Here is a 57,671-nt window from a genome sequence, read left to right as displayed (position 1 = left end):
TACAACTTCAAAGTCACCGCTGCCGATAACCGTCGTGTCATTCAACTCCAAGTGACGATCCCAGACGAAGAAACCCTGGTTGAAGCCACTCAAGAGTAACGCGATACCCATTGGGAATCTCAGAAATTACAATGATGAATGAACTCTTTCATCGCCTTAAGCGGCCCTTAGTGGCCGCTTTTGTTGGCGCCTCTACTACACTCGCTTTCGCTCCTTACCAGCTGTGGCCTATTGCCATTCTTAGCCCTGCAATTCTACTGATTCTTCTTGCTAACCAAACTCCGAAACGCGCACTATGGATTGGTTATGCTTGGGGGTTAGGTCAATTTGCAACTGGCGTTAGCTGGGTTTACGTCAGTATCTCCGGTTTTGGCGGTATGCCGCTCATTGCCAATTTATTTTTAATGGGCTTACTTGTTGCCTACTTGGCTGTTTATTCAGGCTTATTTGCTTGGCTCAACAACAAGCTGTTTCCTCAATTTACGCTCACAAAAGCACTTCTCGCAGTACCTGCTTTATGGCTGATCAGTGATTGGTTGCGTGGTTGGGTGATGACCGGCTTCCCTTGGTTATGGCTAGGCTATAGCCAGATAGATGCTCCACTCGCAAGCTTTGCACCAATTGGCGGCGTAGAACTGCTTACTCTATTTATCCTTATCAGCGCAGGGGCGTTAGCCTATGCATGGATTCATAAGCAGTGGCTGATGGTGATTATCCCTGCGGTACTACTCAGTACTGGCTTTGGGATTCGCAGCTACGATTGGGTAACACCCCGACCAGAAGACACGACTAAGCTCGCACTGATTCAAGGTAACGTAGACCAAAACCTAAAGTGGCTACCAAGTCAACGCTGGCCAACCATCATGAAATATGCTGACTTAACTCGTGAAAACTGGGACGCTGACATTATCGTTTGGCCAGAAGCAGCAATTCCCGCTTTTGAAATTGAAGTGCCTTCATTTTTGAGCAATATCGACAGCGCTGCAAAAATGAATAACAGCGCAATCATCACCGGTGTCGTCAACCAAGCTGAAGATCGACAGTTCTACAACAGTATTCTGTCCCTCGGCATCACACCATACGGTGACTACAGCTTCGATTTAAGCGAACGTTACCATAAGCATCACCTACTACCGTTTGGTGAGTTTGTACCATTTGAAGATATTTTGCGCCCATTAGCGCCATTCTTTAACCTACCGATGTCATCGTTTAGCCGTGGGGCTTTTGTGCAGCCAAACATCGTTGCGAATGGCATGCACATGGCACCAGCGCTTTGCTATGAGATCATCTTTAATGAGCAAGTGCGTCAAAATGTGACTGACGAAACAGACTTCATTCTAACGCTTTCAAACGATGCATGGTTTGGTCACTCTATCGGTCCTCTTCAGCATATGGAGATCGCCCGTATGCGTGCCTTAGAATTGGGTAAACCGCTCATCCGCTCGACTAACAACGGATTAACAGCGGTAACCGATCACAAAGGTAAAATCGTTGAGCAAGTACCGCAGTTTGAAACTGCAGTACTGCGCGCAGAGCTCACCCCAACCGATGGGAAAACGCCATATCGAATCCTTGGTACTTGGCCATTGTATATTTGGGTTGGGTCAAGTTTAGCGCTGACTTTCGGTTTAAGAAGAAAACAGAGCTGATAACAGCTTGAAAGTAGAAAAGACAAAAAAGAGGCGACTAAGCCTCTTTTTATTCATTGCATTATACAGTCGTTACTCGCCATTTATGGCTTTAATGACTGACGAGTAAAGCCTTTGTGACCACACTTAATACACGGAATGATTACTGTTGGGTGGTTATACGTTGTCTTGTGACCACACTCATCACAGACCAAGGTGCCTAAGCCTATCACCTCTCCTGCTTCATATAGCCCTTGATGCTCTAAGTCATCGAACAACTCAACCCACTCAACTTTAGTTCGGTCTGTAATCTCTAACAACCCTTGCCATATCGAGTCCGCAATCGTTAAGTAAAACGGGCCGCTTTTACTGTCCTCGTAACTCTCTGAAAACTCTTTTAAGTCTGCTTTAAGGTACGCTTTGATTAAAGCCAATTCATCTTTGGTCAAGTCATTAGCAGCATCCACCACTTTGCCCGACGTCTCAATCGCTTTGTTAACTTCTTCCGGACTGTGCTTCAAGGTTTCAATCACATCCTCGAGCATTTCCTCATAACCTGTTTTACGTTTAGGCATAACTGACCTCCATCTTTCTCCTACCTGCGTCACTTAAGGGCGCATGGGTACAGATTGGCTATTGTTGTGATCCCTAGCTTTAGGTATTCTATGACGATCTATTTAAGTCTGTTCTAACCGAACTCACAAATTCCAAGATAACGGATACCATCGATGCAAGAACAATACAACCCACAAGATATTGAACAAAAAGTTCAAAAGCACTGGGATGACAACAAAACCTTTGTTGTAAGTGAAGACCCAAATAAAGAAAAATTCTACTGTCTGTCCATGTTCCCATACCCAAGTGGTCGACTGCACATGGGTCACGTGCGCAACTATACTATCGGTGATGTAGTATCTCGTTTCCAACGCCTACAAGGCAAAAACGTGATGCAACCAATCGGTTGGGATGCATTCGGTCTACCTGCAGAAAACGCAGCAGTAAAAAACAAAACTGCGCCAGCACCTTGGACTTACGAAAACATCGAATACATGAAGAACCAACTTAAGCTTCTAGGCTTTGGTTACGATTGGAACCGTGAATTCGCAACATGTACACCGGAGTACTACCGCTGGGAACAAGAGTTCTTCACTAAACTTTACGAGAAAGGTTTAGTTTACAAAAAGACTTCTTCTGTTAACTGGTGTCCTAACGACCAAACTGTTCTTGCAAACGAGCAGGTTGAAGACGGTTGTTGCTGGCGTTGTGATACGCCTGTAGAGCAAAAAGAAATCCCTCAATGGTTCATCAAAATCACTGAGTACGCTCAAGAGCTACTAGACGACTTAGACAAGCTTGAAGGTTGGCCTGAAATGGTGAAAACCATGCAGCGCAACTGGATTGGTCGTTCTGAAGGTGTTGAACTGAAGTTTGAAGTTAAGGGTCAACAAGACCTAGAAGTTTACACAACACGTCCAGATACGCTAATGGGTGTGACTTACGTGGGTATCGCAGCCGGCCACCCTCTTGCAGCTCTTGCAGCAGAGAACAATCCAGAGCTTGCAGCGTTTATCGACGAATGTAAGAACAACAAGGTTGCAGAAGCTGAGCTAGCGACAATGGAGAAGAAAGGTATGGCTACTGGCCTTACTGCTATTCATCCATTGAACGGCCGTGAAGTTCCTGTTTACGTAGCAAACTTCGTACTGATGGACTACGGTACAGGCGCGGTAATGGCAGTACCTGCACACGACCAACGTGACTACGAGTTCGCAACGAAGTACGGTCTAGACATCGTGCCTGTTATCAAGCCTGCTGATGGCAGCGAGCTAGACATCTCTGAAGCAGCATACACAGAGAAAGGCGTACTGTTCGATTCTGGTGAATTCGACGGCCTAGAATTCCAAGCGGCGTTCGATGCAATTGCAGCGAAGCTAGAAGCAGAAGGCAAAGGCACTAAGACTGTAAACTTCCGTCTACGCGACTGGGGTGTATCTCGTCAACGTTACTGGGGCGCACCAATCCCAATGGTAACGACTGAAGACGGTGAAGTTCACCCAGTACCTGCTGACCAACTACCAGTGATTCTTCCAGAAGACGTGGTAATGGACGGCGTAACCAGCCCAATCAAAGCAGACAAAGAGTGGGCGAAGACAACCTTTAACGGCGAACCTGCTCTACGTGAGACAGATACGTTCGATACGTTCATGGAATCTTCTTGGTACTACGCGCGTTACTGTTCACCACAAGCGGACGACATCCTAGACCCAGAAAAAGCAAACTACTGGCTACCAGTAGATCAGTACATCGGTGGTATCGAGCACGCTTGTATGCACCTACTGTACTCACGCTTCTTCCACAAACTACTGCGCGATGCGGGTTACGTAACTTCTGACGAACCGTTCAAGCAACTACTATGTCAAGGCATGGTACTGGCTGATGCGTTCTACTTCGAGAACGAGAAAGGCGGCAAAGAGTGGGTAGCTCCAACAGACGTAGCCGTTGAACGTGATGGTAAAGGCCGCATTACTTCTGCTAAAGACACTGAAGGTCGTGATGTAACGCACTCAGGCATGATCAAGATGTCTAAGTCTAAGAACAACGGTATAGACCCTCAAGAAATGGTAGACAAGTACGGCGCTGACACAGTACGTCTATTCATGATGTTCGCGTCTCCGGCGGACATGACACTTGAATGGCAAGAGTCTGGCGTAGAAGGTGCGAACCGCTTCCTAAAACGTGTTTGGAAACTAGTGAAAGAGCACACAGCGAAAGGCGCAGCAGAAGCAGTAGATACCTCAGCGCTTTCTGGTGATCAAAAAGCACTTCGCCGCGACGTTCACAAAACTATCGCGAAAGTGACGGACGATATCGCTCGTCGTCAAACATTCAACACCGCGATCGCAGCGATCATGGAGCTGATGAACAAACTAGCGAAAGCGCCTCAAGAATCTGCGCAAGATCGTGCAATCCTTGACGAAGCACTGAAAGCTATTGTTGTCATGCTTTACCCTATCACGCCGCATATCTCATACGAGCTATGGGCAGCACTAGGTGAAACAGACATTGATAACGCGGCATGGCCGACGTTTGACGAAAAAGCGCTAGTTGAAGACGAAAAAACCATCGTTGTTCAAGTTAACGGTAAGCTACGTGCGAAACTAACAGTCCCAGCTGATATCTCTAAAGACGATATCGAACAGCTTGGTCTAAACGACGAAAACGTGGTTAAGTTCACTGATGGCCTGACTATTCGTAAAGTTATTTACGTTCCAGGTAAACTGCTGAACATTGTTGCAAACTAATCGCAGCTTGCAATTTGCCTCTGTTTAGCGAACTTATTTGTTAACCAAGAGTCATTAAACAGGGTAGTTCGCTACCCTGTTTATTTACCTCAAACCATTCACATGAGTGGTTTAAGGTAAATAACCCCTTCAATTTAGGATGAATACAATCAATGCGCTTTTTCTCTTTGATTAAACTACCAGTGGTATTGGTATTAGCGGGGCTTCTTTCTGCCTGTGGTTTTCACCTTCGCGGCGAGTATTCCGTACCGGAAGAGCTGCACACTATGTCTTTCTCCAGCTACGATGAATACAGTGAATTAACTCGCTATGTTCGCTCTCAACTCGAACTGAACAAAGTTGAACTTGTTCAACCATCATCGACGGTACCCAACCTTCATTTGACGGAAGCGACAATCGATGAGCGTACACTATCGCTTTATCAAAATAGCCGTGCAGCAGAAAAAGAGCTGACATACGTAGTAAAATACCGTGTGACAATTCCTGGCTATGGTTCTAAAAACTTTACGACAACAGTAAACCGCAACTACCTAGACAACCCGTTGACCGCACTTGCAAAATCTGTTGAGCGTGACGTAATTGAAGACGAGATGCGCTTGCAAGCTGCAAAACAGATGATGCGCCAGTTGGGCCGTATTCGTGCCGAATATGAAGCAGGACAAATCTCTGAGCCAGCGAACAAAAACTCTTAGTCACTATGCGAATTTATGCCGATAAGCTAACGGATCATTTAACTAAACAAGTTAAACAGGTTTACTTAATCTTTGGTAATGAGCCGTTACTGATTCAAGAAAGCCGCCAAGCCATCCAAAAGGCAGCGTTTCAACAAGGTTTTGAGGAAAAACACCGTTTTGCTGTGGATGCTAGCATCGACTGGAACCAAGTTTACGACTGTTTCCAAGCGATGAGCCTGTTTTCAAACCGTCAATTGATTGAGCTTGAAATTCCTGAAAGTGGCGTGACAACCGCCGTCAGCAAAGAGCTGCAAACACTGTGTGATATGCTTCATGATGACATCATGCTCGTCATTGTTGGTAGCAAACTGACCAAAGCCCAAGAAAATGCGAAATGGTTCAAAGCATTAAGCTCAAAAGGCGATTGGGTAAGCTGCTTGTCGCCAGACCTTCAACGCCTACCTATGTTCATTCAGACACGTTGCCGCACGTTGGGACTAAAACCCGATCAGCAATCACTGCAAATGTTGGCTCAATGGCATGAAGGTAACCTATTTGCATTGACACAAAGCTTAGAGAAATTGGCCCTACTCTACCCGGATGGTGAGCTGACCATCATACGTTTAGAGGAAGCCCTAAGTCGCCATAACCACTTCACTACCTTTAACTGGATCGACGCCTTACTGGCAGGTAAAGCAAACCGTGCACAACGTATTCTTCGCCAACTTGAGGCGGAAGGGGTTGAGACCGTGATCTTGATTCGAAGTGTACAAAAAGAGTTGAGCCAACTTTTAAATATGCATCAAGACTTAAGTCAAATGGGAATGAACCAGGTATTTGAGAAATATCGAGTTTGGCAAAACAAGCGTCCACTCTATAACGCAGCACTGACCCGCTTATCAGCGAGTCGTATTTGTGCATTGCTCTCCTTATTGGCTCAAGCCGAGATAAAAGCCAAAACTCAATATGACGAGTCTGTATGGCCAACTATTCATCAGTTGAGCTTAGAAACCTGCTCTCCTGATATTAAGCTGGCAATTTAAAAATCAAAGCGTGATATAGTGCGCGACCTGTTTTGCAAGCAAGAATGTAAAACACTGTAGAGATAAGAGACAAACCGAGGAAAACCGAGTGCTTCGCGAAGAACTGAAAGACTTTTTAGCTGATAAAGCCGACGACATGAAAGCGGAAGACATTATCGTCCTAAATGTGGAAGATAAATCAAGCGTGACAGATTACATGATCATCTGTACTGGTACATCCAAACGCCACGTTTCATCCATCGCTGACCATGTTGCAACAGAAGTGAAAAAAGCCGGTCTTGAGCCACTAGGAATGGAAGGTGAAAACGAAGGTGAATGGGTAGTCCTAGATATGGGCGACGCCATGCTTCACGTGATGCAAGAAGAGCACCGCGAACTCTACCAGCTAGAAAAACTCTGGGGTTAATCTTTTGAAAATTCAACTAATTGCTGTTGGCACAAAAATGCCAAAATGGGTTGAGGAAGGCTTTCAAGAATATCGTCGCCGTTTCCCGCATGATATGCCGTTGGAGTTGATTGAAATCTCTGCTGGCAAGCGTGGTAAGAATGCCGATATCGCTCGCATCCTGCAAAAAGAAGGAGAAGCGATGCTCGCGGCGGTACCAAAAGGCAACCGTATCGTCACGTTAGATATCCCAGGTAAAAAATGGGACACTCCTCAACTCGCTGAGCAGTTAGAAGCTTGGAAATTAGATGGCCGTGATGTATCAATATTAATCGGCGGTCCCGAAGGACTCGCTCCTGCATGCAAAGCTGCAGCAGACCAAAGCTGGTCATTGTCTGCCTTAACGCTACCCCACCCTCTAGTGCGTATCGTAATGGCAGAAAGCTTATACCGAGCGTGGAGCATCACCGCTAACCACCCTTATCATCGCGAATAATCGTTGTTTAACTTTAGAGCCAAGCGTTAATGATTCGTAAACGCCGCAGTCAAATCCGAGATTATCAAGCCGAAGCGCGTCTGTTTGCCAGCCGCGCTATTGTTGCTTTTATCGGCATTGTTGTCTTGATGGGAGCTCTGGTTGCCAACATGTACAACATTCAGGTGAACCAGTTTCAAGACTATCAAACCCGCTCGAACGATAACCGCATCAAAGTAGTGCCTATCGCGCCTAACCGAGGTCTAATTTATGACCGAAATGGCGTTTTACTGGCAGAGAACCGTCCCGTCTTTAACTTAGAACTGACCCCAGAAAAAATTAAAGACATTGATGCAACCATCCAAGAATTACAAACTATTCTGGAAATTACACCAGACCAGATTGAACGTTTCCACCACGAGCGTAAACGGACTCGTCGATTTAAATCGGTCCCACTGCTTACCCAACTGAACGAAAAACAAGTAGCGGTATTCTCCGTCAATCAGTACCGCTTTCCAGGTGTGGAAATAAGTGCGACCTTAAAGCGCTACTACCCTTTCAGCGAAGTCTTAACCCACGTGATTGGGTATGTTTCTCGAATTAATGATCGCGACATGCAACGCCTGATCCGAGAAGAAAAAGACGCAAACTATCAAGCCACTCGCGACATTGGTAAGCTGGGTATTGAAAAATACTACGAAGACCTCTTACACGGTACAGCCGGATATCAAGAAGTCGAGGTAAACAGCCGCGGCCGAGTAATTCGTATCTTAAAGTACGTTCCACCTGTACCCGGAAAAGACATCGTTTTAAACCTTGATATCAACTTGCAGTTGTACGTACACCAATTATTGGACGGCCGCCGAGGCAGTGCTGTAGTAATCGATCCTAGAGACAATGGTGTACTGGCTATGGTTTCGAGCCCTAGCTACGATCCTAACTCGTTCGTGCACGGAATCTCAGGTAAAGACTATCGCGCCCTTTTGAACGATAAAAACCGTCCTTTGGTCAACCGCACTACACTTGGCATTTACCCTCCTGCCTCTACCATCAAACCATTTATGGCGGTAGCCGCGCTGCAAGAAGGTGTCGTCACACCTAACACCACACGAAATGATCCTGGTTATTGGCGCATACCAAACTCTAACACACGTCCGTTCCGGGACTGGTTGCGTTGGGGACACGGACGCGTCGATATCATTAAGTCGATCGAAGAGTCTGTTGATACCTTCTACTATCAAATCGCTTATGACATGGGTATTGACCGTATTTCGAATTGGATGATGATGTTCGGTTTTGGTGATTACACTGGCATTGATATCTACGAAGAAAGTAAGGCGAATATGCCGACTCGTGACTGGAAAATGTCTCGCCATAAAACCCCATGGTATAAAGGTGATACGATCCCTGTGGGTATCGGCCAAGGATATTGGACAGCAACACCAATGCAAATCGCCAAAGCAACCTCCGTATTAGTAAACGAGGGAGAAGTGATCGCACCTCACTTGCTCAAAGCGACGATAGAAAATGGTAACGACTTCGAAGAGCAGCAAACAACAGAATACGTGACTTACCCACCAATCAAGAATGTGCCTAAAAAGTACTGGGATATGGCGAAAGAAGGCATGCGTCGGGTAAACCATGGCACGCGCGGAACAGCTCGACGCTCATTCTACAAAATGAATTATGAAACAGCGGGTAAATCAGGTACTGCACAGGTCTTCGGTCTGGGTGAAAACGAAGAGTACAACGCCGATGAGATCGCCGAGCACTTACGTGACCATGCGTTATTTACTGGCTTTGCACCATTTGATGATCCTAAAGTGGTCGTCACTGTAGTACTAGAAAATGCCGGTGGTGGTTCTAGTAACGGTGCCCCAGTAGTAAGGAAAATTTTTGACCGAGTCGTTCTTGGTCCAGAAGAAATTGAGCCTGAAAACAATGCGAAGAAAGAGGTAAAACAGTAATGAAGATGGATCCCTCTACAGGTAAAAATCGCGCCCTGTTTGAACGCTTCCATATCGACTTACCACTCCTACTTGGCATACTGGCCCTGATGGGGTTTGGCCTGGTGATCATGTACAGCGCCAGTGGCCAAAGTTTACTGATGATGGATCGCCAAGCCATGCGAATGGTGCTTTCACTCGTTGTGATGCTCGTCCTTGCGCAGCTTTCTCCACGAACTTACGAAAGCTTGGCACCTTTGATGTTCGTTGGTGGCGTTATACTGCTTTTCGGCGTGCTGTTTTTCGGTGAAGCATCGAAAGGCGCGCAGCGTTGGCTTAACCTCGGTTTTGTGCGCTTTCAACCGTCAGAGCTATTGAAGCTCGCGGTGCCATTAATGGTGGCTCGCTATGTTGGTAGACAGCCCCTCCCACCAACGCTAAGAACACTCATTGTTGCACTGATTATGGTCTGCTTACCAACCATTCTCATTGCAAAACAGCCTGACTTAGGTACCTCGATCCTGATCGCGGCTTCCGGTATTTTTGTTATCTTCCTCGCCGGCATTAGCTGGAAAATAATTGCTGGTGCTGCGATTGCATTAGGTGGTTTCATTCCAATTCTGTGGTTTTTCTTGATGCGAGAGTATCAAAAAGTGCGAGTTCGTACTCTATTTAACCCGGAATCTGATCCGCTAGGAGCGGGCTACCACATTATTCAGAGTAAAATTGCGATTGGCTCCGGCGGTATTTCCGGCAAAGGTTGGTTGCAAGGTACGCAGTCACAACTAGAATTTCTTCCTGAACGACACACTGACTTTATCTTTGCAGTAATTGCTGAAGAATGGGGTATGATTGGCTTCCTTTGCCTTTTAGCCATCTATCTATTTATTATTGGACGAGGTTTATATCTCGCCAGCCAAGCGCAAACCGCATTTGGACGAATGATGGCAGGCAGTATTGTACTCAGCTTCTTCGTGTATATTTTTGTAAATATTGGCATGGTAAGTGGCATCCTACCTGTAGTAGGTGTACCGTTGCCACTCATCAGTTATGGCGGCACATCAATGGTAACCTTGATGGCTGGTTTTGGTATTCTGATGTCGATTCATACGCACCGAAAAGCATTCTCTAAGGCGACCTAGACATGCAAAAACGCGCTTTATATTCCTTGGTTTTCTCTGCTCTTATTTTGGCAGGCTGTTCATCAACTAGCCAAAAAGAACAAGAAGGCCGTTACGAACTCGAATCCGATGTTGCACCGGATACACCGCTTTCAGTCGAACACATCGAGGATGCGCATCCTAAATATGAACCGTACAGCCTAGGTGGGAACAAAGATTACCACTTGCGTGGCAAAGACTACAAAATAGTTCGCAATGCGAAAGGCTTTAAAGAAAAAGGCCGAGCATCTTGGTATGGGAAAAAATTCCAAGGTCATTTGACTTCTAATGGCGAAATCTATGACATGTACTCAATGACGGCAGCGCATAAAACGCTACCGTTACCAAGTTACGTAAAAGTTACCAATACTGACAACGGAAAAACCACCATAGTACGAGTTAATGACCGAGGTCCTTTTCACGATGGCCGTATCATTGATTTAAGCTATGCCGCCGCGCACAAGTTAGATGTAATAAAAACAGGCACCGCGAACGTGGAAATTGAAGTGATCAGTATCAATCAGCCCACGGACAAAAAGTCATTAGAAGCGCACCCTAGGTACGTTATTCAAGTGGCATCATCAAAAAATGAAGAACGCGCGCGAACTTTAGGTACCGAGCTTGGTCAAAAATTGGATACAGAAACTTTCCTAGAGAGTGCGAAAGAGTCTTATCGCTTGTTGTTAGGGCCATTTACTGACTATTCCCTGACGCAAGCCACATTAGATAAAGTAAAGTTGCTCGGCTATTCGTCTGCATTTATTAAAAAACACAACACTGCCAAATGACCTCGTGTCATGAATTTCTCTTTGATCCCCCTCTTACATAACTAGGGATTCTGATAAGATGTCTGCAGTTAACCCAAAAATTTGAATTACCATGAATAAAAATAAGTTTGTGAAATCTATTCTCGTTTCTTCGGTTGCCCTTTCTGCAACTTTCGCTCAATCTGCTCTTGCATCACCTATCGTTGTTCCAGATGCCCCTCAAATCGCGGCGAAGGGCTACGTGCTGATGGATTACCATTCAGGTAAAGTACTGGCAGAGAAAGAGATGAACACAAAATTGTCTCCAGCTAGTCTGACTAAGATGATGACCAGCTATGTAATCGGCCAAGAGCTAGCCCGTGGTAATATCTCAGAAGATGATGATGTCACCATCAGTAAAAATGCGTGGGCGAAAAACTTCCCTGATTCATCAAAGATGTTCATTGAAGTAGGCACAACAGTTAAAGTACGTGACCTGAACCGAGGTATCATCGTCCAGTCAGGTAACGATGCCTGTGTTGCGATGGCAGAACATATTGCAGGTTCAGAAGATGCATTTGTTGACCTAATGAACGCTTGGGCCAACACATTGGGTATGACTAACTCGCACTTTGCCAACGTTCATGGCTTAGATAACGCAGAATTGTACTCAACACCATACGACATGGCACTGCTAGGTAAAGCACTTATCCGTGACGTACCAAATGAGTACCGAGTGTACTCAGAGAAGAAATTTACTTACAACGGCATCACCCAATACAACCGTAACGGTCTACTTTGGGATAAGAGCATGAACGTTGACGGCATCAAAACGGGTCACACAAGTAATGCGGGTTACAGCCTAGTAAGTTCAGCAACTGAAGGTCAAATGCGCTTGGTTGCGGTCGTTATGGGTACTAAAGATGCCAATGCTCGTAAGTCAGAAAGTAAAAAGCTGCTAAGCTACGGCTTCCGTTTCTTCGAAACAGTGGCACCGCACAAAGCAGGTGAAACGTTCGTAGAAGAAAAAGTGTGGATGGGTAACAAAGACACCGTAGCACTGGGTCTTGACCAAGATACTTACGTAACACTACCGCGTGGTGAAGCGAAAAACCTAAAAGCAAGCTTCGTCCTTGAAAAAGAGCTAGAAGCCCCAATTAATAAAGGTGATGTAGTTGGTAAGCTATACTATCAGATCGATGGTGAAGATATTGCCGAATACCCACTAATGGCACTAGAAACCGTAGAGCAAGGTAGTCTATTTAGCCGCATGTGGGATTACATCGTATTGTTATTCAAGAGCTTCTTCTAAAAAGAACATTAGAGTAGCAAACTTATTCGCAAAGCCGCCTGAATGGGCGGCTTTTTAAGTTTGAGCTCCTCGTCTTGAGTTCCCCCTAATTTGACTGTACTATTTCGCACCGCAACGAATATCTACTGGAGTTATCGATATGCTAACCATCAACTCTGATGCAAAATTAAAAGACCTGCTTGAGTTCCCTTGTTCATTTACTTACAAGGTAATGGGTCATGCAAAGCCTGAACTTCCAGAGCTTGTTCTTGAAGTTATTCAGCGCCATGCTCCAGGTGACTACAGCCCGACCGTTAAACCAAGTGCTAAGGGCAACTACCACTCTGTGTCAATCAACATTACTGCAACCTCTATCGAGCAGGTTGAGACACTGTACAAAGAGTTAGGTGAAATTGACATCGTACGCATGGTTCTATAATTTTTTGATATATTAAATTTTTTTTGAAAGCAGCCTTGGCTGCTTTCTTTTTATTTATCAAAGAGATAACGAGGCTTTACATCGCTTTCAGTTAAAAATCTGTTACGCAGCGGTAGAGCATCAGGGTTATCCGGTTTATAATCCAAAAACTTTATATATTAGCAACAGGAATTCCCATGCAACACCAACTTGTTGTAAAACGACTTGGCCGCCAAGACTATGAGCCTGTATGGAAGGCGATGCATGAGTTCACCGACCAACGCACAGAAGAAACCCGTGATGAAGTCTGGTTGGTAGAACATAACCCAGTATTTACGCAAGGACAGGCAGGTAAAGCTGAGCACTTGATTAACACTGGCGATATTCCTGTTGTACAAAGTGATCGCGGAGGCCAGGTTACGTATCATGGCCCTGGTCAGTTGGTCGCCTACTTCTTGATCAACCTACGCCGTAAAAAATTAGGTGTACGAGATCTCGTTACCACAATCGAGAACCTCGTGATCAACACGCTAAAAGCATACAATATTGACTCAGCCGCGCGACCTGACGCACCAGGTGTCTACGTTGCCGGTAAGAAAATATGCTCTCTCGGTTTACGCATTCGTAAAGGATGCTCGTTTCATGGTTTAGCCTTGAACGTAAATATGGATTTAACACCGTTTCTGCGTATTAACCCTTGTGGTTATGAAGGTATGGAAATGGTTCAGGTCAGCCAATTTGGCGGCCCAGACAATGTAGAAGCCGTAGAAAAACAATTAATAGAAGAACTCGTTACTTTGCTCGATTATGAGCAAGTAGAATTCAGCACAGAAGCACCTTCTCAAGGTAATAAAGCATGAGCAAACCAATCCAGATGGAAAAAGGCGTTAAATATCGTGACGCCGATAAAATGGCATTGATTCCCGTAAAGAACATGCCTACAGAGCAGAAAGAAGTGCTACGTAAGCCTGATTGGATGAAGATCAAGCTACCAGCCGACAGCCAACGAATTCAAGACATCAAAGCGGCGATGCGTAAGAATAAACTTCACTCCGTATGTGAAGAAGCATCTTGCCCGAACCTAGCGGAATGTTTTAACCACGGTACAGCAACCTTCATGATCTTAGGTGCTATTTGTACTCGTCGTTGTCCTTTCTGTGACGTTGCTCATGGCCGCCCATTACCACCGGAAGCAGAAGAGCCTCAAAAACTGGCGAAAACCATTGCCGATATGAAGCTGAAATACGTAGTAATCACTTCTGTTGACCGTGACGATCTGCGTGACGGCGGTGCACAACACTTTGCCGATTGTAACCGCGAGATCCGTGCGTTAAACCCGCATATTAAGATTGAAACACTGGTTCCTGACTTCCGTGGTCGCATGGATGTAGCGCTTGATCTAATGAAAGACAATCCGCCAGATGTCTTCAACCACAACTTAGAAACAGCGCCACGTCTTTACCGTAAAGCTCGCCCAGGTGCGAACTATAAATGGTCACTTGAGCTTCTTAAGAAGTTCAAAGAGCAGCATCCCGATGTACCGACCAAGTCTGGTTTGATGATGGGTCTTGGTGAAACCAAAGAAGAAATCATCGAAGTACTGAAAGATCTACGCGCACACGGCGTAACGATGCTGACTCTAGGCCAGTACCTAGCGCCAAGCCGTCACCACTTGCCAGTAGAACGTTACGTTCCACCATCAGAGTTTGACGAGCTAAAAGAAGTTGCACTAGAACTTGGCTTCACGCATGCAGCGTGTGGTCCATTTGTTCGCTCTTCTTACCATGCCGATATGCAAGCTCAAGGTATCGAGATTAAATAAGCTCTCGCTTGTTTTGAAAAGTTTGTTTTGAAGAGAAAAGGTTGGCTCAGTGCCAACCTTTTTTGTATCTGGCAAATGATGATAAAAAGCCATTCTACCACCGTCATTCTGAACAGCGAGGAACGAGCGTGATTCAGAATCTGTTTTCAGAATACTGATGATTTTTAGGGAAACTCTGAGTAAAAGAGTGTGCCTCAACAAGATTCCTGATCTCGCCTTGGCTCGTCGGAATGACGTGGTTTGGATATATTGAAAAGGGACAGTGTTGGTAGCCATCCCCTTATCACACACTCTCGCTATATCTCATTCCAAACGCCAGACAAACAAAAAGGCCCTCAAATGAGGGCCTTTAGTATATCAATGTTCAAAATAGATGAGTCGAGTTCTAGAAGAACACACGGAGTTTGCGCGAGCAAATGAGTATGTTCGACACCGAAATCGACTCACTCTATGAAAAGCAGTTAGGCGTAAACTGGTAGACGCTTACAAATTTCTAGCACTTTCTGTTTTGTCGCTTCGATAACTTCTTCGTTGCCGATGTTATCTAGAACGTCACACATCCAGTTTGCTAGCTCTTTTGCATCTTCTTCAGTGAAGCCACGGCGAGTGATCGCTGGCGTACCTACACGGATACCAGACGTTACGAATGGGCTGCGTGGGTCATTTGGTACTGAGTTCTTGTTTACAGTGATATTTGCTGCACCTAGTGCCGCGTCTGCGTCTTTACCAGTGATATCTTTGTCGATTAGGTCAACAAGGAACAAGTGGTTTTCTGTACCGTTAGATACGATTTTGTAGCCACGCTCTTGGAACTGACCAACCATTGCTTTTGCGTTTTTCACTACGCGAGCTTGATAAGCTTTGAACTCTGGCTCCATCGCTTCTTTGAACGCTACTGCTTTACCAGCGATAACGTGCATTAGAGGGCCACCTTGACCACCAGGGAACACTGCTGAGTTCAATTTCTTGTACATATCTTCGCCAGCATTTGACAAGATAAGACCACCGCGAGGACCTGCTAGTGTTTTGTGCGTCGTTGTTGTTACCACGTGAGCATGCGGTACTGGTGTTGGGTATTCACCGGCGGCGATAAGACCAGCTACGTGCGCCATATCAACAAATAAGTAAGCACCTGCTTTGTCAGCGATTTCACGCATGCGTTTCCAATCAACGATTTGCGAGTAAGCAGAGAAACCACCGATGATCATCTTAGGTTTGTGTTCAAGTGCTAGCTGTTCCATCTCGTCGTAGTTGATTTGACCAGCTTCATCGATACCGTAAGGGATAACGTTGTAGTGCTTACCAGAGAAGTTTACTGGTGAACCGTGAGTTAGGTGACCACCGTGCGCTAGGCTCATGCCTAAAACTGTATCGCCAGGGTTAAGAAGCGCCATGTAAACTGCGCTGTTTGCTTGAGAACCTGAGTGAGGCTGTACGTTAGCGTACTCACAACCAAATAGTTGGCATGCACGCTCAATTGCTAGTGCTTCAGCTTTATCTACGTACTCACAACCGCCGTAGTAACGCTTACCTGGGTAGCCTTCAGCGTATTTGTTCGTTAGCTGAGAACCTTGCGCTTCCATTACACGTGGGCTTGTGTAGTTTTCAGAAGCGATAAGTTCAATGTGTTCTTCCTGGCGAAGAGTTTCTTCCTGGATAGCTGCGAACAGTTCCGCATCGTAATCTGCGATGTTCATATCACGCTTAAGCATCTGTATCTCCTGACTCAGATTAGTACTGAAAGTTGCAAAAAAACTGTTGAATGACCCGACGCAAACGTTTTCGTCACCCTAATGGCGCGCATTCTACATAATTTGATTTAGGTCATAAAGAGAAATTTACAATTTTTCTCATGCAGTTTTTTCATGATGACAAGCAATGTTTATCATGCCAGCATTGCAATCGCATAACGACAATCTATTGCCTGTCAAATTTGTGCTTTACACCCTGTAAAACAGCAATTACATAGGTTTACCGTAAATTTTACCCTCTAGCTACCGAAAAGATCATCTTTTTACTACTATGCACGCCTTATTTATCACTAATGACTGCAACATTGATGGAAAAACACTCATTAAAAGAAGACTGGATAGCGATTCTCACGGGTACCTTTTTAGTAGCTCAAGGCGTTTTCTTTCTCCAATCCGCGAACCTTCTAACGGGAGGCACGACTGGATTGGCTCTGCTTATTAGCCAATTTACACCTTTTACCTTTGGTGTGCTGTACTTTTTAGCAAACAGTCCTTTTTACTTACTAGCATGGAAACGCTTCGGCCGTCATTTCGCCATTAATAGTGCCATTTCTGGCGCGTTGGTTTCTATCTTTGCCGATCATCTTTATTTGCTAATCTCGCTCGAATCGGTAAATGAAGTTTATTGCGCCGTCGCAGGCGGACTTTTAATGGGGCTCGGTATGCTGATCCTATTCCGACATCGCTCCAGCTTGGGTGGCTTTAACGTGCTGTGTTTGTTTATCCAAGACAAATTTGGCATTTCAGTTGGCAAAAGCCAAATGGCAATCGATGCATGTATCCTGTTTGCTTCATTCTTCTTTGTCACACCAGAAGTGATTGGCCTTTCAATTTTGGGGGCGTTTGCACTCAATCTCGTGTTAGCGATGAACCACAAACCGCACCGCTATTCCGTGACCTACGGTTCATAAATTTTTGATAATGATTGAAGCGCGATTTATAAGATTTCGCGCTCCAATCGCTATATAATACTTCGCGATTTCCAAATAGATCGGTACGGTATGCGCGACTTTCTGCAACAAGCTAAACAGACTCACAGTTGTATTGCGATTGGAGAGCTGATCTATAACCCGAAGACACAGACCCTTCATCAAGATGCTATCGCGATTGATCTTGAACCTCGCACCATTGAATTATTAGAACTGCTGTTAACAAGCGTTGGCCACCCACTCTCTGCTGACACCATTATTGAAACCATTTGGCAGAGCAAGTTCATCTCTAAGAATGTGCTCACGAACCGCATTAGCACCTTACGTGCCCTGCTACAGCAGTACTTACCCGAATACGATGCCGCTAAGCTCTTGGTCACTTACCCCCGCAAAGGCTACTTTCTTAACCCTGCCAATATTCGTTTAGTGCCACCAGCGAAAAACCATCGGCGCGTTATCTCAACCCAGGTGGCGAGTAATAAGAACTTCAAGCTGATTTTTGCTTACAGCTTATGTGCCATACTTGCGGTATGTAGCATGACACTCGCAAGCTTGTTATGGCAACGCCAAGAAATCTCAACACAACAAACACGTCATCAACTACTGATTCCCAAAGTCGAGCTACTACTCAACCGTGTCGATTCAATCGGCTCCCAGGCGCGAAAATACCGCATACTGGTCAAAGCCATCTTGCTGCAACAACAGGTCGAATATCCATACACCGACATCGCCAACCAAGATGCTCCCAGTTACTTTCTTGATCCTATCGGTCATACGCCATATTTCCCTGGCGCACGAAACATGCAGACCAGCGACTACGAGCTCAATATCGAGTTAAAAGACGGCACAAAACAGGGCATCTTGAAAGCGCAGATGAACCTTATTTATCCTGCGACGGGCAAGCTGGCGTTTCGCAATGAGTACACACTGCGTTTATCTGCCTTACAATCGGATATTTTCCAAATGCACTCGGATGTCGCGCAATACTTCAATCTGCCTGCACCTTCGGCAAGTTCGTGGCAGCTTTCGAATATTCACAAAAAAATGTTATTCGAGAATGCCTTTTCTAGCCAACCTCTCCGACAATCTGATGAGTTTGCGGCTATAACAACGGCAAGACATCTCGCCTTATACGAGCACGAACATCAAAAGCTGGAAGCGTATTTAACTCAAGTACAATCGTCGTTTGATGTTTTGCCAGATGAGCTGAGCCTCTGGTTAGGTCTATTGCATTTCAAATTAGGTAACTTAGACAGGGCAAAAGCTCTGTTAACGACACCAGATGGCGACTCACGTATCCAAAACGCACTGATTTATACCTTTGTGTCTCACATTGCTTACAAGCAGAACAAACTTGAACAGTTCCGTCTCAACTACATGGAATCACTGGTGGCGCTGCTGCGCGTTTTACCTTCCGAAACCTTGTTTGAGCGTCTTTCTCAATCTGAATCAAAAGAGACTTGCCTCCAACCGTGGAAAACGTTGCATGTTAGTGTGACCGATCAAGAAATCATAAGCCGATGGAAAGCGCTCATTAACGAGTATTGCATTAACGTAGCCAACGAAATAACCCCAAATAAAACAAAGACCTAAATATAAAATTAAGCTTTCATTAACCCCTATTATCTTTTGTTTTTTGCCCTTTTTCTCTCACTGAACTTAGCATGCTCGCATTCAAGCAACGGCCCAACATGAAGCGGCCTTATCAATCAGGAATGTAAACCATGCTAAACAAAATGACGCTTATCGCAGCAGCAACTCTGGCTCTTTACGGCTGTGGCGGAGGTTCGTCTTCTGGCAGTGCGAATCCAAACAAAGTGCCTCAAGAAAGTTTCGACGTCTCGATTCACAACTCAATCTTCGCTCCCACGCCAAGCACACAGCTAAACTACGCATTTAGCTTGGATGGCCAACCAGAAGGCGACATAAAACTGAGCTTCCAAGCGATGGGTCGCGAGCAAATATTGGCAGCATTGGCACAAATCCCAAACAGCGAGGCAATGGTCCAGTTGGTTAATGACTTGGTGAACTACGGCGCCGAACAGTTCTACTATTCAGACGAGCAGTACAACGACGACGAAGAGAGCAATACGCTTTACTTTGCAGGATCAGATGGTGCACTCCATGAAATCACTGACGCTTATTTCATTGGTCATCAGTTTATTGCCATGCTTATGCGCAGCGGTCCGATTTTCCGCCTAAACGGTGACGACGTAAAAGAGAAAAGCCCGAATATTGACATCGGTGAAGAAACTATATCTCTGCAAACCACTCTTACAGGCTACTCAGTTCACAACCTACTAGACCGTTTTGAAGAGCATGAGTGGGTACAAAACCTTCCTATGACAGCATCTTGCCAAGTGGTTTGGCAACAGCAAATCCGAGAGACTGGCGTGCGTAAAGCGTTCTCGATCTCAGGCAAGAAAATTGAAGCGGCATACCTGATGGAAGAAAACATCTACAACCTGAACTGTGATGACATGGACTCAATGGAGTTCGCCACTTCGGCAGAACGTTGGTTTAACCCGAGCTTAGGTCTGATTGAACAAATTGAACTGCTGAAAGTACAACAAGTACAAATCAACGAAGAGAAAGTGCAGCTAACAGCAATTGAAACAAAATAAGCCTGTACTCCACAAGTATCTCGCATCTCAATAAAAAAGGCTTTGGGGAGCACACCAAAGCCTTCATCTCGAACATCAATCTTAGGGGTGATGACACCCGAGTTTATTCTTCTATCAATAAAATACGAGTTTCGTAAGGTCGTAACACTTGATGGTTTGACGCGACTGCGCTCGCTGAGTTTTGATAGTTAGATAGCAAGTTTTTCGCCTTACTCATATCAAAACGTTCTGGCAGAACGCATTCCACCTCTTCAGCGTAGTAGTTATTGATACACAGCAGCGTTTGCTTATCGTTCTGACGAGCGTAAGCGAAAATACGTTTGTGCTCTGGCAGCAGGTCCTCGTAACGGCCATCGGTGATGACTGGAACCTGTTTACGCAGTTCAATCAGACGCTTGTAAAAGTAGAACACCGAGTTCAAATCGGCAACCGCAGCTTCAGCATTGATTTCCGAGTAATTCTGCGCCACTTCAAGCCACGGCGTGCCCTCAGTAAAGCCCGCGTGTTTTGCACTGTTCCATTGCATTGGTGTACGTGAGTTATCACGCGACTTCTGTGCCAAGATCGCCATCATATCGTCATGAGATACACCATCACGGTTGACCATGATGTCGTACATGTTAGTACTTTCAACATCACGATATTGGCTGATTTCGGTATAACCCGGGTTGGTCATGCCGATCTCTTCCCCCTGGTAAACATAAGGTGTGCCTTGCATCATGTGCACTGATGCCGCAAGCATCTTGGCAGATTCAACACGGTATTGCTCGTCGTTACCTAATCGGCTCACAACGCGTGGCTGGTCGTGGTTACACCAGAACAGCGCCCCCCACCCTTTGCCATTTAAGCCCGTTTGCCAATGATTGAAGATCTGTTTTAACTGAATGAAATCAAACGGCGCTTTGGTCCATTTTTCACCATTTGGATAATCGACTTTCAGATGATGGAAGTTGAACACCATGGATAGCTCTTTGCCGTCTAGCGAAGAATATTGCTGGCAGTGCTCTAGTGTGGTGGAAGACATTTCACCCACCGTCACGCTGCCGTATTTTTGAAACACAGATTCGCTAATCTCTTGAAGGTATTCGTGCACGCGTGGGCCGTCGGTGTAGAAGCGGCGACCATCACCAATATCATCACTTGGAAAATCTTGCTGCTTGGAAATCAGGTTGATAACGTCGAGACGGAAACCATCCACTCCTTTTTCTGCCCAGAAGCTGATGACTTCTTTCACTTCTTCACGCACTACTGGGTTTTCCCAGTTTAAGTCCGCTTGCTCTTTAGCAAAAAGGTGCAAATAGTACTGGCCTGTTTTTTCATCCAGCGCCCAAGCGTTGCCACCAAACTTTGATTGCCAGTTGTTTGGTTCAGCACCATCTACCGGATCTTTCCAGATGTAGTAATCACGGTATGGGCTGTTTTTATCACCCAGTGCGGATTGGAACCACTTGTGTTCTGTCGACGTGTGGTTCACTACAATGTCCATGATGATACGAATGCCCAACTGATGCGCTTCTGCTAGCAAAGTATCGAAATCTTCCATAGTGCCGAACTGTGGATTGATCGAGTAGTAATCGGAGATGTCATAACCGTTGTCGATCATTGGCGATTGGTAAACCGGCGTCAGCCAAATCGCATCCACACCAAGATGCTTAAGATAATCCAGCTTAGAAATGATCCCTTTGATGTCGCCCGTGCCTTTACTGCCACTGTCACAAAAGCTTTTTGGGTAAATTTGATAGATGGTTGCGGTTTTCCACCAGCTCTCATCATGCTTGGTCATAGCCATTTCTAACACTCACTTACCAGTAATCGGAAACTTAAAATTTGAAAAGAAAAAATAGGAGGAGGCAGCCAAGTCACTGCCTCAAATAGAATTACGCGTTTGCAGGCTCAAGCTCACCTTTGGCTTGTGCACGCTTATAAAGAATTAACGTTAATGCAGCAGGTACCAGCATTGCGACTAACATAGCCAAAGCAAAAATGCCCCAGAACTGCGGTTGGATAGACAAGATGCCCGGCAAACCGCCCACACCGATACCGTTCGCCATTACGCCCGCACTACCACAAATAGCAGCAGCACACGCACTACCGATCATCGCGCTCAGCATTGGGAACTTGTATTTCAAGTTGATGCCGTACATCGCCGGTTCAGTCACGCCAAGGTAAGCAGAGATAGCCGCAGGCACTGAGATATCACGCTCGCCGTGTTTTCTACTGATGATAATGATGCCGACGACCGCAGACGCTTGAGCAATGTTTGAAAGTGCAATCAGAGGCCAAATTGGCGTACCGCCTAGCTCTTGCATCAGTTGAAGGTCTACCGCGTTGGTAGTGTGGTGAATACCAGTAATGACCAATGGCGCGTATAGGAAGCCGAAGATGGTTGAGCCAATCATAGCGAAGTCACCCGTCATGGCTGCTTTTGCTGCGAAAGCAACGCCGTCACCCAACATACGACCGAATGGACCAATGATAGAGTGCGCAAGAATCACAGACACAATGATTGAGACAAACGGCACGACCACTAGGTAAAGGTAAGACGGAATGATGCGTTTTAAGTTGGTTTCAATAAACGCCAGTGCCATACCAGCAAGCATTGCTGGAATCACTTGCGCCTGATAGCCCACTTTCTCGATGGCGAATAAGCCAAAGTCCCACACTTCGGGTACTTGCTTACCAATCAGGTAGGCGTTCATCAACTGTGGCGAAACCAATGTTACACCAAGCGTGATACCCAGAATCGGAGTACCGCCGAGCTTTTTCACTGTCGACCAACACACGCCAACTGGTAGGAAGAAGAAGATCGCCTCACCAATCAGCCATAAGAAAGAGTGTACCGTAGCCCAAAACTGGCTGATTTCCGTTAGCGTTTGACCATCAAACATCTTGATGTCGCCAATCACGTTACGGAAGCCAAGAATCAGACCACCGGTAATGATCGCAGGTAGCAGTGGTACAAAGATTTCTGCAAGGTGGGAAATACCACGCTCAACGATATTCATGTTTTGACGAGCAGCGTTCTTCGCTTCGTCTTTGCTGGCTTCACTTTTACCCGTCAGTCCGATCAGTACCTTGTAAACTTCATCCACTTCAGTACCGATAACCACTTGGAACTGGCCTGCGTTGGTAAAACAGCCCTTCACCATCGGTAATGCTTCTAACTGTTTCGTATCTGCTTTGTCCGTATCATTTAGAACAAAACGCAAGCGAGTTAAACAGTGACTTACACTGGCAATATTGTCCGGCCCCCCGACCAGCTCAATAAGACGCTCCACGTCTTTACGCGCAATCTTACTCATAACTTTGTCCACCCTGTATTGGATACATTCGATTCATCATTTTGTTTTTATAAATGGGAACATTCCCATTTCTTAATTTTAATATTGCCATCCGAAGGCAAAAAACAAAATGGGAACAGTCCCATTAATTGAGAGTGATCACAGTATAATTTTAGAGCAGATCGTTTTAGTGTGGGTCAATAAACGATAGGCTGTTGAGTAAAGTGAACCACTTCCTCATCGCCATTTAATTGATTGATCAGCATGTTAGCGGACTTCTCACCTGCAAGGGTGTAACCTGGGTCGACACTAAATACTTTAGGGAAAAGGAAAGAGAGCAATTCATTACCACCAACACCTGTCACAACCACGTCTTCACGTCCTAACTCTTGAAGACGCTTAATCACGCCCAACGCGATAGTGTCACTGGCGCACACGATGGCCTGAGTATCAGATTGAAGGACTTTGTCTACCAACTGATAAGCACTTTCATGGCTCAACTTACCCGTTTGGAAACAAGGTGTAATTTGCTTGCGTTGACACCAAGCTTTATAAGCATTTAGACGAGCTAAGCCAGTGGTTTTGTCTTCAGGATCAACACCAATATAAGCAATGCGAGATAAAGATTGCTGCTCAAGGTGAGACAAAGCCATGTCTATCACACCTTGGTTATCGTAGTTGATCGAGGAAACCATTTGCGTGTCCATCGCGATCACGACGATACGATTCCCCCACTCCGCCAATGCTCGCTCATCACATCCAGTAAAGCCAAACACGATCACCCCATCGACGTTGCGACGTTTAAGCACATCCAAATGTTCATTGGTTTTATCGCGATCGAATTGGCTCTCCATGATCACCGCATCATAACCAGCGGAATACAAAGCATTGAGCATTGTACCAACGGCGCGATTTTCTGATGGTGAATCTAAACGGGAGATGATAACCCCAATAACTTTTTGGCTGCCACCACGCATCGACTGCGCCGACTTTGATGGGACGTAGCCTGATTCACGAATGATTTGCTCTACCTTCTCACGCGTTTGCGGTTTTACCTTGGGATCATTGGTAAGCACACGGCTGACCGTCGATTTGCCCACGCCAGCCAATTTCGCGATATCAAGAATGGTGAGTTTTTTGCTCATAAGTGTTCAGACTAAAAGAAGGAATCAAACAAAAGGGAAGCAGTGGCTTCCCTTATCTCAGTCAGTAATGAAGATTACTTGTTTAAGTACGCAGGCACATCTGCAATGCTATCTAATACTACCGTTGCAATGGCTTCGCCCTGTTCCGTTACTGGCTTACCAGTGCGAACCAAAATCTTAGTGCCAACGCCTGCCGCTTCTGCTGCCATCATGTCTTCAGCTTTATCGCCGATCATCACAGATTTCTCCATGTCGATCTTCAAGAAGTCACGCGCAGAAATGAACATGCCTGGTTTTGGCTTACGGCACTCACAATCTTGCTTGTACTCGCCAATGCCATGTTCTGGATGATGTGGACAGTAATAGATACCATCGAACTCAACACCATTATCAGCAAAGTTCCAATCCATCCATTGAGTCAGAGACAAGAAACGGTCTTCACTGAATTTACCGCGTGCGATGCCCGATTGATTCGTCACTAACACTAGAAGGTAGCCTTTATCTTTTAGCGCTTTCGTCGCTTCAAATACACCATCAATGTACTCAAAATCGTGTTCGTCATGAACGTAGCCGTGGTCAACGTTTATCACGCCATCACGATCGATAAAAACAGCAGGTTTTGCCAAAACGTATTTCTCTATTAACTCGGTTTAATCAGATTATTACATACCTTATAAACTTCAACACTATCTAATTCATTCTAGGCCTCGACAAAACGGTTGATTTGTTGGGCAAAAATCGGTAAATCTGAGGGTGCCCCGCCGTCTACCTCCTGCTTGTTATCTATACATCTTGGTTTCAAAACAGAACACCCATACATTTAGACGTCTAGACGTAAAAATATCTATTGACTTCATTCTGCTTAACCCATAGCATCAACTGAAAATTGAGATAAAGCTCAACATTAAGTTCTGTCAAAGGCCGTTTTTGACAGCGAAGTTCCCCGTATCTTTGGGCAGGTTGAAACATGATAGAAATAAAAAACGTCAATAAAGTGTTCTACCAAGGCAGTAAGGAAATCCTTGCCCTGAAAGACATTAACCTACACATCGACAAAGGCACTATCTTTGGTGTTATCGGTTCATCAGGTGCTGGTAAAAGTACGCTGATCCGCTGTGTCAACATGTTAGAAGCGCCGACCTCTGGTTCCATCATCGTTGATGGTGTAGATCTAACCAAACTCAGCAAAAAACAACTAGTCGAAACACGCCGTAACATTGGTATGATCTTCCAGCACTTTAACCTGCTTTCGTCTCGTACTGTGTTTGATAATGTGGCATTACCCCTAGAACTGGCAGGTAAAGACAAATCGCAAGTCACAACAAAAGTAACTGAGTTGCTAAAGCTTGTAGGCTTAGCCGACAAACACGAGAGCTACCCATCTAACTTAAGTGGCGGACAAAAACAGCGTGTGGCAATTGCTCGTGCATTGGCATCCGATCCTAGCGTGCTGCTTTGTGATGAGGCCACTAGCGCACTAGATCCGGCAACAACTCAATCTATCCTTGAGTTATTGAAAGAGATCAACCGCAAACTCAACATCACGATTTTACTTATCACTCACGAAATGGAAGTCGTAAAAAGTATCTGTCACGAAGTAGCAATCATTGGTGGTGGTGAGCTGGTGGAAAAAGGCACCGTTGGCGATATTTTTGCGCACCCTAAGACAGAGCTAGCGCACCAATTCATTCGCTCAACGCTGGATCTTTCCATTCCTGAAGATTACCAAGCACGTCTGCAAGCAGAGCGTGTTGATGGCAGCTACCCGTTGGTTCGCTTAGAGTTTACTGGCGCAACCGTCGATGCACCGTTAATGTCGCAAATTTCTCGTAAATACAATATTGATGTGAGTATTTTGAGTTCCGACCTTGATTACGCTGGTGGCGTGAAATTCGGCATGATGGTCGCAGAGCTATTTGGTAACGAAGAAGATGACAACGCAGCTCTTGAATACCTGCGTAAGCACAACGTAAAAGTAGAGGTACTTGGTTATGTCCTTTAATACGATTTCTGAATGGCTGAGTTTAAACAGCAAACTACTTTTAGGTGCAACGTGGGAAACACTTTACATGGTTGCGGTTGCCGGATTAGTCGGCTTTGCTGTGGGTATTCCATTAGGCGTAATCCTCCATATTACTAAGAAAGGCGGCCTACTTGAAAACACCAAACTAAATAGCGGCTTAGGCGCTATCGTTAACATTGGTCGCTCAGTGCCATTCCTCGTACTGATGGTTGCGATTATTCCAGTGACAAAAATGCTGGTTGGAACCTTTATCGGTACAACCGCAGCAATCGTCCCACTGACTATTGGCGCCATTCCTTTTGTCGCTCGTCTTATTGAAGGCGCTTTATTAGAAGTACCGACAGGCTTGGTGGAAGCAGCGCAGTCAATGGGGGCGACTCCAACACAGATCATCACAAAAGTTCTACTACCTGAAGCAATGCCGACTATTGTTAACTCAGTAACGATTACCTTGGTCACTCTCGTTAGCTACTCAGCTATGGCGGGTACGGTAGGCGGCGGCGGCCTAGGCGACGTAGCCATTCGTTACGGTTTCCACCGCTACGATGTAACTATCATGGCCGTGACTGTCGTGATGTTGATTGTTCTAGTACAGATTATTCAGTCTATCGGCGACGCAGTGGTGCGCCGTGTAGACCACAGATAAGCATCAAAAATACAAATTATAAGGAGATAAAGATGAAATTTAGCCTTAAAGGTCTTTTGACTGTAGCAACGGCCGCCTCTGCTCTTGCTCTAGCGGGTTGCGGCGACAAAGAAGTAGACGTAAACAAAGTAAAAGTTGGCGTTATTGCTGGTGCTGAAGCACAAGTAGCCGAAGTTGCCGCTAAAGTAGCAAAAGAGAAATACAACCTAGACGTTGAGCTAGTAACATTTACCGATTACGTAACACCAAACGCCGCTCTGGATGATGGTTCAGTAGACGCGAATGCGTTCCAACACAAACCATACCTAGACCAACAAGTGAAAGACCGCGGCTACAAACTGGCTATCGCGGGTAACTCATTCGTTTACCCTATTGCTGGTTACTCAAAGCAAGTAAAATCAATTGATGAAATTCAAGATGGCGCACGCATCGCAGTACCAAACGACCCAACGAACCTAGGTCGCTCACTACTGCTTCTTGAGCAACAAGGTTTGATTACGCTACGTGATGGCGTTGGTCTACTCGCTACAGTACGTGACATCGTAGGCAACCCTAAAAATATCGAAATCATTGAACTAGAAGCCCCACAGCTTCCGCGTTCACTGGATGACGTAACGCTATCTATCATCAACACCACTTACGCAAGCTCTATCGACCTATCGCCAGAGCGTGACGGCGTGTTCGTTGAAGATAAAGACTCACCATACGTAAACCTAATTGTCGCTCGCGAAGAAAATGTTAATGCGCAAAACGTACAAAACTTCGTAAAAGCTTACCAAACGGAAGAAGTTTACGAAGCGGCAAAAGAGCTGTTCAAAGGTGGTGTTGTGAAAGGTTGGTAATCCCACTTTTCAAAACATGACCGAAAACAACGTTCCAAACGTAAACGTTCTAAACCTAAAAGGGCTGATGTAAAAACATCAGCCCTTTCTATTTGTCTATCTACCCATTTAAGTAGCTTCAATTCGCTACTTAAGGTGATCCCAAGAGATATTCGACACGATTCGGCAGTCATCACACTTAAAATGAAATATGTCATGTAGTGGCTCATCGAGTAGCCACTCGCCATCGCATTTTGGACACTTGCGCGCTTTCTCGCTCTCCAGCGACTGACCACCGACACGATACTGGTAATAGTACGTAGGGATCTTCGTGATGTATTCGATACGGCCACGTAAGTCCCAACCTCGGCGAAACAGCACACTATCCACATCGCAAATTTCGTGCAGCGCCGCATGTTCCGCTCGGCAGCCCCCTGCCATTTGGATTTCATCACACGCTTGCCACTCAGTCTGCCACTTAATGACGGCTTTATGGTCTCCATTAAGTGTTGGCTCATTACGATACAAAGGAATTGGCAACAGGGTTTCACCACTTCGCAAAGGCGAACACGTATGAACATAAGTCGTGTACAACACTTGCCAGCTAGGTGTCTCTTCTTCGGCTGCTTGTTCTGAATTCAAATCACGCCCCAGCATACGCATTTTCGGAGCAAGCAAAGACGCATCCGACAAACGGTTCATGCACACTTTGACGAAATCTGAGTGATAACGTGGATGTAAGCTGTCTTGTTCTGGGCAAACAACACGAACGAAAAATTCACCTTCTCCCATCACTATCGGGAATTCACGACCTAATACTTGGCCGTTGTAACGCAGAGCATCCATCAAGCCATTAATGGCTTTGTCTACCGCGCTGACGGTGGTGTTATCAAAACACTCAAACTGCAACTCAACAACATACATACTTAGACGGCAGCCTCTAACTTATTCAAGAACTCAACCAATGAATCTGCCAATACATCACGTTTAGAGGTGCCCAAACGCTCTAGAATCACATTGCCAGTTAGGTTACAAATAGAAATCACATCCATTTCCTCATCTGTCGCTGCGATAAATACCGTTGGTTTAAGTTTCAAGCGGCGCTGCGTCACCAAATGACCAAGAATATTTTCTTGTAGGCGCACGAAATCGTCATCGCTCCACACTTGCAGCAGCGTCAACGAATTACCTTGCCAAGTTGCCTCCATATCGGCGCAGTATTGAGAACCATAAAAGGCTTTAACATCATCTTGCAGTGACAACTCAATCGCATTTTCCACATTGGTGAAATCGGCCATTTCATCACGTGCGACCGCTTTCCAAAGCACCTTTCCATCACGCTTCTCTTCGACACAAGGAGAAACAAGCTCTGCAAGCTCTTCACTGCTTGGCAACTCATTGTGCTTAGCTTGCCAAGCTTGTTGGTAGCGCAGGCTGAACTCTTGTAGCGCCTGAGTAACGTTTTGGGTCATGAAGATCTCCTCATTCCTTATTTATCAGATAGCCGTACTTGCCGGATGGCAATTGACCAGCGGATTCAGTAAAATTCTCGCCATTCTAATCGAAAACGACCACAAAGTATGAGCAAATATTCTGACGCTAAAGAGCTTGCTGGCCTAACACTAGGTAAAACGACCGAGTATGCGAACCAGTATGACCCAAGCTTGCTGCAACCAGTCCCTCGCAGCCTGAACCGAGATGACCTTCAGTTAGGCGATACTCTGCCTTTCATGGGGCACGACATTTGGACGCTGTATGAACTGTCTTGGTTAAATAGTAAAGGTTTACCACAAGTGGCCGTTGGCGAAGTATACATTCCAGCCACCAGCGCAAACTTGATTGAATCGAAGTCTTTCAAACTGTACTTAAACAGCTATAACCAAACCCGCTTTGCAAGCTGGGAAGAAGTGACTGAGCGTTTAACACAAGACCTGTCTGAATGCGCAGGTGAAAAGGTGCTGGTTGAGGTGAATCCAGTGACCCACTATACCAATCAACCTATCGTAACAATGGACGGTGAATGTATAGATGACCAAGACATTGACATCACCAGTTACGATTTTGATGCCGATTTGCTTGGAGGTGCGGCAGGTGAAGCACAAGTTGAAGAGGTGCTACATAGCCACCTATTGAAATCAAACTGTTTGATCACTAACCAACCCGACTGGGGCAGTGTAGAAATTCGCTACCAAGGCGCAAAAATAGATCGTGAGAAGCTGTTACGTTACTTAGTGTCTTTCCGCGAGCACAATGAGTTCCACGAGCAGTGTGTAGAGCGTATTTTTACGGATCTAATGAAATACTGCCAACCAAGCAAACTGACCGTATTTGCCCGCTATACGCGCCGTGGAGGCTTGGATATCAACCCTTACCGCTCAACGGAACAAGATAAGCCAGCTCACAATCACCGTATGGCTCGTCAGTAAGCGCATAGGCAACAGAAATAAGTTCGGCAATCTAAAGGGTTGCCGGACGTTTTTATTGTCCAGGCATGTTACTATATCAAATGGCTTCAACCCGCATTTAAACGGCTAACTGAGGCTTTTCGCCGTTATCGCCATATCTAAAAACAGTTCGAGGGAACGAAAGGATGTTTTGGGACAGTTCGCGTCTATTCAAGTTGATTGGCTTTCTTTGCTTGCTGTTTGTACAGCCACTTCATGCTACCATTTTATCGTCCGCGTTACTCAACGAAGCACAACAATTGGCGGAAATAGAGCCATCACAAGCAAAACAAGCGGCAACCAACTATTTGTCACAGCGTGAACTAACAGAACGCAAAGAAAGTGACAGCCCTTCAGCCATGTCTCGCGACGAAACAGATCGTAGCGTTCGCACACCAAGCAGCACCATCGAAGCGCACAAGATTATCGCTCAGGCAGATTACGCCATGGGTAATGTTCGTTCGGCTATCGAGCACCTAAATAAAGCGGAACGCTTAGCGCAAGAATATCAATTGCCGTACATGGACTTAGATCTCCAGCTGATGCGCAACCAAATGATTTGGATGTACGACGAAAACTACTCAAAAGCGGAAGACACGCTTAACCAAATTGAACAACAGCTCGATGAAGCCGATGCCGTATTACAACGCACCGACAGTGTTCGCTACCGACTAGTGATGCAAAGAGCACTCCTCGCTTCACATAGTGGCGATATCATTAAAGCGGAAAACTTGTACTCTGAAGCAAAGACCATGCTTGACGATAGCCGCTCTGAGTTAGCCTTGATCGACTACTACACAGCCGTCGGCGAGTTTTACCTCAATAGCAAGAAATACAATTTGGCTTTGTCAGAACTGCTATACGGTTATTGGCAATCTATTGAAAGTAACAGTGGTGCAAGGTTAGCAAAAGTGAATCGCCTTTTGGCTAGGCTCTTCCAGGAGCGACGAGTGTACGACAAAGCGATCGAATACTTATCTCAAGCCGCAGATTTTTATGACTCTTACCCTAGCTCTCCGATCCTAGCGGACGTCCTAGAGCAAATGGGCGACATCTACTTTTATCAGGGTAAGTTTAACCTTGCATTAGTGCATTACTTCAACGTACTTGACCATGAAAGTACCAGTAAGAACATCAATAGAATCATTAAAATTCGCTTAAGCTTGGCGGCTACCTACCTACAACTCTATAACTACGCGCTAGCAGAGCAGTACTTAGACCGCTCTAAAGAGCTTTTAGAATACACTAATATTCCTAAGCTTGAAGCAAAGGCTGCCCTGCTTCAGTCAGGTCTGGCTTATCATCAAAATGACAGTAAAGACGTCATTACTAATGCAAAGCTGGCGTTAGCGCTTGCTGAAAAGTCACCTGAAAATAACAACTTCATTAAGCAGCAATCATACCGTTTACTTGGGTTAGGTTACGAGCAGGCAGGCGAATACAAACTTTCTCTGCAAGCTTATAAAAAATACACCAACCTCGTTCGTCTAGAACAAAAGCAGCTTAACCAAATCAGTGAAGATGCGTTCCGTCAGCAAAAAGAATTTGCCGAACAAACCATCCATTACATCGGTCAATCAGAACGCTTAGAGCAAGTGGAAAGAGAGCATCGTAAATTCCAAAAAATCTCATTTGCATTGTTTATTACTGTATTGGTCATGTTTTTGTTCATTATGCGCCGCGGTGTCATTATGCAGCGCCAAGCAAGTGAAATCGAAAAACTGCGTAACGACCTCTTCACCCACTCTCGCTCTCGTTTACGTAACTTGCGTATGCTGAACGTTAAGCTGTCTCGCTCATTGAAAAAGTCGAGCGAAACTTTCGAGCAATGGCAAATGGGTGAATTGATCCACGAACCACTTAATGATCGCCTACGCTTTGTTATGATCGATTTGCCATTCTTACGAAGCATGTACGTCCATAACGGCTATAAGGCAGGTCTAGAACTAGAACGTGCATTTGGCGACTTCCTTGCGGAAAAAATAGAAAAACCGTCGCGTCTTTATCATTTCTCAGATGCGAACTTACTCTACATAGAACCGAACGCTGACCGTGATGCTTCTGCCGAAGTCATGTTCGAAAAATTCCAGACTTGGGTGGATGAGTTCGCACAGCAGCACAACGTCAATCGTATTATTCGTATGGGCATCAGCGATTATCCGTTCTTACCCCGAGCCTACACTGCAATTAACGATGAGGAATTACTCGATCTGTTATTGCTTGCTACTCACATCGCACGAGAAGTCAGCTTGAAGGATAAGCAAAGCCACTGGGTGTTCTTAAAAGCCATCGATAATGCGCCTGCTGCTAGCTTTGCAACAGGTAACATAAGAACTGCTTGTCAACATGCCATTAGCCAAGGCCTGATCAAGATCCATTCGTCCTACAAGAATGAGGACGACATCAAGAAAATATTAAAAAATGGATAATTAAACGCCTGTTGAACGTAATAACTAATGACGCTATAAAGTTTTTTGTTATTATCAGATAATTGTCAGTAGTACATGGACTTAACCGTAGTCACTTCATGGGAATCTTGGAATCCGATATTCAGTCGCAGCTGCATCAGCTGAGTTGTCAACTTGACCAACTCAGACTGACTCATCGTGATACTTCACTCAAATTCAAACGTGAACAACAAGTTCTTAAACGCGTTGTGGCATCATTGTCTTCAGCTTGCCAGGGTTCGAATACTCAGGTATCCAACTACCTATTTGAAATCCAACAAGAGCTGCAACATCAAAAAGATATCAGCACTCTTATCCCGCGTTTAGCGGTATTAGAGAGGATGCTCAAACAGCAGTCGAAGACGATGGATAAACAGAACGGTTACCTTAACGAACAAATCAAGCACAGTGGTGAAACACTGCAACGTGTCACGGGCTTACCTGCGCAGTTAAAACGTGAACTACGGAACCTGATGAGTTTCTCTGAAGTTCACGCCAGCAATAAAGCTGATCAAGCCACTAAGCTACTGAGTATTTACGAACGCGCTCTGAAAATCATCACGTCTAATTCACGTCTACATCTTAGTGAATTTGAAAACAATCCCGACAGATCTCAGCTTGAGTGCTTAGCCAGCGACCTCCAACATACTATTACAGAGCTGGATTTCGAGGGAGAATCAGGCGATAGATTGCTGGATATTCGCGCTAAGTTGCTCCTTGGCGTGAGTGCCGAGTCTCTCATTGAGCTTACGCTCTCAACGCTGAAATTGGTTGTCGAAGCAACAAAGTTCGAGCGCGAGGCGTCTAGCCAATTCCTTGATCAGCTGAACACTTCTCTCGCAAGTAACCTAAAAACCGTTCATCAGAACGTCGACCAGCATCATACCTACTTTGAACACCGCCAAGAGCTCAACACAGAAATGAACAGCTTGGTTGAATTAAGCCAAAAGTCACTTAATCAAGCTCAAGATATCGCGGTTGTGAAAAAAGAAATCACGCCTCTTCTCGAAAAAATGGCGTCGCTGACAGAGCGACTGAAAATGACGGAAGAGCGAGAGCAAGCGCTGCAAGAACGGTTAAGTTACAGTAAGAACCAACTCGAAGCGGTATTTGAAACTACGCAAGATTATCGTCGACGCTTAGATGACCAAGCTCAGCGTATGTTGCTCGACCCGCTGACTAAAGTTTATAACCGCACTGCATTTAACGATCGACTAGAGCTAGAGTATCGCCGTTGGATTCGCTCTCAGCAAAACCTTCGTGTTGTGCTGTTTGATGTAGACAATTTCAAAGCGGTGAATGATAGCTATGGTTATACGGCTGGCGATAAAGCGCTGAAGATTATCGCTCGTACTATTAACAAGCGCGTATCAGAAACGGAAACAGTGGCTCGCTTTGGTGGCGAGGAGTTCATTCTACTCGTCCCGGAACAATCTGAAGAATACACACTGGATCTGATTAAGCATATCCAGCGTGATATTAGCCAATTACCCTTTAAGTTCCGTGAGCAAAATATCATGATTACCTTAGCTGCTGTATCGACGTCTTTCAAAGAGTCCGATACGCCAGAGTATGTGCTCGATCGTCTTGGCAAGATGCTTGCGGACGCTAAAAAACGTGGAACAAACCAGCTTAACTGGAGCTAAGATTCGTACAAAAAGCGAGCAAACAAACCAAGTTTGGTGCAATCTGCGCTTTATAACCACCCATTTTCAACGAGTTATCACATTTCTTCCCTTTTAGTCTGCTAAGCTGTAAAAACCCAAGTCACTTCAAGATGATGTATTTATAAAAGGCAAATGTATCATCTTGAGGTTGCTTGGGAGTTGATAACCATAAAACCAAATCGGCCAACTACCTTTCATCAAACCATACGTATAACACCAAAAAGGTAAGTTGGTACTTTCCCTCAAATTAATGCAACACAAGGAGGCGTTATGATTACCCATATAAGCCCCGCTGGTAGCATGGACTTGCTATCTCAACTAGAAGTAGAGCGCTTAAAGAACACAGCCTCGAGTGAACTTTATCAGCTGTACCGTAATTGCACATTAGCGGTGTTGAACTCCGGTAGCCATACCGATAACTCGAAAGAACTGCTCGATAAATACCAATCGTTTGATGTCAACGTCGTGCGTCGTGAGCGTGGTATTAAGCTTGAGCTGACTAATCCGCCAGAGCACGCTTTTGTTGACGGCGAAATAATTAAAGGTATCCAAGAGCATCTGTTCTCCGTATTGCGTGATATCGTTTACGTAAACATGCATTTGGCAGACGCCCAACGGCTCAACCTTACTAACCCAATTCACATTACGAACCTCGTGTTCGGCATTCTTCGTAATGCCAGAGCATTAACTCCAGGTATCGCACCGAATCTTGTCGTATGTTGGGGTGGTCACTCTATCAATGGAGTGGAGTATCAGTACACACGTGAAGTGGGTAACGAACTGGGCCTGCGTGAACTTAACATCTGTACAGGTTGCGGCCCTGGCGCAATGGAAGGGCCGATGAAAGGTGCAGCAATTGGGCACGCAAAGCAACGTTATACTCAGCAACGTTATCTTGGTTTAACCGAACCCTCGATTATTGCGGCCGAGCCACCAAACCCAATAGTAAATGAACTGGTCATCATGCCCGACATCGAAAAGCGCTTGGAAGCTTTCGTCCGTATGGCTCATGGTATCGTTATTTTCCCAGGAGGCCCGGGCACAGCGGAAGAGCTACTGTACATTCTTGGCATCATGATGCACCCGGATAACGCCGATCAACCAATGCCTATCGTATTAACAGGACCAAAAGAGAGTGAAGAGTACTTCCGCTCTATTGATGAGTTCATTCGCGACACACTTGGTGAGGAAGGGCAAAAGCACTACGAGATCATCATTGACGACCCGGCAGAAGTCGCTCGTATTATGAAACGCTCCATGGACTCGGTACGCCTTCACCGAAAAGAGAAAGGCGATGCGTACAGCTTTAACTGGTCATTGAAAATTGAGCCAAACTTCCAACTGCCATTCGAGCCTACTCATGAGTCGATGGAACAATTGGATTTAAGCCTAGATCAAGAACCGCAAGTTTTAGCGGCCAACTTGCGTCAAGCCTTCTCTGGCATAGTGGCAGGTAACGTAAAGGCTGAAGGCATTCGAGAAATAGAACGTAGAGGGCCTTTCACCATTCATGGCGACGCAGTCCTCATGAAAAAACTCGATAAGTTGCTAAAAGACTTTGTCGAACAGCACCGAATGAAATTACCTGGCGGTTCAGACTACGAACCGTGTTATCGAATCGCTCACCCGGAAATTGGTGGTCGATAGTCAGGCTAGCATTCGTTACACTAGGGGCATTACGCCCCTTTTTTATTGCTAAGTCATTATGTCTATTCATCTTGTTATCATTGATGCCCTAAACCTGATCCGCCGAGTGCACTCAGCACAACCAGATCCAACCGACATAGCAAGAACCATAACCACAACGCAAAGAACCCTCACTCGCATTCTGTCAGAGGCCAACCCGACACACATCATCGCAGTTTTTGATCACCACGAACAAGATAGAGGTTGGCGCGCTGAAATTCTCCCTGACTATAAGCAAAACCGAAAACCAATGCCTCTGCCACTACTGCAAGGGTTAGATGCGATTCAACAAGCGTGGTGGGAGCAAGGTATTGATTCATTGCTGTCTGAAGGCGATGAAGCAGATGATTTGGTTGCTACACTCGCAACGAAAGTGGCCAGCCATGGTGAAAAAGTCACCATCGTTTCGACTGACAAAGGTTACTGCCAGCTACTTTCCCCTACCCTACAAATCCGTGATTATTTCCAACATCGTTGGTTAGATGAACCATTTATCGAAAAAGAGTTCGGCGTAAAACCAAGTCAACTAGCGGATTACTGGGGATTGACAGGGATAAGCTCTAGCCAGGTTCCGGGCGTACCTGGAATTGGCCCGAAAGCAGCGAAAGAGATTCTCACTCAGTTTGAGAGTATTGAAGCTGCCTACGCTAGTGAAGATCTCGTACCGAAATACCGTAAAAAATTGGATGAGCACATTGAGTCTGCTCGTTTATGTAAACGCGTCGCCGCTTTAAAGTGCGATATAGAACTAGGCTTTAACTTGCAAGATATTCGCTTTTTAGGGCCAAACAAAGCGGAGTAGTGCCCGATGGTAGTTTCACACCATGAAACCCTCAGATATTAAAAAAGCGCCATTTGAAGGCGCTTTTTCTATTCTAATCACTATCCCTAAAAGACTCAGGGAATAAAGTTAGTAAGGTGAAATATTCGACAGACATTGGATATGAATCGTGATCTCTTCACGATCATGATACAAATGTTTAGCTTGTAGCTTGAACTTTACCTTATTATCAATGAGGAACTGCTTCAGATTTTCAAGGTCTTGCAGCACTTCGTCATAACGCCCTTTCATTGGCAGCTTAAGGTTAAAGATGGCCTCTTTTGCCCAACCTTTTAACAGCCACTGTCCCATCAGGTGAGCAACACGAGCTGGCTTTTCCACCATGTCACAAACAATCCATGTTACGTTCTTGCGGTCTGGTTCGAACTTAAAGCCATCCACCATATGGTGTTTGATCTGGCCAGTTTCCATCAAACTGTCTGCCATCATGCCGTTATCAACGCAGTGAACGAACATTGAGCGCTTCACTAATTGGTACGTCCAACCGCCTGGACATGCACCTAAATCCACACCCCACATACCTGGTGCCAAACGCTCATCCCACTCTTCACGTGGAATAAAGACATGAAATGCTTCTTCCAGTTTAAGTGTTGAACGACTTGGAGCGTCTGCTGGGAATTTAAGGCGAGGGATACCCATGAAGAACTGTGAGTTGTTGTCAGTGTAAGAGTAACCAACGTAACAGTGGCCAGGCTCAACAAAGCAAATGTGCAGTACTGGTTTTTTCGCGTTATCTTTGTTCAGCATTAAGCCTTTGCCGCGCAACGCTTGACGCATTGGGACGGTAAACTTACGGCAGAATTTCAGTAGCTCTTTCGCTTCATTTGTATCTGGCGTTTCAATTCTCAAATCACCACAACGAGGGAATGCTTCAATGTCTGCTAGTTCATTCAAAATTGGACTAATGCGGTCATCACTTGGCAACGATTGAAACTCAGCTGCTACCGCAAACATTTGTCGAGCAAAAATTAAAGACTTAAAGTCTAAACCTCTCGCAAGTTTGTCGGCATCTCCATCTTGGTAACACTCGAAGACAACATAACCTGAGTTTCTCTTCACACGAGGGAAGCCATACACTTCCAACTGTGTCGCTTTGTCCTGAATTTCACCAGCACACTCTTTCTCAAAGCCAGAACGGCAATAGAGCATTAGTTGTTTCACTTGGAGACCTCTTTGATATTGAACGCAGCAAAAAAGAACAGACACCAACCAATCATGAACAGTAATCCTCCCACAGGAGTAATTGGCCCAAACCACTTAATGCCCGTCAGCGCCAGCGCGTAAAGACTGCCGCTAAAACAAAAGATGCCGATAATAAAGCAAATCGCCGCAATGAAAAAATATTTTTGTGCTTTTTGTCCCAAATGGAGCAGAAGCAGAATGGCACAAAACACAATCGCCAACGTGTGAATAAATTGATACAGAACTCCGGTCTCAAATACACCGAGCAAATAAGGGGCCAGTGTCGCTTTTAGCCCATGAGCAGCAAATGCTCCAAGAGCGACCGAAATCAGCCCAGACAGAGCAGAGAATGAGAGTAACCACTTACTTTTCACTGTACACCTCTTTTATAAACGCCGCTAACTGCTCTATCGCGAGTGCAATGTTACCCACTTCAGTATGACCTGAGATCTTGCGCGGTTTGAAGCTGTGGTCACCATCAGGTAAAAAGCTCACCGTTACTTGTGACGAAAGGACGAAATCATCGAATTCCTCACGCTTACCAAAGGTGTCTCGTTCCCCTTGCAGAATCAGCGTAGGTTTCTCAATGGTTGCTAAGTGCTCGCCTTTGTATTTCTCTGGCTTTCCTGGCGGGTGAAATGGAAACCCTAAACAGGCAATGCCCGCCACCAGCTCATTTTCAGCCAACAAGCTCGACATACGACCGCCCATTGACTTACCACCAATAACCACGGGAGAAGAAGTAAAGTGAGCGATCACTTCGCTGTATGCTTCGAGCAACTTTGGCGCGCGATCGGGCGGACGCTTTTTGCCATCTTCCGAACGTTTCACCATGTAAGGGAAATTAAAACGCACTACACGAATACCTTGCTCCACTAATCCTTTGGCGACAGCTGTCATGAAGTCATGCTCCATCCCCGCACCTGCGCCGTGAGCAAAAATAAACAGCGGTCCGTTTTCAGACCCCTCAGCTATCCAGTGATTCATCCAATACTTCCTCTTGTTCTTTTCTCGCGGTTGCTAACATCCAGTCTCTAAACGTTGCGATTCGGCCCATATCTGCCTGCTGTTCATGACACACCACATAGAATGCATTCTTAGATATCAACACCTCGTCGAATGGTGCAATGAGTCGTCCGGCTTCCATTTCAGGTTTGGCGAGTACGTTGTTACCGAGCGCGACCCCCTGACCGTGCGCAGCAGCCTGTAGCACCATCGTTGAGTGACTAAAAATAGGACCGTGGTTTACGTTGATGCCTTCAATGTTGTAATGACGAGCAAACTGCTTCCAGTCTTTACGCGAAGTATCGTGTAACAAAGTATGTAATTTGAGGTCACTTAAAGATTCTAATGGTTTGTTACCCAAAAGTAATGAAGGTGAACAAAGTGGGATCAAAAACTCTTGGTACAATTTATCTGCTCGCAAACCTGGCCAGTTCCCACGGCCATAGTAGATCGCCACATCAACATCATCAGTCAGTGAGCCTTCATCCATATCTACGGCTTTAATACGTACATCGATATCGGGCTCTTGAGCATTAAAATCGGCCAAACGAGGTACAAGCCATTGGATAGCAAAACTCGGCGGTAGGCTAATCGTCAATGCCCCTTTTTCGCTACGTTCCAACACCTTATCTGTCGCTTCCGCAATCGAGGTGAAAATATCTTTGATATCGAGAAAGTAACTTTGGCCTTCTTCTGTTAACAACAAAGAACGATTACGTCGACGGAAGAGCTTCAATGATAAGAACTCTTCAAGCGCTTTAATCTGGTGACTGACCGCGGCTTGAGTAACAAATAACTCTTCTGCTGCTCGTGTAAAACTGAGATGACGAGCAGCCGCTTCGAAGACTCGAAGCGAATTTAATGGAGGCAATCTGCGAGACATATGGGACCTCTAATAGGATTAGTTTTTTTAATCTGAAACATTATAAAATGTCCGTTGTCGAACAGCCAGATAAATTCTATATTTCACCCCGCAACACGGGCCTGAACGGCTTGATTTCTTTGGAAATCAATTGGCTTCGTTGTTGCGATGTTGTGTTTGCAAACTCGTATTTCGAGTTAGGTAGATTTCTACCATAATGTTTTGTCCACACTCCCTGTGACAAAACATATACTTCCTGTATTTATTTTTGACCTGTCTGTCAAATTTGTTACACCGCCTAAATTAGGCGGTGTTTTTTTATCTATCAAAAATCTCATCCGCATATCTGGCAGCAATATCACTTTATTACTCTTCTTTCGGATTAATTATCGTTATATCAACACAAAGTGTATGGCTTTGCGATGAGCCTCAACATTATGCTAAGTAATGGTTGTCTGTAACGCGATCAAAAACAAAAAAGGCGCAAATTGATGTCTCAATTTGCGCCTTTTAACGTATTTTAACAGTCAGCTATGGACGGTAAACTTTTACGTTGCTGAAGCCTTGCTCTTGCAAGTAAAGCGCTTGCAGACGGCTCATCACACCGCGGTCACAGTAAAGTAGGTATGTCTTAGACTGGTCTAAGTCACCAAACTGTGTACCCAGCTTGTAGAAAGGGATATGTTTCACATCCACACCTTCGATTTCAAGTGGGTTATCGTCTTCCTCTTCAGGACTACGAATATCTAGCACAACCGCGTGCTCTTCTACCGCTTGAACTTGCTCTACTTCTGGTGCGGCTTGCTCAGACTCTTTCGCGATATCACGAATGTCCATCATGCGAGCTTCTTGAACCACTTGCTCAAGGATACTAAAGTCGAATTTCTCTTCTTCAGCTTCTAGCTTGCCTTTCACCGCTTTCACGGTTGGCTTCTTAGAGATAACACCACAGTATTCTGGCATTGTCTTTGCGAAATCTTCTGTGCCGATTTCACGTGCTAGATTGATGATGTCTTCTTTATCCCAGTTGATAAGCGGACGCAGAATCAGCGTGTCTGTTACGTTATCGATGTGGCGTAGATTGGTTAGCGTTTGGCTCGATACTTGACCTAGCGCTTCACCTGTTACCAATGCTTCGATCTTCATCTTCTGGGCGATCATGCCTGCTGCACGCATAAACATACGCTTCAAGATCACGCCCATTTGGCCGTCATCGACTTTCTCTAGGATTTCCGCAACCACAGGCTCGAAATCAACTGAGATAAAACGTACTTTTGCTGAAGAACCGTATTTGTTCCATAGGTAGTGAGAAACCTGCTTAACGCCGATTTCGTGTGCTGGACCACCTAAGTTAAAGAAGCAGTAATGTACTTTTGAACCACGCTTGATATGAAGATAGCTTGAAACACCAGAATCGAAACCACCCGAGATCAGGCTTAACACGTCTTCTTGCGTACCCAGTGGGAAACCACCTAGGCCTTTATGACGAGACAATACTTGGTTTAGCTTGTCGTTCGAGACTTCTACCTTGATCGTCACGTCTGGGTTTAGTAGCTTAACACTAGCGCTTTCAATCGCTTGATTTAAACCACCGCCTACATAACGCTCTAGTTCAATAGAGGTAAAGTCATGCTTGCCACGACGCTTCGCACGTACAACAAAGGTTTTATTTTCGAGTGCAGCACGGTTGAGTTCTAGCACTTGCTCGAAGATATCGTGCAAGTCTTTAAATTCAGTTTGCTTCACTTCCAGTACGTGGTGAATGCCTGGTGTATGAGTCAAAACCTCAAGAACTTCAGCGTGGAATTCGTTACTCTCAGAGGTCACTTCAATGTGATCACGACGGTTAAATACCGCGACAGACTCCGTGCGGCTCTTAATGATGTTACGAATGTTGCACTCTAAAATCTTTGTGAAGCGCTTACGCACAGATTCACTTTTTACAAAAATTTCTGGATGGGGCTTTACAATAAATTTCATAGTCTAATTCGCAGGTTAGTTTCGCAATCAACAAAGAGTGACACTCAACTTCAATACTTCATACGCAGTAAAACCGCGTTTCAGTCACAAAAAGTAGTCTGAGCTCACTTTTAAGGCGCAAGATTATACACCCAAGCGGATTGGAAAAACAAAAAAAGCGAGCAATCTGCTCGCTTTCTTACCTCTTTACTGACTTAAAACTAAAGCCTAGTTATTGAATTACTGGCACTTCTTCACTGTAGAGAGGCTCGCCTTGCATAATGCTGATTTCAACCCGTCGGTTAAGCGCACGATTTTCATCAGAATCATTCGGTAACAAGGGCTCCGTATCCGCCATACCCCGCACTCTCAAACGTTGATGAGAGAAGCCTCTCACTTTCTCCATCTCTTGCGCGACTGATACTGCACGCTGAGAAGAGAGATCCCAGTTAGAACGATAAAGTTCCGAGTCTAGCGGTCGATTGTCTGTATGGCCAGATACTCGAACAATGCCTGGCACGTCTTTTACTAGCTCTGCAATCTGACGAACTAAAGGACGAAACTTAGGCTGCAAGAAAGCCGAACCTTCTGGGAATGCACCTTTTTCACGCATACGTATAACAATCTGCTGACCGAGATTTTCAACTTCAATGGCGCCTTGTTCAATCTCTCGTTCTAAGGCTTTCTTGATGCTTTCCATCAAGGTTTCCATCTCTTGCGACATCTCTTTAGATTGCTGTTGTTGCATGTCCGCTTCGGCAGACTCATTGTTTTGAGTTGACGTTTCTGCCGATTGCCCACCCGTTAACTTGCCTTCATCACGTTTTGTGCCACCAGCTCGATCAGACTCCCCTTCATGAAATTCGAGCGTCTGCTGAGTGATGTCCATGGTTTGCTGCATGATGACATCAATCGGAGTTGGTTCCGGCCGACCCGGTCGAAACTCTTGGGCAATAATGCTAGTACCTTTGGGAATGTCTTTCACTTCAAGCTGATTTTGCACACCGAAAGCAAATTTCATTGATCCTGCAATTTGTTTGAACTTCAGTACATCCATCTCAGAAAACGAGAGCAGAAGAACAAAGAAACACATCAGTAGCGACATCAAATCTGCGAATGTCCCCATCCATAACGGGAGGCCAGGTGGCGGACAATCGCATTTGTTATCTTCATCATCCATCACGACTCTCCAAGTTACTCGTCAATCTCAAGGGCACGTTTACCTTCATTGAGGTAGTTCTTCAAGTAACTATCGATCACTCGCGGGTTTTGGCCATCTTGAATCGCTAATACGCCATCCATGATCAAACGGCGATTTAGCGTTTCTTGGTCACGACGAAGAGAAAGCTTATCCGCAATAGGGAAAAACACCATATTGGACAGGATCGCGCCATACAATGTGGTCAAGAGTGCAACGGCCATTGCTGGTCCAATCGCTTTTGGATCATCCATGTTTGAAAGCATCGCAACAAGACCAACCAAGGTGCCAATCATTCCCATCGCAGGAGCAACGTCGCCAAAGGCGCGAAATACACCAGTACCTTGCGTATGTCGTTCATCCGTAAGCGCGATGTCTTTTTTGAGTGCCGCTCTCACAACGTCGGCATCATGGCCATCAACCAGTAGATCAATGCCTTTCTGCATGAATGTGTTGTTTATTTCCATCTCTTCAAGAGCAAGAAAACCACCTTTACGCGCCGCATCGGCCATTTCCACAATTTTTGCGATCAGGTCTTCGGGTTCATCCGCTTTAAACATGAAGGCTTTGCCAGCAATCTTTGTCGCACCAAAAAACTGTCCCATTGTGAACTTCATCAACACGACGAATATTGAGCCACCAACGACAATAAGGATCGACGTGACATCGACAAACATGCCGATGCTGCCACCAAGCACCATCGCCATAATGACGAATGCAAAACCACCAATCAAACCTAATAGGGTTGCTAAATCCACAAAGCACTCCTCACGCTATACTCAAATACTGCCATTGGGCGGATTATTACCTGTATCGACAACTCGCGCAGAATTTTTAGAAAAATCTTAGCTAATGGATCACAAATTACACTTAACAACCTCAACCAAAATATGGGGTTTCACCGCTTAGACTCGTTGAACGCTAATTTTGTGACAATTATATAAGGTTAAATTTGACCAAGTTACTAGGCTAAGGTAACTTTCGTGCATCTTACCCGAGGCTTGATTAAGGCAGAAAAAAGATGGCGGTCAAGAAACCAGAAAACATGACCTTTGAAGCAACCATTGAAGAGCTTGATAGCTTGGTTGATCAATTAGAAAATGGCGATCTTGCTCTAGATGATGCCCTGCGTAAGTTTGAACGAGGCATTGCCTTAGCTCGTGCAGGCCAAACTAAATTAAGCGACGCCGAACAGCGCGTGAGCATTCTTCTTAGTGAAGATGATGAAGCACCACTGAGTGACTTCAAACCAGATTCAGAATAACAATCAGTAGTGAGCAATGTGATGCAACAGACATTGACGTCTTTTCAACAAAGAAACAATCAGCAATTGAATTTGTGGCTCGATCAGCTTCCATATCAAGAGCAGCCATTGATTCAAGCAATGAAATACGGCCTTTTGCTAGGTGGGAAACGCGTTCGCCCTTTTCTTGTTTACATCACAGGTCAAATGCTCGGCTGTAAACCTGAAGACTTAGACACCCCCGCCGCTGCTATCGAATGTATACATGCCTACTCACTCATTCATGATGATCTGCCAGCCATGGACGATGATGAACTGCGTCGAGGTCAACCAACTTGTCATATTAAGTTTGATGAAGCAACCGCAATACTGACAGGTGATGCACTACAAACCCTTGCCTTCACTATTATTGCTGATGGTCAATTAAGCCCGGCGGCAGAAGCTCAACGCATCAGCATGATCAAAGCCTTAGCGCATTCCTCTGGTGCCAGCGGCATGTGTGTAGGGCAAGCCTTAGATTTAGGCGCGGAAAATCGCCAAGTTTCTCTTGAAGAAATGGAAGAGATACACCGTAAAAAAACCGGAGCTCTGATTGATTGTGCGGTAAAATTAGGTGCATTAGCTGCTGGTGAGAAAGGTATCGAGGTTCTACCTCACTTGGAGCGCTACTCAAAAGCAATTGGTTTGGCGTTTCAGGTTCAAGACGATATTCTTGATATCATCAGTGACACAGAAACACTGGGTAAGCCTCAAGGTTCCGACCAAGGTCTGAATAAGAGCACTTATCCTTCCCTGCTGGGTTTAGAGGGAGCCATAGAGAAAGCTCACACTCTGTTACAGGAAGCACTTCAAGCATTGGAAGCTATCCCATACAATACTCAGTTACTCGAAGAGTTCGCCCGATATGTCATCGAGCGCAAAAATTAACACTATAAGCGCGCATTTATATGACTCTTGATATTTCAAAGTACCCAACACTGGCGTTAGCAAATACACCGGAAGAATTACGTCTTCTTCCGAAAGAAACATTACCAAATCTGTGTGATGAACTGCGAACGTATCTGCTAAATTCAGTGAGCCAATCTAGCGGACACTTAGCGTCTGGCTTAGGCACCGTAGAGCTAACTGTCGCTCTGCATTATGTTTACAACACCCCTATCGACAAATTGATCTGGGATGTTGGTCATCAGGCTTACCCGCACAAAATCCTCACCGGACGTCGCGATAAAATGCCAACAATTCGCCAAAAGGATGGTCTACACCCTTTCCCTTGGCGTGAAGAAAGTGAATATGACACCTTATCTGTCGGCCACTCTTCGACATCGATTAGTGCAGGTCTTGGCATGGCCATCAGCGCACAAAAAGAAGGTAAAGGTCGCAAAATCGTCAGTGTGATTGGTGATGGCGCAATTACAGCAGGCATGGCATTCGAAGCCATGAACCACGCTGGCGACGTTCATCCTGATATGCTGGTGATTTTGAACGACAACGAAATGTCTATTTCAGAAAACGTCGGCGCCCTGAATAACCACCTTGCAAAAGTACTTTCTGGTAGCTTGTACACTTCTATCCGTGAAGGCGGTAAAAAAGTGTTGTCTGGTGTTCCACCTATTAAAGAGTTGGTTCGCCGTACGGAAGAACACCTAAAAGGCATGGTGGTGCCTGGTACTCTGTTCGAAGAGTTCGGCTTTAATTACATTGGCCCGGTTGATGGGCACGACGTCAATGAACTCGTCAAAACGCTGAAAAATATGCGTGAGCTCAAAGGTCCTCAATTCCTACACATCATGACCAAGAAAGGCAAAGGTTATGAGCCTGCCGAGAAAGATCCTATCGGCTACCATGCAGTGCCGAAGTTCGCACCGGCAAACAATAGCTTACCGAAGAGCAGTGGCGGTAAGCCAACTTACTCAAAGATCTTCGGTGACTTTTTATGTGACATGGCGGCCCAAGATCCTAAGCTAATGGCAATTACGCCAGCAATGCGCGAAGGATCAGGTATGGTGCGTTTCTCAAAAGAGTACCCAGACCAATACTTTGATGTGGCGATTGCTGAGCAGCACGCAGTGACACTGGCAACAGGCATGGCAATTGCGGGCGATCATCCAATCGTTGCTATCTATTCGACTTTCTTGCAACGTGGTTATGACCAATTGATCCACGACATCGCGATCATGGACTTACCAGTGATGTTTGCGATCGACCGCGCAGGTCTCGTTGGCGCAGATGGTCAAACTCACCAAGGTGCGTTCGATCTAAGCTTTATGCGCTGTATTCCGAACATGGTGATCATGGCGCCAAGCGACGAAAACGAGTGCCGACAAATGCTTTACACTGGCCATAAGCATTCTGGCCCGAGTGCGGTTCGATACCCTCGTGGTAGCGGCATGGGCGTAGAAATCGAAACTGAGTTTACGGCGTTAGAAATCGGTAAAGGGCGCATGGTTCGCCAAGGTGAAAAAGTTGCTATTCTGAACTTTGGTACTTTCTTGGGTAACGCGCTAGAAGCGGCAGAATACCTTAACGCCACTGTTGCTGATATGCGCTTTGTGAAGCCGCTCGATGAAGCATTAATTCGTCAATTAGCCACAGATCATGACGTGCTCGTGACGTTAGAAGAAAATGTTATCGCGGGTGGTGCTGGTGCTGGTGTCGTTGAGTTCATGATGAAAGATAAAATCATTAAACCTGTGTTGAACCTAGGTTTACCAGATGAGTTTATTCATCAGGGAACACAAGATGAACTGCATGAAGAGCTTGGTCTCGATGCAAAAGGAATTGAAAAATCCATCTTGGATTATTTAGCAAAATAGAATGTAAAAAGGGATGCTCATAGCATCCCTTTTTTTACGGTCAACGTTTAATTCATCCAGCCCGCATATTTTGCGACTAGAAACAGGGCAACACCGGCCATAACTCCCGCCACGATATCATCAACCATAATACCCAGCCCACCGTGAACTCGCTTATCTAGCCACCCAATTGGCCAAGGTTTTACCATATCGAAAAAACGAAATAAGATGAAGCCAGTGATCAACCACTTCCATTCAGTGAGTGGAATATTCAGTGCAGGTACAATGCTCATCGTAATCCAAAAGCCTGCAAACTCATCCCATACGATTGAACCATGATCATGTACTTTCATGTCTGCAGAGGTCACTTGGCATATTTGAATGCCGATCACACACGAAATCAGAACAACAATGACATACGCCGTAAATGGTAATTGTGCCAACAACAAAAAGAAAGGCACGGCCGCCAGTGTGCCCATTGTTCCAGGGATAAACGGGGATAATCCACTGCCAAAACCCGTCGCCAATAGATGCCACGGGTTCTTTAATGAAATAAGAGAAAGAGGGTTGGTCATATCCTTAAACCTATACTGCTAGTTTGGTTTCAATCGTCATGCCTGTGAGTTGCTCAATAGTAACAGGCTCTTGGCTAGAGCTTAGCTCAGATCATTTAAAGTGGTCGAAGCCACTTAAGTCCCAATCAAGTGGTTGATTGTTATCATGCAGCTCGAAGGTTCCATTTGGTCGGATTTGACCAATACATGTGACCTTACAGCCAGTATGAGATAAAGCGCTTTGTAACGAGCCTCGATTTTGCTCCGGCACGGTAAAACACAACTCGTATTCTTCGCCACTTGCTAAAGCATACTGCTGCGCGCTGATCTTATCATCTAAAAACTGGACTAATTCTGAAGAGATCGGTAGCTGAGAGACATCAATACTCACCCCAACCTGAGATCGCTGTAAAATGTGCTTAATATCAGAGATTAAACCATCTGAAATATCTATCGCAGAAGAGGCTAAGCCAACAAGAGCTTGTCCAGCAAGCACACGCGGAGAACTAAGGTAATGAGCTCGCTCTAGTGCTTCCGCGCCGGCTCTGCTGCGCAGAGAGTCATCTAGAATCACATCCAAGCCAGCTTTTGCATCGCCAAGGTTTCCCGTTACATATACCCAATCCCCAGGCCTTGCGCCGGATCGCGTGAGCGCTTTGTCTTCAGGTACAAAACCTTGCACCGTGAGTGTCAGACACAATGGACCTTTGGTGGTATCACCGCCTATTAACTGAATACCATAGTAATCAGCCAGTTCGAAAAATGCATCACAGAAAGGAGCAAGCCATTCTTCATCTGGCTCAGGCATCGTTAATGCAAAGCTCACCCATGCAGGCGTTGCGCCCATCGCCGCCAAATCACTGATGTTAGAAGCCAATGCTTTGTGTGCGACCCATGCTGGGTTCGCGTCGGCTAAGAAATGCGTTCCAGCTACCAATGTATCCGTGCTAATCGCAATCTGAACATTAGCTGGCGCTTTGACCAAAGCACAATCATCACCAGCGGCTAGATGGACATCTTTACGTTGGCTCTGACGACCGACGAAGTACTTGTCTATCAGATTAAATTCACCAGACATAATTCACTTACTTTTTGATGTAAAAGCTTTTGATACAAAAAAGGTCAGCATGTGCTGACCTTTTCATTGAAGAAATCGTTATTTCTTACGAATGTGAGGTGCTGCTTTATCAAGTACACCATTCACAAACTTGTGGCTATCTTCTGCTGCGAAAACTTTTGCAAGTTCAATCGCTTCATTGATAACAACTTTGTAAGGAACATCTTCGCGACGAGTCATCTCGTACATAGCAAGGCGAAGAAGAGCAAGTTCCATCATATCTAAATCCTGCATAGGACGAGAGATGTATGGACGAATTTTGCTATCTAGCTCAGCGTGGCTAAGTACAACACCGCTTAATAGTTCACGGAAGTAAGCTACGTCTGTCTCTGGAGCAGCAAGCGCTGGCTCAGATGCATGAAGTTCTTCTTCATCGTATTTGTCGCCAGACAAAAACTGTTCTTCAATCTTGGCAACATTCTCTTTAGTAATTTGCCATGAGTAGATCGCCTGTAGAGCGAATTGACGTGCGTTACGACGTGCGGCTGGTTTCACACTGGCCCCCATTAGGAATCAATTTCAGATAGTACATTAATCATTTCAAGTGCGCTTAGTGCAGCCTCTGCACCTTTATTACCAGCCTTGGTTCCTGCGCGTTCAATCGCTTGATCGATCGTATCAACAGTCAAAACACCAAATGCTACTGGAATGCTGAATTCCATAGACACTTGTGCTAGACCTTTGTTCATTTCACTACAAACATAGTCAAAGTGAGGCGTTCCACCGCGAATAACAGACCCTAGAGAAACAATAGCGTCGAATTTGCCAGTTTTAGCAACACGCTGAGCTACTAGAGGTAGTTCTACGGCACCTGGACAACGCACAACCGTGATGTTGTCTTCGCTTACTTGTCCGTGACGCTTTAGTGTATCGATCGCACCAGAAAGTAGGCTTTCGTTAATAAAACTGTTGAAACGAGAAATAACGATAGCAATTTTTGCATTTGGCGCTGGGAAGCCACCCTCGATCACTTTCATAAGCTTTCCTTTAACTCTATTTATAAGTGAAATATGTTCATCAAGTGAGAATCGCCGGATTCTAGCACAAATTTGTGAGCAATATCTAATGGAAATTGGAGGCAAATCACCGGTTCCTAGCCATTGACGAGTTAAGCACGTCAAAGACTAGGAACTTATTGTTCGGTTGTTACTCGCAGACGTACTCAACAACATTCAGACCAAAACCACCTAACGCGTGGTACTTTTTGTTGGTCGATGACAGAAGGCGCATATCATGTACACCGAGATCCGCAAGAATCTGTGAACCAACGCCAACACGGCGAGACGTGCCTTGTTTTTTAGCAAGCGTTGGGGCTTCACCTTTGTCTTGCGCTTCGAACATCTTCACGCGATGAATAAGTAGATCAGTCGATTCTTCATGGCCAAGAACAACCAACACACCGCCCTCTTCACCAATGCGTTTCATTGCCTTATCTAGTGTCCAACTGCGCTCTGCATTACGATCGCTACGTAGTAAGTCGGTAAAAACGTCTTGAAGATGTACGCGAACCAGTGGCGCTTTTTCTTTCAAATCGCCCTTGCACATTGCGTAGTGCACTTGGTTATCAATGGTGTCTTTGTACGTGACTAACGTGAACTCGCCAAACTCTGTCGGTAACTTGCACTCAGCCACACGTTCAATCGTTGTCTCAGTGTTATTGCGGTACTCAATTAGGTCGGCAATAGTGCCCAATTTAATACCGTGCTTCTCTGCAAAGATCTCTAGATCTGGGCGACGAGCCATCGTGCCGTCGTCATTTAAGATCTCAACAATCACCGATGCTGGCTCTAAACCAGCAAGACGAGCCAAATCACAGCCAGCTTCAGTGTGACCTGCGCGAGTCAGTACACCGCCGTCTTGAGCTGCGAGAGGGAAGATGTGACCAGGCTGCACCAAATCCGCAGCTTTAGCGTTTGGCGCGACTGCTGCTTGAACGGTACGTGCGCGATCTGCGGCTGAAATACCCGTCGTTACCCCTTCTGCTGCCTCAATCGAAACAGTAAAGTTGGTGGTGTATTGCGCATTATTGTCTTGCACCATTGGTGGCAGACCTAGACTTTCGCAACGATCTTTGGTCATGGTTAAACAAATCAGGCCACGGCCATAGGTTGCCATAAAGTTGATGGCTTCCGGCGTAATATGCTCGGCAGCCATGATCAAGTCACCTTCATTCTCGCGGTCTTCATCATCCATTAGGATGACCATTTTGCCTGCGCGAATATCATCAATAATTTCTTGTGGCGTACTGATTGGCATAGTCTGTTATCCCGTTATTCTAAATTTGTTATTGCGACAGCAATGAAAAATTACGTTGCAGTGAATGCTAGTTAGGTCAATAGTTTGAGCTTTGCATTAAGCAAGTCAATGAATCTCGCGGTGTTCTGTGAGTCTGCTCTTTATCGCATGCCTCACGCAGCCACTCCCAAGACTTATGCAAAACCGTTTTGCTGTAAAAAGTCCATCGTGATACGAGACTCGGCCTTATCTTCTTGTTGTCCTTGCAGTAAACGCTCCATATAACGCGCAAGTACATCAACTTCTAAGTTGACTTTGCGCCCCACTTGAAACTGGTCAATCGTAGTTTCTTCACTCGTATGAGGAACGATCGTCAGCTTAAAAGCATTTTTACGTAAGTCGTTGACGGTTAGGCTAATACCATCAACAGTAATCGAGCCTTTCTCTGCAACGTACTTGCTAATTTCCGCAGGCATTGCAACCCAAAACTCTATCGCACGGCCAACTGAATTGCGTTCGACAATTTCACCAACCCCATCGACATGGCCAGAAACGATATGTCCACCCAATCGCGTTGTTGGCAACATGGCTTTTTCTAGATTCACCTTATCGCCTACTTGGTAATCAGCAAACCCAGTTTTCTTCAAGGTTTCTAATGACAGATCAGCACTGTAATAGTGGCTTCCGAAGTCAACTACCGTTAAGCAAACACCATTGGTCGCAATGCTATCGCCTAACTTAACGTCTGACATATCAAGCGTACCCGTTTCAACCGTGACGGTGATGTCTTCGCCCTTCGGCGTAATCGCAGCTAACTTGCCAACTGCTTCTACTATTCCTGTAAACATACTATTTCTTATCTAATTTCATTACGTTTTATGGTGGCGGTGATGCGAATGTCTACCCCAACCATACGAACGTCTGTAATGTTTAAATCTATGACGTCAGCCATAGCGCTTAACCCTAAAGCACCGATAAGCCCCCGACCATCGCTGCCCATGAGTTTTGGCGCAAGGTAAACAATGAGCTCATCTACAAGATTAGCCTTTATCATCGCACTCGCTAGCGTAGCTCCAGCTTCAACCCATAAGTGATTGATGTGGTGCTCATCCGAGATACGTTTTAATGTCGTTGATAAGTCAATTTGGTCAGCGCTGTCCAATAGAGGGATACAGTCTCCATCAGAGCGAATAATAACTCGCTCTCCATCGGTGTGGAACAGCTTGAGCGCACCCGTTAAATGGTTCTGACGGTCTAAGATTACACGTACTGGTTGACGAAGTTCTTCTCGTAAATACTGCGCTTGAACACTGGTAGGTAAGTCATCCCAACGCACATTGAGTGACGCATTATCATCAATCACCGTTTTGCTGGTAGAGAGAATACCACCACTCATCGCTCGATAACGCTGCACATCTTGGCGGGCCGCAGGGGAGGTGATCCATTGGCTCTGACCATTACTGAGTGCGCTTTGCCCATCCAAACTGGCTGCCATTTTTAATTGAACAAACGGCATGCCTGTACGCATGTACTTTATAAAACCAGGGTTAAGGGCAAGGGCATCTTGCTCTAACAAGCCGATTTGTACTTCAATTCCTGCATCACGTAACATCTGGATGCCGCGACCTGCAACTTTCGGGTTTGGGTCTACCATGGCGCAAACCACACGTGCCACTTTGGCTTTAATCAGCCCTTCGGCACATGGCGGTGTACGGCCGTAATGAGAGCAAGGTTCTAGCGTCACATAAGCGGTTGCACCAACTGCTTTTTCACCCGCCATGCGCATCGCGTGCACTTCGGCATGCGGCTCACCAGCACGATGGTGATAGCCTTCACCGACAATTTCTTCATCACGAACGATGACACACCCTACATTTGGATTAGGGGCGGTGGTATAAATGCCACGTTTCGCTAACTTAATAGCTCGTGACATCATGGCGAAATCTAAATCAGAAAACGCTCTTTCAAGAGTGTGTTGAGTCATGAGCTACTCAGTCTTCTAGGCGGGCAATCTCTTCGCCAAACTCGCGAATATCTTCAAAGCTGCGGTAAACGGAAGCGAAACGAATGTAAGCCACCTTATCGAGCTCTTTGAGCTGGTCCATGACTAAATTACCAATCATTTCACTCGGAACCTCTCGCTCACCCGTCGCACGCAGTTGTGATTTGATCATACTGATCGCTAACTCTATAGAATCGGCACTCACTGGGCGTTTCTCTAAAGCGCGTTGAATACCGCCAACCATTTTATCTTCATCAAATGGTTCACGGTTGCCATTCGATTTGATCACTTTAGGCATCACTAACTCTGCGCTTTCAAACGTAGTGAAACGCTCGCTACACGCCAAGCACTGACGGCGACGTCGAACTTGATGGCCATCAGCCACTAAGCGGGAATCAATAACTTTGGTATCGTTCTCGGAACAAAAAGGACAATGCATATCACCTCCATATCTATACCAAAATAACCTCATGAGCAATCACGGATAACCACGCGTTCATGGTTATACGGACTCTATTAAAGCTATTTGGGTATAACGCTTTCAAACCGAAATAAAAGCTCATGTAGTGTAGCGGAATTGGTATGTTAGACAAAACAAAAAGGGGCGCAAAGGCCCCTTTTTCACTCAAGATCTCGTCGAATGTGTTAACTGCGTGCTAAGTAGTTCGCTTTACCAACCCACTTGTAGCTAGTTAGCTCTTCTAAGCCCATCGGACCGCGTGCATGTAGCTTTTGCGTAGATACTGCGACTTCTGCGCCAAGGCCAAATTGCGCACCGTCTGTAAAGCGCGTTGAAGCATTCACATAAACCGCCGCCGAACCGACAGAATTGATGAACAGTTCTGAGTTTTCCAAACTATTGGTCATGATCGCATCTGAGTGGCTCGCGTTATGGACACGCATATGATCAATGGCATCTTTCACATCAGACACAACTTTTACACCAAGAGTGTAGCTCAACCATTCCGTATCAAAGTCACCTTCAACAGCATCGCGAATTTGTGTTGCTTGAGCCATCAGTGCTTTTGCCTTAGGCTCTGTCACGAAGGTCACTTTATCGTTCATGCGCTCTACGATCATTGGTAGGAATTGCGCTGCAATTTTTTCATGCACGAGCAGCGTATCTAATGAGTTACACGCAGATGGACGTTGAACTTTAGAGTTCTCAACCACATTCAGGGATTTCTCTAGATCAGCGGATTCGTCGACAAAGATATGGCTGATACCAAAGCCACCAATAATCACCGGAATCGTGCTGTTTTCTTTACACATTTTGTGTAGGCCAGCACCACCGCGTGGAATGATCATGTCGACGTAATCGTCCAACTTAAGCAATTGAGAAACAAGCTCACGATCTGGTTTTTCAATGTACTGCACAGAAGCGGCTGGAAGGTTCGCCTTTGCGAGCGCAGACTGAATAACCTTCACTAATTCCATATTCGAGAAAAAGGTCTCTTTGCCACCACGTAAAATACTTGCGTTGCCGGTTTTCAAGCACAACGCTGCAATATCAATGGTTACGTTTGGACGCGCTTCATAAATTACGCCCACGACACCAAGCGGCACACGACGACGAGACAGTGACATCCCATTTTCCAGTACCTTACTGTCTATTTCGCTGCCTACAGGATCGTTCAAGCTAATGACGTTGCGAACATCATTCGCAATTGCAGTCAATCGTTCTTCATTAAGCAAAAGGCGATCGAGCAGCGCATCGGTTAAACCCGCTTCACGGCCAAGTTCGATGTCTTTAGCGTTTGCCGCCAAAATAGCAGCAGAGCTTGCTTCTAGCTCATCAGCAATGATGGCTAATGCTTGGTTCTTTTGCGCAGTTGACGCTGTCGCTAATTCGAAAGCTGCATCTTTAGCAGCTTTACCCATATTCGTTAAATCCACTTTGCTTCCCTCTAATTCTATTCCTGAATGACGACCAAATCATCGCGGTGAATCACCTCAGAGCCATAATCATGACCCAAAATAGAGATGATATCTTTACTGTGCTTACCCGTAATTTTAGTTAGGTCATCACTTGAGTAGGCGCTGATGCCACGAGCCACCAACTTACCGTGAGTGTTTGTTACACGCGCCACTTCGCCTCGTGCGAAGTCACCACTAACTTTGATGACCCCTTTAGCAAGTAGGCTACTGCCCTTGCCAACCACAGCATTGACTGCACCATCATCAATAACGATGTCGCCCGATGCCGCAGGTCCCGCTAGAATCCAGCGTTTACGGTTCTCTAAGGCTTCAGAGCAAGGTAGGAAGCGCGTGCCCTGAGGTTCAGCACTTAAAGAGTCAAAGATAACATTCGGCGCACTACCAGCAGCAATAATAACCTCGATACCTGCGCGGCGAGCGATGTCTGCGGCTTGCAGCTTCGTTGCCATACCACCAGTACCCAATGTTGTACCGCTTCCACCTGCGATTTTACGCAGCGTGTCGTCGATGGTTTTTACTTCCTTGATAAGCTCTGCGTTCGGATCTTTACGAGGGTCAGCAGTAAACAGACCTTTTTGGTCCGTTAAAAGCAAGAGCTTATCTGCACCACATAAAATGCCTACCAAAGCGGAAAGGTTGTCGTTATCGCCAACTTTAATCTCGCTAGTCGCAACGGCATCATTTTCGTTTACGATAGGAACAATATCGTTCGCGACGAGCGCATTAATAGTGTCACGCGCGTTAAGGAATCGCTCACGATCTTCTAAATCGGCACGGGTTAGTAACATTTGGCCGATCTTGATACCATAAATACCAAACAAAGACTCCCATGTTTGAATCAAGCGGCTCTGCCCCACCGCGGCAAGTAACTGCTTACTCGCCATCTCGTTGGGCAATGCGGGGTAACCAAGATGCTCACGGCCTGCTGCAATCGCACCAGACGAAACCATTACGATTGAATGGCCTTGTTTTTTAAGCTCAGCACACTGGCGTGCTAACTCAACCATGTGTGCACGGTCGAGTGCCAGAGTGCCGCCTGTCAGCACACTTGTACCCAGTTTCACAACGACAGTTTGTGGTTGTGAAACAACTGCATTTTGTTGATTCGTTGTCATGATGTCTTCTGAAGTGAAAAACAAATAAAGAGAGGATGTTTTAACAATCAAATAGGGAATTAACAAGAGAAAAGGTGCGTTTTCGCACCTTTTTGTTTGGTATTAAATGAAAACAACCAAATTAAGCGAAATCGAAAGACTCCGTGTGATATTCGACTTCTAATTTGAAGTGTTCTTCTAAAGTATCAACCAGCTTTTGATGGAATGTGCTCTGCGTGAGATACACTTCCTCTACCACTTTTTTGGGAAGGGCTTCAGATACCCATTGCCCTTCTTTGTTGTACTTGCCAATATGATATTTAGCAGTAAAGCCTCCCTCGATGGATTCCAAATCCATCCACCAGCCCCAAAATTCACGCTTCTCAGGCGATTTTTTGTCGTCTACACATACAGATAAACAATCAAAATAATAGCGCCCTTCTTGCGATTGTGGTTCGCGCAGGTAAGGCCCTATCGCCTTCAACTTTGACATCAAGCGAAAGTGAGTCGGGCCCTGAGTCGTCTCTGACATATGAATCTCCGTTTTCATAGTTAAAAGTAAACACCCAAGAATGATTATTATTTTTAATTATCATGAGCTTATTTTTTGCTCAGATATATCACTCTTAACTAATTTAGGAGAATTGTCACCCTAATAATTCATCTTCTAGCCACTTTATGGCTAAATCGAGGGATTGCTCATATCCTTTTGTAATTGTTTTGGAACTGATTTTTTTCGCTCTACCATACTGGCTAAATAGAGCAACAAGTTGATTATCACTGTGTGGCGACACTGGATCGCCCTCAAGACTCAAAGCCAAAATAGGCACTTTGGTTTTTCGACTGCTCAGGAAGCCCTGAACCTTCAATGACCACGCCATCATCTGACCAGCCATGCTATTAATATCAACCGCATTTTTCCCCAAACGGGAAGCCAAAAGATCTAGGTACATCTTCGGCATTTTTTGTAACTTCTGAGGGGAAGTAAAAATATCATGTACGGGTGCGCCTAGAGCGACACAAGCTTTGATCTTTTCTTGCTCAACAAAAGAGAGTCTGATCATGGCATTACCACCAAAACGAAACCCAACTAACCCCACTTTGTGATGATCAACCCAAGGTAGCGAGTAAAGCTCATTCAATACCGCTTGATGTAGGCAACTTGAATTCTCGGTCAAGGGCCAATGAGAGCTATGCCCTACTGAAGGCATGTCTACGGTTAACATCGCAATATCTCGCGGTGCAAGACGATTACGGAACAAACGCCACATGTCGGTTTGTAGAGTATCCAAACC

At 45.5% G+C, this 57,671-nt stretch carries 55 protein-coding genes (2 of these 55 cut by a window edge); 28 read left to right on the top strand and 27 right to left on the bottom strand.

Annotation, left to right across the window (positions count from 1 at the left end; translation table 11 throughout):
• Together corC and lnt are read left to right on the top strand one after the other, a co-directional pair.
• A protein-coding gene (corC, locus tag IJ23_RS07075; RefSeq protein WP_005384118.1) for a CNNM family magnesium/cobalt transport protein CorC crosses the window boundary here: on the top strand, positions 1 to 99 show its 3' end. 801 nt of this gene lie to the left of the window's left edge; only the last 99 of its 900 coding nucleotides appear in the window; its start codon lies beyond the left edge, outside the window; the stop codon is at positions 97 to 99.
• Between the two features lie 32 nt (positions 100 to 131).
• Positions 132 to 1,649: an apolipoprotein N-acyltransferase gene (gene lnt, locus IJ23_RS07070; RefSeq protein WP_033905864.1), complete on the top strand. Its 1,518-nt coding sequence runs from the start codon at positions 132 to 134 to the stop codon at positions 1,647 to 1,649.
• Between the two features lie 83 nt (positions 1,650 to 1,732).
• Here the strand turns inward: lnt and IJ23_RS07065 are convergent, their stop codons facing one another.
• A complete protein-coding gene (locus IJ23_RS07065) occupies positions 1,733 to 2,203 on the bottom strand; it encodes a zinc ribbon-containing protein (protein ID WP_005373024.1) in 471 nt (156 codons plus the stop codon).
• A 153-nt stretch (positions 2,204 to 2,356) separates the two neighbouring features.
• On the opposite strand from IJ23_RS07065, the gene leuS reads away from it, so the two are divergent.
• The 12 genes from leuS (at position 2,357) to lipA (ending at position 14,890) form a co-directional block, all read left to right on the top strand.
• Positions 2,357 to 4,930 carry a leucine--tRNA ligase gene (gene leuS / locus IJ23_RS07060; protein WP_005384121.1) on the top strand — a complete coding sequence of 858 codons (2,574 nt, stop codon included), beginning with the start codon at positions 2,357 to 2,359 and terminating at the stop codon, positions 4,928 to 4,930.
• Between the two features lie 152 nt (positions 4,931 to 5,082).
• Entirely contained in the window at positions 5,083 to 5,622 is a 540-nt protein-coding gene (locus IJ23_RS07055; protein WP_005384122.1) for an LPS-assembly lipoprotein LptE, read from the top strand.
• A gap of 5 nt (positions 5,623 to 5,627) precedes the next feature.
• Complete coding sequence (gene holA, locus IJ23_RS07050) at positions 5,628 to 6,647, top strand: DNA polymerase III subunit delta (RefSeq protein WP_033905862.1); 1,020 nt, start codon at positions 5,628 to 5,630, stop codon at positions 6,645 to 6,647.
• 88 nt (positions 6,648 to 6,735) lie between these two features.
• Positions 6,736 to 7,053 carry a ribosome silencing factor gene (rsfS, locus tag IJ23_RS07045; RefSeq protein ID WP_005373015.1) on the top strand — a complete coding sequence of 106 codons (318 nt, stop codon included), beginning with the start codon at positions 6,736 to 6,738 and terminating at the stop codon, positions 7,051 to 7,053.
• Between the two features lie 4 nt (positions 7,054 to 7,057).
• Positions 7,058 to 7,528, top strand: coding sequence for a 23S rRNA (pseudouridine(1915)-N(3))-methyltransferase RlmH (rlmH, locus tag IJ23_RS07040; RefSeq protein ID WP_017821762.1), 471 nt, complete (start codon positions 7,058 to 7,060; stop codon positions 7,526 to 7,528).
• Between the two features lie 29 nt (positions 7,529 to 7,557).
• Positions 7,558 to 9,474: a penicillin-binding protein 2 gene (gene mrdA / locus IJ23_RS07035; RefSeq protein WP_033905861.1), complete on the top strand. Its 1,917-nt coding sequence runs from the start codon at positions 7,558 to 7,560 to the stop codon at positions 9,472 to 9,474.
• Positions 9,474 to 10,595, top strand: a complete 1,122-nt coding sequence (rodA, locus tag IJ23_RS07030; RefSeq protein WP_005384128.1) for a rod shape-determining protein RodA — start codon at positions 9,474 to 9,476, stop codon at positions 10,593 to 10,595. Before mrdA ends, rodA begins: the two co-directional genes overlap by 1 nt.
• Positions 10,596 to 10,597: 2 nt before the next feature.
• Entirely contained in the window at positions 10,598 to 11,401 is an 804-nt protein-coding gene (locus tag IJ23_RS07025; RefSeq protein ID WP_017635670.1) for a septal ring lytic transglycosylase RlpA family protein, read from the top strand.
• 91 nt (positions 11,402 to 11,492) lie between these two features.
• Complete coding sequence (locus IJ23_RS07020; protein WP_005384132.1) at positions 11,493 to 12,671, top strand: serine hydrolase; 1,179 nt, start codon at positions 11,493 to 11,495, stop codon at positions 12,669 to 12,671.
• A 139-nt stretch (positions 12,672 to 12,810) separates the two neighbouring features.
• Positions 12,811 to 13,089, top strand: a complete 279-nt coding sequence (gene ybeD, locus IJ23_RS07015; RefSeq protein ID WP_005384135.1) for a DUF493 family protein YbeD — start codon at positions 12,811 to 12,813, stop codon at positions 13,087 to 13,089.
• Positions 13,090 to 13,265: 176 nt separating this feature from the next.
• Positions 13,266 to 13,928, top strand: coding sequence for a lipoyl(octanoyl) transferase LipB (gene lipB, locus IJ23_RS07010; protein ID WP_005384137.1), 663 nt, complete (start codon positions 13,266 to 13,268; stop codon positions 13,926 to 13,928).
• Positions 13,925 to 14,890, top strand: a complete 966-nt coding sequence (gene lipA, locus IJ23_RS07005) for a lipoyl synthase (RefSeq protein ID WP_005391329.1) — start codon at positions 13,925 to 13,927, stop codon at positions 14,888 to 14,890. The genes lipB and lipA overlap by 4 nt, the downstream gene beginning before the upstream one ends.
• A 461-nt stretch (positions 14,891 to 15,351) precedes the next feature.
• Here lipA and glyA read toward each other — a convergent pair whose 3' ends face one another.
• Positions 15,352 to 16,602, bottom strand: coding sequence for a serine hydroxymethyltransferase (glyA, locus tag IJ23_RS07000; RefSeq protein WP_005381985.1), 1,251 nt, complete (start codon positions 16,600 to 16,602; stop codon positions 15,352 to 15,354).
• A 347-nt stretch (positions 16,603 to 16,949) separates the two neighbouring features.
• Between glyA and IJ23_RS06995 the strand changes: the two genes are divergently transcribed.
• The 3 genes from IJ23_RS06995 (at position 16,950) to IJ23_RS06985 (ending at position 20,194) form a co-directional block, all read left to right on the top strand.
• Entirely contained in the window at positions 16,950 to 17,552 is a 603-nt protein-coding gene (locus IJ23_RS06995) for a YitT family protein (RefSeq protein ID WP_017635671.1), read from the top strand.
• A gap of 90 nt (positions 17,553 to 17,642) precedes the next feature.
• Positions 17,643 to 19,163, top strand: coding sequence for a winged helix-turn-helix domain-containing protein (locus IJ23_RS06990; RefSeq protein ID WP_033905860.1), 1,521 nt, complete (start codon positions 17,643 to 17,645; stop codon positions 19,161 to 19,163).
• A gap of 131 nt (positions 19,164 to 19,294) precedes the next feature.
• Positions 19,295 to 20,194 (top strand): hypothetical protein, encoded by a 900-nt coding sequence (locus tag IJ23_RS06985; RefSeq protein WP_033905857.1) that lies wholly within the window; start codon positions 19,295 to 19,297, stop codon positions 20,192 to 20,194.
• A gap of 103 nt (positions 20,195 to 20,297) precedes the next feature.
• Here IJ23_RS06985 and treC read toward each other — a convergent pair whose 3' ends face one another.
• The 4 genes from treC to gmhB all read right to left on the bottom strand — a co-directional run bounded on the left by treC (position 20,298) and on the right by gmhB (position 25,246).
• On the bottom strand, positions 20,298 to 21,983 hold the full coding sequence (treC, locus tag IJ23_RS06980; RefSeq protein WP_033905856.1) for an alpha,alpha-phosphotrehalase: 1,686 nt from the start codon (positions 21,981 to 21,983) through the stop codon (positions 20,298 to 20,300).
• An 88-nt stretch (positions 21,984 to 22,071) separates the two neighbouring features.
• Positions 22,072 to 23,496 (bottom strand): PTS trehalose transporter subunit IIBC, encoded by a 1,425-nt coding sequence (treB, locus tag IJ23_RS06975; RefSeq protein ID WP_025768902.1) that lies wholly within the window; start codon positions 23,494 to 23,496, stop codon positions 22,072 to 22,074.
• A 176-nt stretch (positions 23,497 to 23,672) separates the two neighbouring features.
• Positions 23,673 to 24,620, bottom strand: coding sequence for a trehalose operon repressor TreR (gene treR / locus IJ23_RS06970; RefSeq protein ID WP_033905853.1), 948 nt, complete (start codon positions 24,618 to 24,620; stop codon positions 23,673 to 23,675).
• Positions 24,621 to 24,694: 74 nt separating this feature from the next.
• Complete coding sequence (gmhB, locus tag IJ23_RS06965) at positions 24,695 to 25,246, bottom strand: D-glycero-beta-D-manno-heptose 1,7-bisphosphate 7-phosphatase (RefSeq protein WP_005381961.1); 552 nt, start codon at positions 25,244 to 25,246, stop codon at positions 24,695 to 24,697.
• Positions 25,247 to 25,587: 341 nt separating this feature from the next.
• On the opposite strand from gmhB, the gene metN reads away from it, so the two are divergent.
• The 3 genes from metN to IJ23_RS06950 are packed head-to-tail and all read left to right on the top strand — an operon-like array spanning position 25,588 to position 28,131.
• The gene (gene metN / locus IJ23_RS06960) at positions 25,588 to 26,622 is read left to right on the top strand and encodes a methionine ABC transporter ATP-binding protein MetN (RefSeq protein WP_033905850.1); all 1,035 of its coding nucleotides are present in this window, start codon (positions 25,588 to 25,590) and stop codon (positions 26,620 to 26,622) included.
• Positions 26,612 to 27,289 carry a methionine ABC transporter permease gene (locus IJ23_RS06955; RefSeq protein ID WP_005383604.1) on the top strand — a complete coding sequence of 226 codons (678 nt, stop codon included), beginning with the start codon at positions 26,612 to 26,614 and terminating at the stop codon, positions 27,287 to 27,289. Before metN ends, IJ23_RS06955 begins: the two co-directional genes overlap by 11 nt.
• Before the next feature lie 32 nt (positions 27,290 to 27,321).
• Positions 27,322 to 28,131 carry a MetQ/NlpA family lipoprotein gene (locus IJ23_RS06950; protein WP_005381966.1) on the top strand — a complete coding sequence of 270 codons (810 nt, stop codon included), beginning with the start codon at positions 27,322 to 27,324 and terminating at the stop codon, positions 28,129 to 28,131.
• Between the two features lie 126 nt (positions 28,132 to 28,257).
• On the opposite strand, the gene IJ23_RS06945 is transcribed toward IJ23_RS06950, so the two are convergent.
• On the bottom strand, positions 28,258 to 29,034 hold the full coding sequence (locus tag IJ23_RS06945; protein WP_005383605.1) for a Zn-ribbon-containing protein: 777 nt from the start codon (positions 29,032 to 29,034) through the stop codon (positions 28,258 to 28,260).
• Between the two features lie 2 nt (positions 29,035 to 29,036).
• Positions 29,037 to 29,582 carry a SecY-interacting protein gene (gene syd, locus IJ23_RS06940; RefSeq protein WP_005381970.1) on the bottom strand — a complete coding sequence of 182 codons (546 nt, stop codon included), beginning with the start codon at positions 29,580 to 29,582 and terminating at the stop codon, positions 29,037 to 29,039.
• 108 nt (positions 29,583 to 29,690) lie between these two features.
• Here syd and queF point away from each other — a divergent pair, with 108 nt between their 5' ends.
• The 5 genes from queF to xni all read left to right on the top strand — a co-directional run bounded on the left by queF (position 29,691) and on the right by xni (position 37,156).
• The gene (gene queF / locus IJ23_RS06935) at positions 29,691 to 30,536 is read left to right on the top strand and encodes an NADPH-dependent 7-cyano-7-deazaguanine reductase QueF (protein WP_017821755.1); all 846 of its coding nucleotides are present in this window, start codon (positions 29,691 to 29,693) and stop codon (positions 30,534 to 30,536) included.
• A 164-nt stretch (positions 30,537 to 30,700) separates the two neighbouring features.
• Entirely contained in the window at positions 30,701 to 32,983 is a 2,283-nt protein-coding gene (locus tag IJ23_RS06930) for a tetratricopeptide repeat protein (protein ID WP_017635678.1), read from the top strand.
• A 98-nt stretch (positions 32,984 to 33,081) separates the two neighbouring features.
• The gene (locus IJ23_RS06925; RefSeq protein WP_033905849.1) at positions 33,082 to 34,647 is read left to right on the top strand and encodes a GGDEF domain-containing protein; all 1,566 of its coding nucleotides are present in this window, start codon (positions 33,082 to 33,084) and stop codon (positions 34,645 to 34,647) included.
• Positions 34,648 to 34,938: 291 nt separating this feature from the next.
• Positions 34,939 to 36,315 (top strand): nucleotide 5'-monophosphate nucleosidase PpnN, encoded by a 1,377-nt coding sequence (gene ppnN / locus IJ23_RS06920; protein WP_005383611.1) that lies wholly within the window; start codon positions 34,939 to 34,941, stop codon positions 36,313 to 36,315.
• Positions 36,316 to 36,373: 58 nt separating this feature from the next.
• A complete protein-coding gene (gene xni, locus IJ23_RS06915) occupies positions 36,374 to 37,156 on the top strand; it encodes a flap endonuclease Xni (RefSeq protein ID WP_005381982.1) in 783 nt (260 codons plus the stop codon).
• A 108-nt stretch (positions 37,157 to 37,264) separates the two neighbouring features.
• Here xni and rlmM read toward each other — a convergent pair whose 3' ends face one another.
• The 7 genes from rlmM to pomA form a co-directional block, all read right to left on the bottom strand.
• A complete protein-coding gene (rlmM, locus tag IJ23_RS06910; RefSeq protein ID WP_017820611.1) occupies positions 37,265 to 38,356 on the bottom strand; it encodes a 23S rRNA (cytidine(2498)-2'-O)-methyltransferase RlmM in 1,092 nt (363 codons plus the stop codon).
• Positions 38,353 to 38,751, bottom strand: a complete 399-nt coding sequence (locus IJ23_RS06905; protein WP_033905848.1) for a DUF423 domain-containing protein — start codon at positions 38,749 to 38,751, stop codon at positions 38,353 to 38,355. The genes rlmM and IJ23_RS06905 overlap by 4 nt, the downstream gene beginning before the upstream one ends.
• Entirely contained in the window at positions 38,741 to 39,364 is a 624-nt protein-coding gene (locus tag IJ23_RS06900) for an alpha/beta fold hydrolase (protein ID WP_033905847.1), read from the bottom strand. Before IJ23_RS06900 ends, IJ23_RS06905 begins: the two co-directional genes overlap by 11 nt.
• Complete coding sequence (locus IJ23_RS06895; RefSeq protein ID WP_005383616.1) at positions 39,345 to 40,265, bottom strand: transcriptional regulator GcvA; 921 nt, start codon at positions 40,263 to 40,265, stop codon at positions 39,345 to 39,347. The genes IJ23_RS06900 and IJ23_RS06895 overlap by 20 nt, the downstream gene beginning before the upstream one ends.
• 510 nt (positions 40,266 to 40,775) lie before the next feature.
• Positions 40,776 to 42,224, bottom strand: a complete 1,449-nt coding sequence (thiI, locus tag IJ23_RS06890; protein ID WP_033905846.1) for a tRNA uracil 4-sulfurtransferase ThiI — start codon at positions 42,222 to 42,224, stop codon at positions 40,776 to 40,778.
• Positions 42,225 to 42,435: 211 nt separating this feature from the next.
• On the bottom strand, positions 42,436 to 43,383 hold the full coding sequence (locus IJ23_RS06885) for a flagellar motor protein MotB (protein WP_033905844.1): 948 nt from the start codon (positions 43,381 to 43,383) through the stop codon (positions 42,436 to 42,438).
• 14 nt (positions 43,384 to 43,397) lie between these two features.
• Positions 43,398 to 44,159 (bottom strand): flagellar motor protein PomA, encoded by a 762-nt coding sequence (gene pomA, locus IJ23_RS06880; protein WP_005381564.1) that lies wholly within the window; start codon positions 44,157 to 44,159, stop codon positions 43,398 to 43,400.
• 263 nt (positions 44,160 to 44,422) lie between these two features.
• Between pomA and xseB the strand changes: the two genes are divergently transcribed.
• The 3 genes from xseB to dxs are packed head-to-tail and all read left to right on the top strand — an operon-like array spanning position 44,423 to position 47,457.
• Complete coding sequence (gene xseB, locus IJ23_RS06875; RefSeq protein WP_005381566.1) at positions 44,423 to 44,665, top strand: exodeoxyribonuclease VII small subunit; 243 nt, start codon at positions 44,423 to 44,425, stop codon at positions 44,663 to 44,665.
• Positions 44,666 to 44,686: 21 nt separating this feature from the next.
• Positions 44,687 to 45,571, top strand: a complete 885-nt coding sequence (gene ispA / locus IJ23_RS06870; RefSeq protein ID WP_033905843.1) for a (2E,6E)-farnesyl diphosphate synthase — start codon at positions 44,687 to 44,689, stop codon at positions 45,569 to 45,571.
• 20 nt (positions 45,572 to 45,591) lie between these two features.
• Positions 45,592 to 47,457, top strand: coding sequence for a 1-deoxy-D-xylulose-5-phosphate synthase (gene dxs / locus IJ23_RS06865; protein WP_033905842.1), 1,866 nt, complete (start codon positions 45,592 to 45,594; stop codon positions 47,455 to 47,457).
• A gap of 47 nt (positions 47,458 to 47,504) precedes the next feature.
• On the opposite strand, the gene pgpA is transcribed toward dxs, so the two are convergent.
• The 12 genes from pgpA to frsA form a co-directional block, all read right to left on the bottom strand.
• The gene (pgpA, locus tag IJ23_RS06860; protein WP_031780838.1) at positions 47,505 to 48,011 is read right to left on the bottom strand and encodes a phosphatidylglycerophosphatase A; all 507 of its coding nucleotides are present in this window, start codon (positions 48,009 to 48,011) and stop codon (positions 47,505 to 47,507) included.
• Between the two features lie 91 nt (positions 48,012 to 48,102).
• Complete coding sequence (gene thiL, locus IJ23_RS06855; RefSeq protein WP_033905841.1) at positions 48,103 to 49,068, bottom strand: thiamine-phosphate kinase; 966 nt, start codon at positions 49,066 to 49,068, stop codon at positions 48,103 to 48,105.
• Between the two features lie 78 nt (positions 49,069 to 49,146).
• The gene (gene nusB / locus IJ23_RS06850; RefSeq protein ID WP_005381571.1) at positions 49,147 to 49,614 is read right to left on the bottom strand and encodes a transcription antitermination factor NusB; all 468 of its coding nucleotides are present in this window, start codon (positions 49,612 to 49,614) and stop codon (positions 49,147 to 49,149) included.
• Entirely contained in the window at positions 49,614 to 50,084 is a 471-nt protein-coding gene (ribH, locus tag IJ23_RS06845) for a 6,7-dimethyl-8-ribityllumazine synthase (RefSeq protein ID WP_005381572.1), read from the bottom strand. The genes nusB and ribH overlap by 1 nt, the downstream gene beginning before the upstream one ends.
• A 169-nt stretch (positions 50,085 to 50,253) precedes the next feature.
• Positions 50,254 to 51,363, bottom strand: a complete 1,110-nt coding sequence (gene ribBA / locus IJ23_RS06840) for a bifunctional 3,4-dihydroxy-2-butanone-4-phosphate synthase/GTP cyclohydrolase II (protein ID WP_005381573.1) — start codon at positions 51,361 to 51,363, stop codon at positions 50,254 to 50,256.
• A 173-nt stretch (positions 51,364 to 51,536) separates the two neighbouring features.
• Complete coding sequence (locus IJ23_RS06835; RefSeq protein WP_005383626.1) at positions 51,537 to 52,190, bottom strand: riboflavin synthase; 654 nt, start codon at positions 52,188 to 52,190, stop codon at positions 51,537 to 51,539.
• A gap of 8 nt (positions 52,191 to 52,198) precedes the next feature.
• Entirely contained in the window at positions 52,199 to 53,326 is a 1,128-nt protein-coding gene (ribD, locus tag IJ23_RS06830) for a bifunctional diaminohydroxyphosphoribosylaminopyrimidine deaminase/5-amino-6-(5-phosphoribosylamino)uracil reductase RibD (protein WP_033905840.1), read from the bottom strand.
• Between the two features lie 7 nt (positions 53,327 to 53,333).
• A complete protein-coding gene (gene nrdR, locus IJ23_RS06825) occupies positions 53,334 to 53,783 on the bottom strand; it encodes a transcriptional regulator NrdR (protein WP_005381578.1) in 450 nt (149 codons plus the stop codon).
• Between the two features lie 206 nt (positions 53,784 to 53,989).
• On the bottom strand, positions 53,990 to 55,240 hold the full coding sequence (locus IJ23_RS06820; RefSeq protein WP_033905839.1) for a glutamate-5-semialdehyde dehydrogenase: 1,251 nt from the start codon (positions 55,238 to 55,240) through the stop codon (positions 53,990 to 53,992).
• A gap of 17 nt (positions 55,241 to 55,257) precedes the next feature.
• Complete coding sequence (gene proB, locus IJ23_RS06815) at positions 55,258 to 56,397, bottom strand: glutamate 5-kinase (protein ID WP_033905836.1); 1,140 nt, start codon at positions 56,395 to 56,397, stop codon at positions 55,258 to 55,260.
• Between the two features lie 121 nt (positions 56,398 to 56,518).
• A complete protein-coding gene (gene crl, locus IJ23_RS06810; protein ID WP_005381584.1) occupies positions 56,519 to 56,908 on the bottom strand; it encodes a sigma factor-binding protein Crl in 390 nt (129 codons plus the stop codon).
• Positions 56,909 to 57,023: 115 nt separating this feature from the next.
• Positions 57,024 to 57,671, bottom strand: the 3' portion of a protein-coding gene (frsA, locus tag IJ23_RS06805; RefSeq protein ID WP_033905834.1) for an esterase FrsA. The gene runs 600 nt beyond the window's last position; only the last 648 of its 1,248 coding nucleotides appear in the window; its start codon lies beyond the right edge, outside the window; it ends in the stop codon at positions 57,024 to 57,026.

It is taken from the genome of Vibrio sp. OY15, from assembly GCF_000742455.1.
GTDB classification, from domain to species: domain Bacteria; phylum Pseudomonadota; class Gammaproteobacteria; order Enterobacterales; family Vibrionaceae; genus Vibrio; species Vibrio alginolyticus.
Note: the sequence above shows the minus strand (reverse complement) of the source record. Positions and strands in the feature narration are given on the sequence as shown.

Excerpts from the sequence above, each read along its gene's own strand:
- lnt (WP_033905864.1), top strand. The coding sequence starts at position 132 with ATGATGAATGAACTCTTTCATCGCCTTAAGCGGCCCTTAGTGGCCGCT.
- IJ23_RS07065 (WP_005373024.1), bottom strand. The coding sequence starts at position 2,203 with ATGCCTAAACGTAAAACAGGTTATGAGGAAATGCTCGAGGATGTGATT.
- leuS (WP_005384121.1), top strand. The coding sequence starts at position 2,357 with ATGCAAGAACAATACAACCCACAAGATATTGAACAAAAAGTTCAAAAG.
- IJ23_RS07055 (WP_005384122.1), top strand. The coding sequence starts at position 5,083 with ATGCGCTTTTTCTCTTTGATTAAACTACCAGTGGTATTGGTATTAGCG.
- holA (WP_033905862.1), top strand. The coding sequence starts at position 5,628 with ATGCGAATTTATGCCGATAAGCTAACGGATCATTTAACTAAACAAGTT.
- mrdA (WP_033905861.1), top strand. The coding sequence starts at position 7,558 with ATGATTCGTAAACGCCGCAGTCAAATCCGAGATTATCAAGCCGAAGCG.
- rodA (WP_005384128.1), top strand. The coding sequence starts at position 9,474 with ATGAAGATGGATCCCTCTACAGGTAAAAATCGCGCCCTGTTTGAACGC.
- IJ23_RS07025 (WP_017635670.1), top strand. The coding sequence starts at position 10,598 with ATGCAAAAACGCGCTTTATATTCCTTGGTTTTCTCTGCTCTTATTTTG.
- IJ23_RS07020 (WP_005384132.1), top strand. The coding sequence starts at position 11,493 with ATGAATAAAAATAAGTTTGTGAAATCTATTCTCGTTTCTTCGGTTGCC.
- ybeD (WP_005384135.1), top strand. The coding sequence starts at position 12,811 with ATGCTAACCATCAACTCTGATGCAAAATTAAAAGACCTGCTTGAGTTC.
- lipB (WP_005384137.1), top strand. The coding sequence starts at position 13,266 with ATGCAACACCAACTTGTTGTAAAACGACTTGGCCGCCAAGACTATGAG.
- lipA (WP_005391329.1), top strand. The coding sequence starts at position 13,925 with ATGAGCAAACCAATCCAGATGGAAAAAGGCGTTAAATATCGTGACGCC.
- glyA (WP_005381985.1), bottom strand. The coding sequence starts at position 16,602 with ATGCTTAAGCGTGATATGAACATCGCAGATTACGATGCGGAACTGTTC.
- IJ23_RS06995 (WP_017635671.1), top strand. The coding sequence starts at position 16,950 with ATGGAAAAACACTCATTAAAAGAAGACTGGATAGCGATTCTCACGGGT.
- IJ23_RS06990 (WP_033905860.1), top strand. The coding sequence starts at position 17,643 with ATGCGCGACTTTCTGCAACAAGCTAAACAGACTCACAGTTGTATTGCG.
- IJ23_RS06985 (WP_033905857.1), top strand. The coding sequence starts at position 19,295 with ATGCTAAACAAAATGACGCTTATCGCAGCAGCAACTCTGGCTCTTTAC.
- treC (WP_033905856.1), bottom strand. The coding sequence starts at position 21,983 with ATGGCTATGACCAAGCATGATGAGAGCTGGTGGAAAACCGCAACCATC.
- treB (WP_025768902.1), bottom strand. The coding sequence starts at position 23,496 with ATGAGTAAGATTGCGCGTAAAGACGTGGAGCGTCTTATTGAGCTGGTC.
- treR (WP_033905853.1), bottom strand. The coding sequence starts at position 24,620 with ATGAGCAAAAAACTCACCATTCTTGATATCGCGAAATTGGCTGGCGTG.
- metN (WP_033905850.1), top strand. The coding sequence starts at position 25,588 with ATGATAGAAATAAAAAACGTCAATAAAGTGTTCTACCAAGGCAGTAAG.
- IJ23_RS06955 (WP_005383604.1), top strand. The coding sequence starts at position 26,612 with ATGTCCTTTAATACGATTTCTGAATGGCTGAGTTTAAACAGCAAACTA.
- IJ23_RS06950 (WP_005381966.1), top strand. The coding sequence starts at position 27,322 with ATGAAATTTAGCCTTAAAGGTCTTTTGACTGTAGCAACGGCCGCCTCT.
- IJ23_RS06945 (WP_005383605.1), bottom strand. The coding sequence starts at position 29,034 with ATGTATGTTGTTGAGTTGCAGTTTGAGTGTTTTGATAACACCACCGTC.
- syd (WP_005381970.1), bottom strand. The coding sequence starts at position 29,582 with ATGACCCAAAACGTTACTCAGGCGCTACAAGAGTTCAGCCTGCGCTAC.
- queF (WP_017821755.1), top strand. The coding sequence starts at position 29,691 with ATGAGCAAATATTCTGACGCTAAAGAGCTTGCTGGCCTAACACTAGGT.
- IJ23_RS06930 (WP_017635678.1), top strand. The coding sequence starts at position 30,701 with ATGTTTTGGGACAGTTCGCGTCTATTCAAGTTGATTGGCTTTCTTTGC.
- IJ23_RS06925 (WP_033905849.1), top strand. The coding sequence starts at position 33,082 with ATGGGAATCTTGGAATCCGATATTCAGTCGCAGCTGCATCAGCTGAGT.
- ppnN (WP_005383611.1), top strand. The coding sequence starts at position 34,939 with ATGATTACCCATATAAGCCCCGCTGGTAGCATGGACTTGCTATCTCAA.
- xni (WP_005381982.1), top strand. The coding sequence starts at position 36,374 with ATGTCTATTCATCTTGTTATCATTGATGCCCTAAACCTGATCCGCCGA.
- IJ23_RS06900 (WP_033905847.1), bottom strand. The coding sequence starts at position 39,364 with ATGAATCACTGGATAGCTGAGGGGTCTGAAAACGGACCGCTGTTTATT.
- IJ23_RS06895 (WP_005383616.1), bottom strand. The coding sequence starts at position 40,265 with ATGTCTCGCAGATTGCCTCCATTAAATTCGCTTCGAGTCTTCGAAGCG.
- thiI (WP_033905846.1), bottom strand. The coding sequence starts at position 42,224 with ATGAAATTTATTGTAAAGCCCCATCCAGAAATTTTTGTAAAAAGTGAA.
- IJ23_RS06885 (WP_033905844.1), bottom strand. The coding sequence starts at position 43,383 with ATGGATGATGAAGATAACAAATGCGATTGTCCGCCACCTGGCCTCCCG.
- xseB (WP_005381566.1), top strand. The coding sequence starts at position 44,423 with ATGGCGGTCAAGAAACCAGAAAACATGACCTTTGAAGCAACCATTGAA.
- ispA (WP_033905843.1), top strand. The coding sequence starts at position 44,687 with ATGCAACAGACATTGACGTCTTTTCAACAAAGAAACAATCAGCAATTG.
- dxs (WP_033905842.1), top strand. The coding sequence starts at position 45,592 with ATGACTCTTGATATTTCAAAGTACCCAACACTGGCGTTAGCAAATACA.
- pgpA (WP_031780838.1), bottom strand. The coding sequence starts at position 48,011 with ATGACCAACCCTCTTTCTCTTATTTCATTAAAGAACCCGTGGCATCTA.
- thiL (WP_033905841.1), bottom strand. The coding sequence starts at position 49,068 with ATGTCTGGTGAATTTAATCTGATAGACAAGTACTTCGTCGGTCGTCAG.
- nusB (WP_005381571.1), bottom strand. The coding sequence starts at position 49,614 with ATGGGGGCCAGTGTGAAACCAGCCGCACGTCGTAACGCACGTCAATTC.
- ribH (WP_005381572.1), bottom strand. The coding sequence starts at position 50,084 with ATGAAAGTGATCGAGGGTGGCTTCCCAGCGCCAAATGCAAAAATTGCT.
- ribBA (WP_005381573.1), bottom strand. The coding sequence starts at position 51,363 with ATGCCAATCAGTACGCCACAAGAAATTATTGATGATATTCGCGCAGGC.
- IJ23_RS06835 (WP_005383626.1), bottom strand. The coding sequence starts at position 52,190 with ATGTTTACAGGAATAGTAGAAGCAGTTGGCAAGTTAGCTGCGATTACG.
- ribD (WP_033905840.1), bottom strand. The coding sequence starts at position 53,326 with ATGACTCAACACACTCTTGAAAGAGCGTTTTCTGATTTAGATTTCGCC.
- nrdR (WP_005381578.1), bottom strand. The coding sequence starts at position 53,783 with ATGCATTGTCCTTTTTGTTCCGAGAACGATACCAAAGTTATTGATTCC.
- proB (WP_033905836.1), bottom strand. The coding sequence starts at position 56,397 with ATGACAACGAATCAACAAAATGCAGTTGTTTCACAACCACAAACTGTC.
- crl (WP_005381584.1), bottom strand. The coding sequence starts at position 56,908 with ATGTCAGAGACGACTCAGGGCCCGACTCACTTTCGCTTGATGTCAAAG.